The sequence below is a fragment of the Streptomyces sp. PTL18 genome (assembly GCF_059510295.1).
Genome location: NZ_JCAJZO010000001.1, coordinates 676391 through 732413, shown reverse-complemented (window position 1 = coordinate 732413; position 56023 = coordinate 676391). Strand labels below are relative to the sequence as shown.

Annotated in this window: 52 protein-coding genes and 6 pseudogenes (2 of these 58 cut by a window edge); 28 read left to right on the top strand and 30 right to left on the bottom strand. The window is 72.1% G+C overall.

Annotation, left to right across the window (positions count from 1 at the left end; translation table 11 throughout):
- On the top strand, positions 1–624 hold the 3' portion of the coding sequence (locus AC5WS8_RS03465) for a DUF4232 domain-containing protein (protein ID WP_496101731.1). It extends 75 nt beyond the left edge of the window; only the last 624 of its 699 coding nucleotides appear in the window; the start codon falls outside the window, past its left edge; the stop codon is at positions 622–624.
- Here the strand turns inward: AC5WS8_RS03465 and AC5WS8_RS03460 are convergent.
- Positions 622–728, bottom strand: a pseudogene (locus AC5WS8_RS03460) (carbohydrate kinase family protein); the annotation flags it as partial. The gene AC5WS8_RS03465 and the pseudogene AC5WS8_RS03460 sit on opposite strands and share 3 nt — an antisense overlap.
- A gap of 93 nt (positions 729–821) precedes the next feature.
- On the opposite strand from AC5WS8_RS03460, the pseudogene AC5WS8_RS03455 reads away from it, so the two are divergent.
- From AC5WS8_RS03455 to AC5WS8_RS03445, 3 genes and pseudogenes are all read left to right on the top strand, one after another.
- Positions 822–1288, top strand: a pseudogene (locus AC5WS8_RS03455) (DeoR family transcriptional regulator).
- Positions 1285–2622 (top strand): 6-phospho-beta-glucosidase, encoded by a 1338-nt coding sequence (locus tag AC5WS8_RS03450; protein WP_496101730.1) that lies wholly within the window; start codon positions 1285–1287, stop codon positions 2620–2622. The pseudogene AC5WS8_RS03455 and the gene AC5WS8_RS03450 overlap by 4 nt, the downstream one beginning before the upstream one ends.
- Positions 2623–2677: 55 nt before the next feature.
- On the top strand, positions 2678–5722 hold the full coding sequence (locus tag AC5WS8_RS03445) for an alpha-mannosidase (RefSeq protein WP_496101729.1): 3045 nt from the start codon (positions 2678–2680) through the stop codon (positions 5720–5722).
- Positions 5723–5829: 107 nt separating this feature from the next.
- Here AC5WS8_RS03445 and AC5WS8_RS03440 read toward each other — a convergent pair whose 3' ends face one another.
- Positions 5830–7524 (bottom strand): carbohydrate binding domain-containing protein, encoded by a 1695-nt coding sequence (locus tag AC5WS8_RS03440; protein ID WP_496101728.1) that lies wholly within the window; start codon positions 7522–7524, stop codon positions 5830–5832.
- Positions 7525–7896: 372 nt separating this feature from the next.
- A complete protein-coding gene (locus tag AC5WS8_RS03435) occupies positions 7897–9027 on the bottom strand; it encodes an ATP-grasp domain-containing protein (RefSeq protein WP_496101727.1) in 1131 nt (376 codons plus the stop codon).
- Between the two features lie 332 nt (positions 9028–9359).
- Here AC5WS8_RS03435 and AC5WS8_RS03430 point away from each other — a divergent pair, with 332 nt between their 5' ends.
- Both AC5WS8_RS03430 and AC5WS8_RS03425 read left to right on the top strand, forming a co-directional pair.
- Positions 9360–10268 (top strand): metallophosphoesterase family protein, encoded by a 909-nt coding sequence (locus tag AC5WS8_RS03430; RefSeq protein ID WP_496101726.1) that lies wholly within the window; start codon positions 9360–9362, stop codon positions 10266–10268.
- The gene (locus AC5WS8_RS03425; RefSeq protein ID WP_496101725.1) at positions 10213–10941 is read left to right on the top strand and encodes a 4'-phosphopantetheinyl transferase family protein; all 729 of its coding nucleotides are present in this window, start codon (positions 10213–10215) and stop codon (positions 10939–10941) included. The genes AC5WS8_RS03430 and AC5WS8_RS03425 overlap by 56 nt, the downstream gene beginning before the upstream one ends.
- Before the next feature lie 13 nt (positions 10942–10954).
- Here AC5WS8_RS03425 and AC5WS8_RS03420 read toward each other — a convergent pair whose 3' ends face one another.
- The 5 genes from AC5WS8_RS03420 to AC5WS8_RS03400 all read right to left on the bottom strand — a co-directional run bounded on the left by AC5WS8_RS03420 (position 10955) and on the right by AC5WS8_RS03400 (position 15833).
- Positions 10955–11179 (bottom strand): hypothetical protein, encoded by a 225-nt coding sequence (locus tag AC5WS8_RS03420; protein WP_496101724.1) that lies wholly within the window; start codon positions 11177–11179, stop codon positions 10955–10957.
- A gap of 769 nt (positions 11180–11948) precedes the next feature.
- Complete coding sequence (locus AC5WS8_RS03415; RefSeq protein WP_496101723.1) at positions 11949–13400, bottom strand: FAD-dependent oxidoreductase; 1452 nt, start codon at positions 13398–13400, stop codon at positions 11949–11951.
- A complete protein-coding gene (locus AC5WS8_RS03410; protein WP_496101722.1) occupies positions 13384–14592 on the bottom strand; it encodes an MAB_1171c family putative transporter in 1209 nt (402 codons plus the stop codon). Before AC5WS8_RS03410 ends, AC5WS8_RS03415 begins: the two co-directional genes overlap by 17 nt.
- Before the next feature lie 21 nt (positions 14593–14613).
- A complete protein-coding gene (locus tag AC5WS8_RS03405) occupies positions 14614–15144 on the bottom strand; it encodes a toxin-antitoxin system, toxin component (protein WP_496101942.1) in 531 nt (176 codons plus the stop codon).
- A 32-nt stretch (positions 15145–15176) separates the two neighbouring features.
- A complete protein-coding gene (locus tag AC5WS8_RS03400) occupies positions 15177–15833 on the bottom strand; it encodes a helix-turn-helix domain-containing protein (protein WP_496101721.1) in 657 nt (218 codons plus the stop codon).
- A gap of 220 nt (positions 15834–16053) precedes the next feature.
- On the opposite strand from AC5WS8_RS03400, the gene AC5WS8_RS03395 reads away from it, so the two are divergent.
- Positions 16054–16722 carry an MmyB family transcriptional regulator gene (locus AC5WS8_RS03395; RefSeq protein ID WP_496101720.1) on the top strand — a complete coding sequence of 223 codons (669 nt, stop codon included), beginning with the start codon at positions 16054–16056 and terminating at the stop codon, positions 16720–16722.
- Positions 16723–16825: 103 nt separating this feature from the next.
- Here AC5WS8_RS03395 and AC5WS8_RS03390 read toward each other — a convergent pair.
- Positions 16826–17155: pseudogene (locus AC5WS8_RS03390) on the bottom strand (FCD domain-containing protein); the annotation flags it as partial.
- 86 nt (positions 17156–17241) lie between these two features.
- On the opposite strand from AC5WS8_RS03390, the gene AC5WS8_RS03385 reads away from it, so the two are divergent.
- The 4 genes from AC5WS8_RS03385 to AC5WS8_RS03370 are packed head-to-tail and all read left to right on the top strand — an operon-like array spanning position 17242 to position 21293.
- Complete coding sequence (locus AC5WS8_RS03385) at positions 17242–18279, top strand: ABC transporter ATP-binding protein (RefSeq protein WP_496101719.1); 1038 nt, start codon at positions 17242–17244, stop codon at positions 18277–18279.
- Positions 18280–18320: 41 nt separating this feature from the next.
- Positions 18321–19526: an ABC transporter substrate-binding protein gene (locus tag AC5WS8_RS03380; RefSeq protein WP_496101718.1), complete on the top strand. Its 1206-nt coding sequence runs from the start codon at positions 18321–18323 to the stop codon at positions 19524–19526.
- 11 nt (positions 19527–19537) lie between these two features.
- Positions 19538–20428, top strand: a complete 891-nt coding sequence (locus AC5WS8_RS03375) for an ABC transporter permease (protein ID WP_496101717.1) — start codon at positions 19538–19540, stop codon at positions 20426–20428.
- Positions 20429–20477: 49 nt separating this feature from the next.
- Positions 20478–21293: an ABC transporter permease gene (locus AC5WS8_RS03370; RefSeq protein WP_496101716.1), complete on the top strand. Its 816-nt coding sequence runs from the start codon at positions 20478–20480 to the stop codon at positions 21291–21293.
- Between the two features lie 48 nt (positions 21294–21341).
- Here AC5WS8_RS03370 and AC5WS8_RS03365 read toward each other — a convergent pair whose 3' ends face one another.
- Genes AC5WS8_RS03365 through AC5WS8_RS03355 form a run of 3 tightly spaced genes read right to left on the bottom strand, consistent with a single transcriptional unit; the run spans position 21342 to position 23517 of the window.
- Complete coding sequence (locus tag AC5WS8_RS03365) at positions 21342–22277, bottom strand: PDR/VanB family oxidoreductase (protein ID WP_496101715.1); 936 nt, start codon at positions 22275–22277, stop codon at positions 21342–21344.
- Positions 22274–22456 (bottom strand): hypothetical protein, encoded by a 183-nt coding sequence (locus AC5WS8_RS03360; RefSeq protein ID WP_496101714.1) that lies wholly within the window; start codon positions 22454–22456, stop codon positions 22274–22276. The genes AC5WS8_RS03365 and AC5WS8_RS03360 overlap by 4 nt, the downstream gene beginning before the upstream one ends.
- Positions 22453–23517 carry an aromatic ring-hydroxylating dioxygenase subunit alpha gene (locus AC5WS8_RS03355; RefSeq protein ID WP_496101713.1) on the bottom strand — a complete coding sequence of 355 codons (1065 nt, stop codon included), beginning with the start codon at positions 23515–23517 and terminating at the stop codon, positions 22453–22455. Before AC5WS8_RS03355 ends, AC5WS8_RS03360 begins: the two co-directional genes overlap by 4 nt.
- 208 nt (positions 23518–23725) lie before the next feature.
- On the opposite strand from AC5WS8_RS03355, the gene AC5WS8_RS03350 reads away from it, so the two are divergent.
- From AC5WS8_RS03350 to AC5WS8_RS03335, 4 genes and pseudogenes are all read left to right on the top strand, one after another.
- A complete protein-coding gene (locus tag AC5WS8_RS03350; RefSeq protein WP_496101712.1) occupies positions 23726–23896 on the top strand; it encodes a hypothetical protein in 171 nt (56 codons plus the stop codon).
- 300 nt (positions 23897–24196) lie between these two features.
- Positions 24197–25273: an NAD(+)/NADH kinase gene (locus AC5WS8_RS03345; RefSeq protein ID WP_496101711.1), complete on the top strand. Its 1077-nt coding sequence runs from the start codon at positions 24197–24199 to the stop codon at positions 25271–25273.
- A gap of 290 nt (positions 25274–25563) precedes the next feature.
- Entirely contained in the window at positions 25564–27615 is a 2052-nt protein-coding gene (locus AC5WS8_RS03340) for a phosphocholine-specific phospholipase C (protein ID WP_496101710.1), read from the top strand.
- Between the two features lie 115 nt (positions 27616–27730).
- Positions 27731–28119, top strand: a pseudogene (locus AC5WS8_RS03335) (phospholipid scramblase-related protein); the annotation flags it as partial.
- A gap of 2 nt (positions 28120–28121) precedes the next feature.
- On the opposite strand, the gene AC5WS8_RS03330 reads toward AC5WS8_RS03335, so the two are convergent.
- Both AC5WS8_RS03330 and AC5WS8_RS03325 read right to left on the bottom strand, forming a co-directional pair.
- Entirely contained in the window at positions 28122–29051 is a 930-nt protein-coding gene (locus AC5WS8_RS03330; RefSeq protein ID WP_496101709.1) for a DMT family protein, read from the bottom strand.
- Entirely contained in the window at positions 29048–29875 is an 828-nt protein-coding gene (locus AC5WS8_RS03325; protein ID WP_496101708.1) for a phosphatase PAP2 family protein, read from the bottom strand. The genes AC5WS8_RS03330 and AC5WS8_RS03325 overlap by 4 nt, the downstream gene beginning before the upstream one ends.
- A 242-nt stretch (positions 29876–30117) precedes the next feature.
- Here AC5WS8_RS03325 and AC5WS8_RS03320 point away from each other — a divergent pair, with 242 nt between their 5' ends.
- Complete coding sequence (locus AC5WS8_RS03320; RefSeq protein ID WP_496101707.1) at positions 30118–30732, top strand: TetR/AcrR family transcriptional regulator; 615 nt, start codon at positions 30118–30120, stop codon at positions 30730–30732.
- 147 nt (positions 30733–30879) lie between these two features.
- Here the strand turns inward: AC5WS8_RS03320 and AC5WS8_RS03315 are convergent, their stop codons facing one another.
- On the bottom strand, positions 30880–31887 hold the full coding sequence (locus AC5WS8_RS03315) for a DUF2510 domain-containing protein (RefSeq protein ID WP_496101706.1): 1008 nt from the start codon (positions 31885–31887) through the stop codon (positions 30880–30882).
- Between the two features lie 497 nt (positions 31888–32384).
- On the opposite strand from AC5WS8_RS03315, the gene AC5WS8_RS03310 reads away from it, so the two are divergent.
- Positions 32385–35060, top strand: coding sequence for an ATP-binding protein (locus AC5WS8_RS03310; RefSeq protein WP_496101705.1), 2676 nt, complete (start codon positions 32385–32387; stop codon positions 35058–35060).
- Between the two features lie 33 nt (positions 35061–35093).
- On the opposite strand, the gene AC5WS8_RS03305 is transcribed toward AC5WS8_RS03310, so the two are convergent.
- The 8 genes and pseudogenes from AC5WS8_RS03305 to AC5WS8_RS03270 form a co-directional block, all read right to left on the bottom strand.
- Entirely contained in the window at positions 35094–35885 is a 792-nt protein-coding gene (locus AC5WS8_RS03305) for an SDR family NAD(P)-dependent oxidoreductase (protein WP_496101704.1), read from the bottom strand.
- A 64-nt stretch (positions 35886–35949) separates the two neighbouring features.
- Positions 35950–37077 (bottom strand): bifunctional 3-oxoadipate enol-lactonase/4-carboxymuconolactone decarboxylase PcaDC, encoded by a 1128-nt coding sequence (pcaDC, locus tag AC5WS8_RS03300; RefSeq protein WP_496101703.1) that lies wholly within the window; start codon positions 37075–37077, stop codon positions 35950–35952.
- The gene (gene pcaB / locus AC5WS8_RS03295; protein WP_496101702.1) at positions 37074–38405 is read right to left on the bottom strand and encodes a 3-carboxy-cis,cis-muconate cycloisomerase; all 1332 of its coding nucleotides are present in this window, start codon (positions 38403–38405) and stop codon (positions 37074–37076) included. The genes pcaDC and pcaB overlap by 4 nt, the downstream gene beginning before the upstream one ends.
- Positions 38402–39007 (bottom strand): protocatechuate 3,4-dioxygenase subunit alpha, encoded by a 606-nt coding sequence (gene pcaG / locus AC5WS8_RS03290; protein ID WP_496101701.1) that lies wholly within the window; start codon positions 39005–39007, stop codon positions 38402–38404. Before pcaG ends, pcaB begins: the two co-directional genes overlap by 4 nt.
- A 6-nt stretch (positions 39008–39013) precedes the next feature.
- Positions 39014–39787, bottom strand: a complete 774-nt coding sequence (gene pcaH, locus AC5WS8_RS03285; RefSeq protein ID WP_496101700.1) for a protocatechuate 3,4-dioxygenase subunit beta — start codon at positions 39785–39787, stop codon at positions 39014–39016.
- Between the two features lie 8 nt (positions 39788–39795).
- Positions 39796–39936: pseudogene (locus tag AC5WS8_RS03280) on the bottom strand (3-oxoadipyl-CoA thiolase); the annotation flags it as partial.
- 32 nt (positions 39937–39968) lie between these two features.
- A complete protein-coding gene (locus AC5WS8_RS03275) occupies positions 39969–40613 on the bottom strand; it encodes a CoA transferase subunit B (RefSeq protein WP_496101699.1) in 645 nt (214 codons plus the stop codon).
- The gene (locus tag AC5WS8_RS03270) at positions 40613–41395 is read right to left on the bottom strand and encodes a CoA transferase subunit A (protein ID WP_496101698.1); all 783 of its coding nucleotides are present in this window, start codon (positions 41393–41395) and stop codon (positions 40613–40615) included. The genes AC5WS8_RS03275 and AC5WS8_RS03270 overlap by 1 nt, the downstream gene beginning before the upstream one ends.
- Positions 41396–41619: 224 nt before the next feature.
- On the opposite strand from AC5WS8_RS03270, the gene AC5WS8_RS03265 reads away from it, so the two are divergent.
- The gene (locus AC5WS8_RS03265) at positions 41620–42087 is read left to right on the top strand and encodes a MarR family winged helix-turn-helix transcriptional regulator (protein ID WP_496101697.1); all 468 of its coding nucleotides are present in this window, start codon (positions 41620–41622) and stop codon (positions 42085–42087) included.
- A gap of 139 nt (positions 42088–42226) precedes the next feature.
- Positions 42227–42559 carry a hypothetical protein gene (locus AC5WS8_RS03260; protein WP_496101696.1) on the top strand — a complete coding sequence of 111 codons (333 nt, stop codon included), beginning with the start codon at positions 42227–42229 and terminating at the stop codon, positions 42557–42559.
- Between the two features lie 126 nt (positions 42560–42685).
- Here AC5WS8_RS03260 and AC5WS8_RS03255 read toward each other — a convergent pair whose 3' ends face one another.
- A complete protein-coding gene (locus AC5WS8_RS03255) occupies positions 42686–43756 on the bottom strand; it encodes an ATP-dependent DNA ligase (RefSeq protein ID WP_496101695.1) in 1071 nt (356 codons plus the stop codon).
- A 75-nt stretch (positions 43757–43831) separates the two neighbouring features.
- On the opposite strand from AC5WS8_RS03255, the gene ligD reads away from it, so the two are divergent.
- The 3 genes from ligD (at position 43832) to AC5WS8_RS03240 (ending at position 47130) form a co-directional block, all read left to right on the top strand.
- Entirely contained in the window at positions 43832–44878 is a 1047-nt protein-coding gene (ligD, locus tag AC5WS8_RS03250; protein ID WP_496101694.1) for a non-homologous end-joining DNA ligase, read from the top strand.
- Positions 44879–45079: 201 nt separating this feature from the next.
- Positions 45080–46030 (top strand): multicopper oxidase domain-containing protein, encoded by a 951-nt coding sequence (locus tag AC5WS8_RS03245; protein WP_496101693.1) that lies wholly within the window; start codon positions 45080–45082, stop codon positions 46028–46030.
- A 62-nt stretch (positions 46031–46092) separates the two neighbouring features.
- Positions 46093–47130 (top strand): LacI family DNA-binding transcriptional regulator, encoded by a 1038-nt coding sequence (locus AC5WS8_RS03240; RefSeq protein WP_496101692.1) that lies wholly within the window; start codon positions 46093–46095, stop codon positions 47128–47130.
- A 9-nt stretch (positions 47131–47139) separates the two neighbouring features.
- Here the strand turns inward: AC5WS8_RS03240 and AC5WS8_RS03235 are convergent, their stop codons facing one another.
- A complete protein-coding gene (locus tag AC5WS8_RS03235; protein ID WP_496101691.1) occupies positions 47140–47934 on the bottom strand; it encodes a VOC family protein in 795 nt (264 codons plus the stop codon).
- A gap of 371 nt (positions 47935–48305) precedes the next feature.
- Between AC5WS8_RS03235 and AC5WS8_RS03230 the strand changes: the two genes are divergently transcribed.
- Positions 48306–48557, top strand: a complete 252-nt coding sequence (locus tag AC5WS8_RS03230; RefSeq protein WP_496101690.1) for a WhiB family transcriptional regulator — start codon at positions 48306–48308, stop codon at positions 48555–48557.
- Between the two features lie 52 nt (positions 48558–48609).
- Complete coding sequence (locus tag AC5WS8_RS03225; RefSeq protein WP_388566351.1) at positions 48610–48825, top strand: hypothetical protein; 216 nt, start codon at positions 48610–48612, stop codon at positions 48823–48825.
- A 29-nt stretch (positions 48826–48854) separates the two neighbouring features.
- Here AC5WS8_RS03225 and AC5WS8_RS03220 read toward each other — a convergent pair whose 3' ends face one another.
- From AC5WS8_RS03220 to AC5WS8_RS03205, 4 genes are all read right to left on the bottom strand, one after another.
- Positions 48855–49322 carry a hypothetical protein gene (locus tag AC5WS8_RS03220; protein WP_496101689.1) on the bottom strand — a complete coding sequence of 156 codons (468 nt, stop codon included), beginning with the start codon at positions 49320–49322 and terminating at the stop codon, positions 48855–48857.
- A 185-nt stretch (positions 49323–49507) separates the two neighbouring features.
- Positions 49508–50536: an acyl-ACP desaturase gene (locus tag AC5WS8_RS03215; RefSeq protein ID WP_496101688.1), complete on the bottom strand. Its 1029-nt coding sequence runs from the start codon at positions 50534–50536 to the stop codon at positions 49508–49510.
- Positions 50537–50708: 172 nt separating this feature from the next.
- Positions 50709–51485, bottom strand: coding sequence for a dimethylargininase (gene ddaH, locus AC5WS8_RS03210; protein ID WP_496101687.1), 777 nt, complete (start codon positions 51483–51485; stop codon positions 50709–50711).
- 155 nt (positions 51486–51640) lie between these two features.
- Positions 51641–53266: an ABC-F family ATP-binding cassette domain-containing protein gene (locus tag AC5WS8_RS03205; protein ID WP_496101686.1), complete on the bottom strand. Its 1626-nt coding sequence runs from the start codon at positions 53264–53266 to the stop codon at positions 51641–51643.
- Between the two features lie 343 nt (positions 53267–53609).
- Between AC5WS8_RS03205 and AC5WS8_RS03200 the strand changes: the two are divergent.
- Positions 53610–53864: pseudogene (locus AC5WS8_RS03200) on the top strand (hypothetical protein); the annotation flags it as partial.
- A gap of 83 nt (positions 53865–53947) precedes the next feature.
- Positions 53948–54217, top strand: coding sequence for an isocitrate lyase/phosphoenolpyruvate mutase family protein (locus tag AC5WS8_RS03195; RefSeq protein ID WP_496101685.1), 270 nt, complete (start codon positions 53948–53950; stop codon positions 54215–54217).
- A 306-nt stretch (positions 54218–54523) separates the two neighbouring features.
- On the opposite strand, the gene ssgD is transcribed toward AC5WS8_RS03195, so the two are convergent.
- Complete coding sequence (gene ssgD, locus AC5WS8_RS03190) at positions 54524–54940, bottom strand: spore wall synthesis regulator SsgD (RefSeq protein ID WP_496101684.1); 417 nt, start codon at positions 54938–54940, stop codon at positions 54524–54526.
- A gap of 320 nt (positions 54941–55260) precedes the next feature.
- Here ssgD and AC5WS8_RS03185 point away from each other — a divergent pair, with 320 nt between their 5' ends.
- Together AC5WS8_RS03185 and AC5WS8_RS03180 are read left to right on the top strand one after the other, a co-directional pair.
- A complete protein-coding gene (locus tag AC5WS8_RS03185) occupies positions 55261–55584 on the top strand; it encodes a plasmid stabilization protein (RefSeq protein ID WP_496101683.1) in 324 nt (107 codons plus the stop codon).
- Between the two features lie 34 nt (positions 55585–55618).
- Positions 55619–56023, top strand: partial view of an endonuclease V gene (locus tag AC5WS8_RS03180; protein ID WP_496101682.1) — the 5' portion only. It continues 294 nt past the right edge of the window; the window shows 405 of its 699 coding nt (coding positions 1–405); its start codon is at positions 55619–55621; its stop codon lies beyond the right edge, outside the window.

The window sequence follows — 56023 nt, the reverse complement described above, 5'->3', positions numbered from 1 at the left end:
AACGGCGACGACGGCCGACACGGCGGAGCGAGCCCCGCCGCGTCCGCCACGGCGTCCTCGCCGGACACCACCCCGGGCCCCGGCAGCGGTTCGGCGGGCAGCGGCACCTCGGCGCCGGCCACCTCCCCGACCGCGACCGGCGGCACGAGCGGCACGCCCGACTCGGCGACGGTGTCCGGCTCGGCCACGGCGTCCACGGGGCCGCGGACCACGACGAGGGCCGCCGCCCCGTGCCGGACCGCGCACCTGACGTTCGCCATGGGCGACGCGTACGGCAAGGGCCCGTACTCGAACATTCCGGTGAGGCTGACCAACGCCGGCCCGACCTCCTGCTCCCTGCGCGGCTTCCCGGGCGTGGACCTGGTCGGCAAGGACGGACACGTCCACGCCCGGCGAGGCGTCGAGGCCCCGCACACCGTCGTCCTCGCCCCGGGCCGCAGCGCGACCTTCGTGCTGGTCGTGCCGCAGAACTACGGCGGCGGCAGGGGAGCGACCTTCACTCGCGTGGTGATCACCCCGCCGCGCGAGATCCATCCGTACATCCTGCGGCTCAGGGTGAACCTGCCCGCCAAGGGCGACGGTCCCGGCGGCCGGTCCGTGATCGTCGGGCCCGTAACCCGCTAGGCCGAAGCGGGCGGCGGCCACCGCCAGGTTCGCGATGCGCCCGGGCCGCATCCCATGCCCGCGGTCCGGATCTCCTCGCCCGGCGTCGGCGGTTTGCCCAGGCCTCCGTCCTCTCGTCAGAAATGCTCACTGATTGATCAATATTCGAACAAAACCAAGCATAGAGATGATTGAAGATGACGAGTAGCGTTCGTGGCGTGCTGGCGGAACGACGACACCACCTCATCCTGCGGGTCCTGCGCTCCGGCGGCCCCGCGTCCGTGACCGGTCTCTCCGAGCAGCTCGGGGTGAGCCCCGCCACCGTCCGGCGCGACCTCGTCAGGCTGGAGGAGGACGGCCTGCTCACGCGGGTGCACGGCGGCGCCGTCGTCGAGGAGGGCGACCAGGCATTCGCCGAGGTCGCCGCAGCGGCGTGCGGCCCGGCGGGCAGGTGAGGGACACGACGGTCGTCGGGGTGCCGGTCGAGCGGGCCGTGACCAAGGCGAGCGACAGGGTCGTCCTGCCCGCCGACTCGGCCAAGTTCCCGGGTGCGGGGATGGCGAAGGTCTGCGGACCCGAGGACCTGGGCATGGTGGTGTCGGACGCGCCGGTGACCGCGGCGACCCGCTCCTCGCTGGACGAGGCGGGCGTCGAGGTGGTCGTGGCTGGAGAGGTGCAAGCGTGAAGCTGACGATTCTGGGCGGCGGCGGGTTCCGCGTCCCGCTCGTGTACGGGGCGCTCCTGACGGACCACGCCGAGGGTCGCGTCACCCGTGTCGTGCTGCACGACGTGGACGCCGGCCGGCTCTCGGCCGTGACCCGCGTCCTGGCCGAACAGGCCGCGGGCGTGCCCGGCGCGCCGGAGGTGACCGCCACCACCGACCTCGACGGGGCCCTGCGCGGCGCCGACTTCGTCTTCTCCGCGATCCGCGTCGGTGGCCTCGAGGGGAGGGCGAACGACGAGCGCGTGGCCCTCGCGGAGGGCGTCCTCGGCCAGGAGACGGTCGGCGCCGGGGGCATCGCCTACGGTCTGCGCACCGTCCCGGTCGCCGTCGACATCGCCCGGCGGGTGGCCCGGCTCGCTCCGGACGCCTGGACCATCAACTTCACCAACCCGGCGGGCCTGGTCACCGAGGCCATGTCCCGCCACCTCGGCGACCGCGTGATCGGCATCTGCGACTCACCGGTCGGCCTCGGCCGCCGTATCGCCCGTGTCCTCGGCGTGAACCCCGAGGAGGCGTGGATCGACTACGTCGGCCTCAACCACCTCGGCTGGGTCCGCGGCCTGCGCATCGCCGGCCGGGACGAACTCCCGCGCCTGCTCGCCGACCCCGACCTGCTCGGCTCCTTCGAGGAGGGCAAGCTCTTCGGGGTGGAGTGGCTGCAGTCGCTCGGCGCGATCCCCAACGAGTATCTGCACTACTACTACTTCAACCGTGAGGCCGTCGGCGCCTACCAGCACGCCGAGAAGACCCGCGGCGCCTTCCTGTGCGACCAGCAGGCGCACTTCTACGAGCAGGTCACGCGGTCGGACGCCTCCGCGCTGGAGGTCTGGGCACGCACCCGGGCCGAACGGGAGGCGACCTACATGGCCGAGAACCGCGAGACCGCGGGCGCCGGCGAGCGCGAGGCCGACGACTTGTCCGGCGGCTACGAGAAGGTCGCCCTCGCCCTGATGCGGGCCATCGCGCGGGACGAGCGCACGACGCTGATCCTCAACGTCCGCAACCGCGGCACCCTGTCCGCCCTGGACACCGAGGCCGTGATCGAGGCGCCCTGCCTGGTCGACGCGAACGGTGCGCACCCGGTCGCCGTCGACCCGCTGCCCGGCCACGCGACCGGCCTGGTCTGCGCGGTCAAGGCGGTCGAGCGCGAGGTGCTCGCAGCCGCCGCGTCCGGCGACCGTGCGACGGCCGTGAAGGCGTTCGCCCTGCATCCGCTGGTCGACTCGGTGAGCGTGGCGCGCAGGCTGGTCGAGGGCTACACGGCGGTGCACCCTGGGCTCGCGTACCTTAAGTGAGCACCTCTGAGTAAGCGCTTTCCCCTCTCGGTCCCCGCTCACCAGGAGACACCTCATGCACGACGAACGCCGCCGGATCGAGGACCGCGTCCAGCGTCTCCACGACCAGCGCATCAAGACCGCGATCCACGCCGCCACGGTTCCCCTCGAGGTGGAGGCCTGGCAGGCCCCGGGGGAGCCGGTCCCGTTCGCCGAGGCCGCCGGCGCGCCGTACACGCCCTTCGCGATGGGCACCCCCTGGGGCCCGCCGTGGGGCACCACCTGGTTCCGGATGCGCGGGCAGGTGCCCGCCGAGTGGGCCGGGAAGCGTGTCGAGGCCGTCATCGACCTCGGCTTCGTCGGCGGCTGGCCCGGCAACCAGGCCGAGGCCCTGGTGCACCTGACCGACGGCAGGCCGCTGAAGGCGGTCAACCCGCTCAACCAGTACGTCCCGATCGCCCACCCGGCCGTCGGCGGCGAGGAGATCCACTACCTCGTCGAGGCCGCCTCCAACCCGGACATCCTCGCGAACGGCTTCTCGGCCCCCACCCCGCTCGGCGACGTGCTCACGGCCGGGGACAAGCCCCTCTACACCTTCCAGCGGGCCGACATCGCCGTCCTCGACGAGGAGGTCTGGCACCTCGACCTCGACATCCAGGTGCTGCGCGAGCTGATGCTGCAGCTCGGCGAGCACGACCCGCGCCGGCACGAGATCATGCACGCCCTCGACCGGGCGATGGACCTGCTCGACCTCGACGACATCTCCGGCTCGGCACCCTCCGTACGCCAGGCGCTGAAGCCCGTCCTCACCAGGCCCGCGCACGCCAGCGCACACATCATCTCGGGCGTCGGCCACGCCCACATCGACTCGGCCTGGCTGTGGCCGCTCCGCGAGACCAAGCGCAAGACCTCCCGCACCTTCTCCAACGTCACGTCCCTGGCCGACGAGTACGAGGAGTTCGTCTTCGCCTGCTCCCAGGCCCAGCAGTACGAGTGGGTGCGCGACAACCACCCGCACGTGTGGGCGCGCATCCAGGAATCGGTGAAGAAGGGCCAGTGGGCGCCGGTCGGCGGCATGTGGGTGGAGGCCGACGGCAACCTGCCCGGCGGCGAGGCCCTCGTCCGCCAACTCGTCCACGGCAAGCGGTTCTTCATCGAGCACTTCGGCGTCGAGACCAAGGGCGTGTGGCTGCCGGACTCCTTCGGCTACACCGCGGCCTACCCACAGCTCGCCAGGCTCGCCGGCAACGAGTGGTTCCTCACCCAGAAGATCTCCTGGAACCAGACCAACAAGTTCCCCCACCACACCTTCTGGTGGGAGGGCATCGACGGCACCCGCATCTTCACCCACTTCCCGCCGGTCGACACCTACAACGCCCGCTTCAGCGGCGAGGAGATGGCCCGGGCGGTGCGCAACTACTCCGAGAAGGGCGGCGCGACGCGCTCGCTGGCACCCTTCGGCTGGGGTGACGGCGGTGGCGGCCCCACCCGCGAGATCATGGAACGGGCGCGTCGGCTGAAGGACCTGGAGGGCTCCCCGAAGGTCGAGATCGAGCACCCCGACGCGTTCTTCGCCAAGGCCCTCGCGGAGTACCCCGACGCCCCGGTCTGGGTCGGCGAGCTGTACCTGGAACTGCACCGGGCCACCTACACCTCCCAGGCCCGCACCAAGCAGGGCAACCGGCGCAGCGAACACCGGCTGCGCGAGGCCGAGCTGTGGGCGGCGACGGCCGCGCTGCACGCGCCGGGCTACGCGTACCCGTACGCGAAGCTCGACCGGCTCTGGAAGACGGTCCTGCTGCACCAGTTCCACGACATCCTGCCGGGCTCCTCGATCGCCTGGGTGCACCGCGAGGCCGAGGCCGAGTACGCACGTGTCGCCCGGGAGCTGGAGGAGCTGACGGCCGAGGCGGTCGCCGCCCTCGGCGCCGGCGGGCCGCGCGTCTTCAACACCAGCCCGTACCACCGTGCCGAGGTCATCCGCACGGCCACGGGCGTGCCGGTGTACGTGGAGGTGCCGGCCAACGGCAGCGCGCCGGTCGCGGTCGCCGAGCCCCCGCAGCCCGTCACGGTGCGCGGCCGTGTGCTCGACAACGGCCTGGTACGGGTCGAGGTGGCCGAGGACGGCACGCTGACGTCCGTACGCGACCTGCGGGCCGGCGGCCGCGAAGTCCTCGCCGACGCGGGCAACCTGCTCCGCCTGCACACCGACCTGCCCAACCACTGGGACGCCTGGGATGTCGACAAGCACTACAGGAACCGCTACACGGACCTGCTGGACGCCGACTCCGTCACGGTCGTCGACGAGGACCCGCTGCTCGGCTCGATCCGCGTGGAGCGCGGCTTCGGCAAGGGCTCCAAGATCACTCAGACGATCACGCTCCGCGCGGGCAGCCCGCGGATCGACTTCGAGACGGACATCGACTGGCACGAGGCGGAGAAGTTCCTCAAGGCGGGCTTCCCGGTCGACATCCGCGCCCCCCACTCCTCCGCGGAGATCCAGTTCGGCCACATCCAGCGGCCCACGCACACCAATACGAGCTGGGAGGCGGCCCGCTTCGAGGTCTGCGGCCACCGCTGGGTGCACATCGCCGAGCCCGGCTACGGCGTCGCGGTCATCAACGACTCGACGTACGGCCACGACGTCTCCCGCACGGTGAGGGCGGACGGCGGCACCACGACCACCGTCCGCCTCAGCCTGGTCCGAGCCCCGCGGATCCCGGACCCGGGCGCCGACCAGGGCCGCCACCGCTTCACCTACTCGCTCCTCCCGGGCGCCACGATCGACGACGCGGTGGCCGAGGGCTACGCCCTCAACCTCCCGCTGCGGGTGGCGGATGCGGCGGGCGCGCCGGAGCCGGTCGTCTCCGTGGACGGCGAGGGCGTCACCGTGGAGGCCGTGAAGCTCGCCGACGACGAGTCCGGTGACGTGGTCGTACGGCTCTACGAGTCCCGGGGCGGCCGCGCCGAGGGCGTGCTGCGCACGGGCTTCCCGCTCGCCGGCGCGCAGGTGACCGACCTGCTGGAGCGGCCGCTCGAGGACGCGGACGTCGTCGGCGGTGGCGTCCCCGTCACCCTGCGGCCCTTCCAGGTCCTGACGCTCCGCCTGCGCAGGGGCTGACCCGTGGCCGTGCGACTCTGGTTCGCCGGCGCCGAGTCGGGCTCGGCCCGCCTCTGACATGCCATGGCGGCCGGCCCCCGCGGGGGCCGGCCGCCGCCTGACGGTACTCAGCCGGTGAACCCGGCCGTGATGGAGGTGAACTGCCAGTTGCTCTGGCTGATGCCGGAGCAGTTGCTCACCACGCCGCCGCCCGGGCAGGGCCGGTCCCGGTTGACCGACCAGAAGGCCAGCCGGGCGATGTGATGGGAGTTCGCCCAGTCGCGGATCTGGGTCCAGATCCCCGGAGTGGTGTTCTCCTGCTGGTCGGACAGGCCGTTCATGCCGGAGATACCGATGTGGGAGTACGCGGTCGCGTCGTCCCAGCCGAACGTGGACTTCAGTTTGGTCTTCAGGCCCTCGGCGGCGTTCACGGTGTTCCCGTACATGTCGGAACCGCCGCCGAAGTCGAACGGCATGATCGTGAAGACGTCGATGTCGGCGTTCAGCGACTGAGCCTGCTCGATGAGCCGGTTGCCGTAATAGGTCGGGCCGGTCGTCGAGGTGCCGAAGGTGACGATCGTCCTCAGGCCCGGGTTGTTCGCCTTGACGGTCTTCAGCGCGGTGAGGATCTTCGCCTGGACGGCCTCGTTCTCGAATTCGTCCGAGTTCTCGATGTCCATGTCGATCGCCTTCAGGCCGTAGGCGTCGATCACCTTCTGCAGGGCCCCGGCGAGCGCGCTCGCCGAGGAGCAGTTGGCACCGAGCTTGCTGCCCTGCCAGCCGCCGAACGACGGGACGATGTCACCGCCCGCCGAGCGGATGGCGTTGACCGCGCTCTGGTCGGCGCCGCCGGTCAGCGGCCGGCTGCCGTCCCAGGCGGGCGTGCAGCCGCCGGAGTCCAGGACGAACGCCATGGTGAACCACTTGATCCCGGTCGTGCTCATCACCGTGGCCGGGTTCGGCGGGTCGCCCCAGCCCTCGTACAGGTACGGCGCGGCCTGTTTGAAGCCGCCTCCGCCCCCGCCGCCGCTGCCGGCGTCCGTGGTCACGGTCACGGCGTTGGACGCCCCGGAGACGTTCCCGGCCGCGTCCCGTGCCTTGACCGTGAAGGTGTAGGACGTGCTGGGCGAGAGGCCGCTCACGGTGGCCGTCGTACCCGAGGCGCTGAGCACCTGGTTCGAGCCGCTGTAGATGTCGTACGCCGCCACGCCCACGTTGTCGCTGGAGGCGTTCCACTTCAGTGACACGCTCGACGACGTCTTTCCCGTGGAGGTCAGGCCCGTCGGCGCGGTCGGCGCCTGGGTGTCGCCACCGCCGCCGCCCCCGCCCGGTCCGTCGAGGTTGATGTCGTCGGCGTAGTAGGTGCCTTGTGCGTACCAGCCGTGTATGTAGACGGTGGCAGCGGTCTGCGACGCACCGGTGGTGAAGGTGACGGAGAGCTCGCTGTACGACGACGGGGACGTCGTCCAGGTCGAGGCGCCGCCGTCCACCCCCAGGTAGACGTAGGAGCCGCGGACCCAGCCGCTGAGGGTGTACGTGGTGTTCGGCTGCACGGAGACGGTCTGGCTGCACTGGGCGTCGTCGCTCGAACTCACGGCTCCCGCAAGGGCCTTGGAGCCGCTGTGGACGGGGCTGGAGACGACCGAGCCGAGGTTGCCGGTACAGGTCCAGGGCGAGAGGCCACCGGACTCGAAGCCCGGGTTGGACAGGACGTTGGCCGCGTGAGCGGTCCCGGGCAGGGCGACCGCCCCGGCCAGGGCGAGGGCGGCGGAGCCCATGAGGGCGAAGAAGGCGCGTCTGGAACGTCTGAGAGCTGTGCGCACACGATCTCCCTGGAGGAAGTGGGGGTTTCGGGAGTGCTGGGGAGTGCAGAAGGGTGCGCAACAAAGTTGGTATGGACCAATCCTGGTGTCAAGGGTCGAGCGCGGATTGGTCCATACCTGAGGGGGGGGCGCCTTGTGGCCCCGGTTGTCGCGTGGCGCGCCTGCGGGGGAGGCGAACGCGGTCGCGCGGTCTCGCCAACCGGTGTCACGCGCCGGCGTGGCGTGCATCGTTCATCGCCGTCGTGGCCTTGGTGGCAACGTCAGGGGTGGCAGGCCGTCCTGGACGCGAGTCGCCGAGGCGGAACCCGGGGACGGCCCCGGGCGCAAGCGCTACGTGATCACGAGGCGGGAGCGACGGAGTTCGACGGGGTGTCAGCCGCTGTAAAGGGGCAGGACCTCCCCCGTAGCCGCCTGGAAGGAGTCGACCGGCACGGCGGGCAGCACCGGGGCCTGTTCCTCCACCCGCTGCTGCGGCACCGAAGCCGCACGCACCGGACGCGGCCCGGCCACCACGGAGTAGTCCGTGCCCAGGAACGGCGGCACGACCTCCCCCGGATCCTCGCCCAGCGCCAACTGCACAGCCGCCCAAGGGGCGTTGATCCCGCACAGCGACAGCTGGTGCAGCCCGCCCGCGGGGCGCGTGTTGACGTCCAGCAGCACCGCCTCGTCGCCGAACATCCGGAACTGGATGTTGGACAGGAAGTGCAACCCGAAGCCCTCCGCGAGGCGCCGCGCCGGCTCCAGCCACTTCTCGTCCAGCGTGAACCCGCGCCGACGGCCCTGCTTGGCGCGGCCCACCGCCATACGGATCCGGTTGTCCCGCCCGGTCAGGCAGTCGACCGACACCTCGGGCTCCTCCAGGCGCGGCATCACCAGCCAGTCCACCGGCTCCTCGGCCTCGCGCACCGCCCCTACGACCAGGTCGAGCGGTACGTACGGGCTCGGGAAGCCGCTCAGGTGGTCGAGAGAGAACGGGGTGCGCGTGATCACGCGGAAGCCGACCCCGCCCGCACCCGCCGCCGGCTTGAAGCACGCCTTGTGCCCGGCGGCCTCCAACTCATCGACAGCGGCGACGAGCTCGTCCGCGTCGGTCACCCGCCACCACGGTGGCACCGGTACCCCGATCGACTCCACGGCCCGGTACGCCGTCGCCTTGTCCTGGAAGACCGCGACGCCCTCGGCGGACGGCGCCAGCAGCGCCGTGCCGGCCGTCTCGAACTCGGCGCGGTGCGCGACGATCGTCTCCTGGTGCAGCCGGGGCACGAAGACGTCGATGCCGCGCCGTGCGCACTGGTCGAGGGCGTACTCGACGTAAGCGGCCGGGGACAGGCCCTCCGGCTCCAGATCGGCGGTGTCCGCCGCCGCCAGGACGGGCGAGTCGGGGTCACCGTGCGTGGCGTGGATCTCGACGGCCCGGTCGCTGGGATTTCTCCGCAGCTGATCCATGAAGAACACGTTCTCCGCGTACGTGCGGTTGAGCCAGACGCGTACGCGAGAGACCATGCAGGCCGCCTTTCACGGTTGTGCGGGCAGGGCGAAGCAGACCGTGCCCGGCCAGGGGAGAGGGAGGTGCACCGAACCGCCGTACGCTTCTGCGGCGTCCGCGACGGATGTGCTGGGGCGATCATAGGCCCTTCCGGGCGCCACCACCGCTACGCGCGTGTTACGGATTTTCTCCGGCCCCCGTCCAGGCGGCAAGGGCCGTTTTCCGGGACCCCCGAGCAGCTGGTGGGGTTGTTTCCAGCCGCGGTCGGGCGCCTGTCGCGGGTCGCTCTTGTCCGTCCGCGACCGGATGTGGTCTTGTGGGCGCATTCGGTTCTCGAAGGGGGCGTCAGGTGGAGTCGACGGACGGCCGTGGACGCCTGCTCGCCATCAGCGACCTGCACGTCGGGTACGCCGAGAACCGCGCCCTCGTCGAGCGCATGCGGCCGACCTCGGACGAGGACTGGCTGCTGGTCGCCGGTGACGTGGCCGAGACCGTGGCCGACATCCGCTGGGCCCTGGAACTGCTCGCCGGTCGTTTCCGCCGGGTGATCTGGGCGCCCGGCAACCACGAGCTGTGGACCCATCAGAGGGACACCGTCACCCTGCGCGGCGTCGAGCGGTACGAGCACCTGGTCGCCGTGTGCCGGGAGCTGGGTGTGACCACACCCGAGGACCCCTACCCGGTCTGGGAGGGGCCCGGCGGTCCCGCTGTCGTCGCCCCGCTGTTCCTCCTCTACGACTACTCGTTCCTGCCGAAGGGCTGCACGACCAAGGAGCAGGGGCTGGCTTACGCGCACGACACCGGGATCGTGTGCACCGACGAGTACCTGCTGCATCCCGATCCCTATCCCGGTCGCGACGCGTGGTGCGAAGCCCGGGTGGCCGAAACCGAGCGCAGGCTGACGGAGATCCCCGGCGATGTGCCCGTGGTGCTCGTGAACCACTACCCACTGGACCGGCATCCGACGGACATCCTGCGCTACCCCGAGTTCGCCATGTGGTGCGGCACCCGCCTGACCGCCGACTGGCACCGCCGCTTCCCGGTGGCGTGCATGGTCTACGGCCATCTGCACATCCCGCGGACCACCCACCACGAGGGCGTCCGCTTCGAAGAGGTGTCCCTGGGCTACCCCCGCGAATGGGGTCCGCGCCCGCAGCCGCCCGGGGAACTGCGCCGTATTCTGCCGATGGAGGACCAAGCAGGTGATCGAGGAGCTGCTTCCGGGGCCGGTCGTGGTCGTGGAGGCACAAGGCCGTGACGCGCTGGGCGACGGCGTCGGCCTCTACCCGGAGGAAGAAGCGGTCATAGCGCGGGCGGTGGACAAGCGGCGCCAGGAGTTCACCGCCGTACGGGCCTGCGCCCGGCACGCCATGGAGAAGCTCGGCGTGCCGCCGCAGCCGGTCCTGCCCGGCGAACGCGGCGCACCGCGCTGGCCGGACGGGCTGATCGGCAGCATGACGCACTGCGACGGCTACTGTGCCGCCGCCCTTGTCCGGGTCGGCGAACTCGCCTCGCTCGGCATCGACGCCGAACTCCACGACCGGCTCCCGGACGGCGTGCTGGAGGCGGTGGCCCTGCCCACCGAGCGGACCCGGCTGGCGGGTCTTTCCCACCGCCATCCCTCCGTGCACTGGGACCGGCTGCTGTTCAGCGCCAAGGAGTCGGTCTACAAGGCCTGGTTCCCCCTGACCGGCAAGTGGCTGGACTTCCTCGAGGCCGACGTGGAGATCGACCCGGGCGCCGCCCCGAAGGCCCCGGACGCGTCGCGCGCGCCGGATACCCGGGCCGTCCCGAATCCCTCCGGCGGTTTCCGGGCCCGGCTCCTGGTGCCCGGTCCGCTGGTCGACGGCCGACGCGTCGAGGCCTTCGACGGTCGCTGGACCGTACACGGTGGCCTGCTCGCGACGGCCGTCGTCGTGCACCACGTCTGAGCCGTCCACCGGGTCAGCGGGGGCACCAGCCGCCCAGCAGGCGGAAGAACTCCTCCTCGGTGCCCGTCAGCCCCGCCTCGGCCAGGGCCCGGTCGGCCTCGGCCAGCGCGGCGGTCGGGACCACGGGGGGTCGGTGCGCGTGCGGCGGGCCGTCGAAGGCGGCCCGCACCGTGTGCAGGAGACGCAGATAGGCCTGCACGGCGGCGCGCTGGCGGTCGGTCAGGACGGCGGTCGGCATCGGTCGGCTCTCCCCGGTTTCGGCCGTGCGACGGGGCGTCGCACGGCGGTATGTGCACGGCACACGCCGACGGCACGCGGACGGCCACCGCGCGCACCTCGGGCGCACCTCCCAGCTTGCCGTCCGCCACTGACAATCCCGGCCGCCTCCCTGCGGGTTCGCCTGCTTGGCGGAGGCGAAACCCGGCCGGAACCCCACGGGAATCCGCCCCCTGTGCTGGAGAACAAGGGCCTTCCCACGCGGCTGCCGGACATGGATTTCGGCCAGATCCGGCGGAGTTGCGGAACCTGGTGGACGCGCTGCCGGACGCCGCGTCCCGTAGCGCCTTCATCCGCACGCTGCGGGCCGTGGTCGACGGGTGGGGCCAGGCGGTCACCATGGTCAGGCGGTCACCCTGTACGACCGCTGCTGTCTGACCGAGGGCATGCCCACCCTGCTGCTCCGGGGCGGCCGGACGGTGTGGTGCGGGTGCGGCACGCCCGCCGGGCGCCCGAGGCGATGCCCGGCAGCCGTCTGGAGATCTTCGAGGGCGCGGTCCGCTTCCCGTTCCACACCGGCCCCGCGCGCTTCCGCACCCTGGTCGAGGAGTTCACCGGCTCCGCACCCCCGGCGGCGTGGAGACGCGGCCACCGGCGGGCACTTCTGCGGGTCGGCCGCCCCGGTACGTCCGGGAACCGGCCGCCGGACCGGAGCGTGCGCGGGGCGAGCGAACGCAGCGCCACTCGACCCGGCACCGGTTCCACGGGTTGCGTCCCGGCCTCGGCACCCGCTAGGCCGCGCTCTCCCGGCCTTCGTCTCCTTGCGGGCCTTCCGCCGACCCCGTGACCGTCTTCCACTCGTCCGCCGACAGCGGCGGCGCCGTCAGGCGCGGCCGGCGGGGGCCGCGCAGGACGGCGATCAGGACCGCAGGTCTGACCAGTTCGCTCACCGGCTTCGACAGGGTGACCACGTCGAAGAACGCCCTGGCGACGAGCGGACGGCCGGTCGCGGTGAGCATCAGCCGGTTGACGTAGGCGCCGAGGACGCGGTTGGCGGGGCTCGGCGCCTTGCCGATCGCACCCGGGTAGTGGATGTCCGTGCTGGTCGCGAACTCCCAGGCCGTCGCCACCGGACGGGCCACCGCCTGCTGCACCCGCCGCGCGAGCCCCTGCGCGGCCGCCCCGTGCCGGGCCACCAGTTCGCCCAGCGCCACGGCACCCTGCGCGGCGACCGAGAGCCCGTGCCCGTAGACCGGGTTGTAGGTGGCCACGGAGTCGCCGATCGCGACGAACCCCTCGGGCCAGCCTCTGACCTTCTCGTAGAACCTCCGGCGGTTGACCGTGCTGCGGGTGACGACCGGGTCCGTCAGCGGCTCCGCGTGCGCGAGCAACTCGCCCACCACCGGATGCCGCACGCTCTCGCGGGCGAAGGTCTCGAACTCCTCGGCGGTGGCCGGAGGCTCACCGCCGCGCGTGCCCGACAGCGTCACCAGCCACCGCCCGCCCTCGACCGGCTCGATGGTCGTGGTCCGTCCCGGCACCGGCACGGTCGCGTCCGACTGCACGTTGACCAGGGGGAACTCCTCCGTGCCCGCGGGTGCCCGGTAGATCCGGCTGGCGTAGACGAGTCCCGAGTCCACCTCCTCCATCGGCGCCTGTGGCACGCCCAGCGCCTCCAGCCAGGCCGCCGCCCGCGAACCGCGTCCCGCGGCGTCCACGACCAGGTCGGCCGACAGAACCCGCTCCTCGCCGTCGGCCGTCCGCACCCGCACGCCCGTCACCCGGGAGGCGTCGCCTTCCAGGGACAGCAGTTCGGTCCGCTGGACCACGGTCACGCGCTCGCTCCCGGTGACGCGCTCACGCACCACCCAGTCGAGCAGATCACGGCTGCACGCGATCATGAACTGCATCTCGGGCCAGCGCCGGAACCAGCCCCGCGGCTGCAGCGACACCAGGCCCGTGGGCAGCGGCACACGCCGGGCGCCCGCCGCGAGCCACGCCTCGGTCACCCCCGGCAGCAGCTTCTCCATGGCACGGGCGCCCCCGGACCAGATCACATGCACATGCCGGGCCTGCGGGAGTCCCTTGCGCGGCTCGGGGCCCTCGGGCAGCACATCCCGCTCGACGACGGTGACGTCGGCGTACGCGCGCAGGGACGCGGCGGCCAGCATGCCGGACATGCCTCCGCCGATCACGACGGCGCGCGGTCTCGTGCTCGGGGAGGTGCTAGCGGGTTCGCTCATGGAAGTCGCTTCCTGGCCTGGTCCCGGCCGGTTCCCGGACGGCCGCGACGACGGGTGACTGACGCAGGGCGGTCGACATCCGTACGAGGTCGCGGGGAACCTCGGGGGACGTGGCGGAGGCGCCGTCCGCCCCCACCGAGCTGATCACCCTGCCCTCCGGATCGGCGGCCCTCGCCCGCACGGCTGCCGCCACCATCGCCGCGTCGGCCTCGGCCTGAGCGTCCAGGGGATCGGAGCCGCCCGCCAGGGCGGCGTCGTAGGCGCGGGAGCGCAGCTCGGAGTCGAAGTAGGGGTACAGGCCGAGCATGCCGTCGTGGATGTCGGACTCCCGCTGGGTGACCTGGAGTTCGACCGCCGACCACCAGGAGATGCGCACGCCGCGGTCCGCGTGCCCGGACACCGGGCGCAGCTCGCGCCACAGCGGCCCGAGTCGGCGGTAGGTCGCCCAGGTGCTCCAGCTGTCCCCGACGCGCTGACAGGCCAGCGGCAGGCAGAAGCCGACCGCGCTGATCTGCGCCCCGGCCGAGGCCAGCACGGGCGCCGCGTCGCTGCTGAGGTAGTCCAGGTCGTGGCCGTACCAGCGGGCGACGACGGCGGTGAACTTGGTCGTCAGATAGGCCAGGTTGAACAGATAGCCGATCACGATGATCAGCAGTCCGACGCGCAGCCAGCCGCGCACCTGCAGGGCCCAGCGCCCGCACATGAAGTTCATCGCGACGCCCGCCACGGTGAGCGCCAGCAGGTACAGCACGATCATCTCGCCCACGTACGGGGTGCGGGCGTAGTACGTGTCGAAGTCGACCAGCCGTTCCACCGGGGCGTCGCCGAGCGCGAACAGCGCCACCAGGGCGACCACGACCACCCCGTACCCGGTGACGATCCGCCGGGTGGTGCGCCGGGTCTCCTCGGGCGGGCCACCGCGCCAGTTGACGACGAGCACCAGACACGACGCGCTGAACCCGCTCAGCAGGCAGTACACCAGAGGCGCCGAGACGTTGGTGATGCCCGTGAGGTCGTTGACCTTCCCGATGGTAGGGGGTGCGGCGAAGAAGAACACCAGGCCGGCCAGCGCCAGCAGCGCGCACACCGACCTGAGCAGGGGATCGCGCCAGGAACGGGATAGTGCGGGCGCCTTGAAGGTGAGCGCCAGGCCCATCGCGGCGGCCGGAACGTAATAGCTGGAACCGTCCATGGAATCTGCGTCCCGAGCCCCTCAGCCCCGCGGTCCGCGGTAACCGAGCGACGCCTCGATCCGCCCCGCCAGGTCGTCCCGCTTCACGGGCCCGCGCAGGGAGGAACCGGCCAGCCAGGTGCGGCACTTGCTCGCCAGCAGCAGTCCGAAGCTCTCCGCGTCCTTCTCGTCGGCGAGGTCGAAGTGCGTACGGGCGGCGACCTTGTGCACGGTGGCCTGCAGATCCGCCCCGTCGTGCAGCAGGCGCGCCGCGACCTCGGCGCCTTCCACATGGTGGCCGTGGTGTCCGGCGTTCATGTGCCACAGTTCATGGCCGAGGATCACCAACTGGTGGTCGGGGGCGGTGCGTTCCTCGATGACGACGAGGTCCTGGTCGGCCATGTCGAGCCAGAGTCCGCTCGCCGTGCCCGGCGGGAAGGCGGCCGTACGGAAGCGGACGGGACGGCCGCGGCGCCTGCTCATGCCGTCGCACAGCGCGGCGTACAGGTCGGCGGGTTCCGCCGGCGCCGGGAGTGACAGCCCCGCGACCAACTCGCCGCACAGGCGGCGCATTTCCCTTCCGATGCCCACGGTTCTCTCCCGGATCACGACTCGGGCCGCTTGACGCTCTCCAGGAGCATGTCCAGCCACTCGGCGACCTTGTCCCGATGCTGGTCGGTGGGCAGCTGGGCAGCCCGCCAGGCGATGCCGCGCACACCGTGGTCCTGCAACAGCCGCTCCAGCGGGTCGCCGGCGGCCTCGGCCGCCGCACGCTCGCGGTCGGCGAGCTGCTGGAGGAGCTCCTGCTCCGAGCGCTGGAGGGCGTGTCCGAGCGCCTCGGGGTCCTCGGCCGTCAGGAACCCGGCATGCACGCCGAAGAAACGCTGAATGGCATCGCAGTGCTCCATGGTGGGGCGCCGGTCGCCGTTGATGAGGGCACCCGCCTGCTGGCGCGACATGCCCGCGCCGTCGGCGATCTCCTGCTGGGTGTACTTGCGCCCGTTGGGTTTCAGCCGGGTGCGGCGCAGCAGGTCCAGACGCTGCAGGAAACGCGCCTGCAGGTCCGGCTCCCCGGCGGGCACTCCGCTGAGCAGGGCCTTCACCACCGGCTCCGGGACGCCGGACTCGGCCGACAGCCGCGCGACGTCGAAGACCCGCTCGTGCGGCACGCCCAGCCGGTCGGCGAGGGCGGTGACACGGGCCACGACGGCCGGTAGCAGACCCTGCGCCGCGGCTCCCGGTATCTCGAAGCCATCCGTCACCGACAGGTCTCCTACGTCTCGCTCACATCGTTGTTCTTGCTTCCCGGAACCAACCGGAGCGTAGCCGTTGCGTCGAACTGACATCCAGGTCTCGCCACAACTGTGGCGAGATTCAGCCGTCAATGGACCGTAAATGCCACGATAGTTGACACGCCTGCATCCGCGCAGCAGGATCAAGGCGCCACGTGAAGGCCGCAAGGGCAAGAGGGGTGACCTCCCGATGGCGTTTCAGGCAGAAGGGCAGCGGTCGCAGCCGCGGCTCCTCCCCGAGAGTCCGGAAGCACGGGCGTATCTGCAGGACTATGCCACGCTCGTCGAGGCCGTCCCCTTCCCGTCCGTCGTCTTCGACCACCGCTGGGACGTGGTGCTCACCAACAGCGCCTTCAGGACACTGTTCGGCACAGTGGCATCCCATCCGACGGCCATGCCGTGCGAGAACTTCCTGCGGTTCGTGCTGTTCCATCCGGACGCGGGCACGATCCTCGGCGAGCACGAGTCGAGCTGGTGCCTGCCGATGCTCGCGCACTTCGCCGCGGCCGTGGAGCGTCACGGGCATGATCACGGGCTGCAGTCCATCCGCCGGGACATCGCCCAGGACCCGATCATGGAGGCCGCCTACCGGCAGGGCCTGCCGCACTGGATCCGCGTGGCCGGACCGCACGCCGTGGAGCACGACGGGGCGGTACGACCGCTGCTGCATCCCGACCCGCGCTGGGGCACCGACTGCCGGGTGGTGGGGGAAACCCCCAAGACCCTGCACGACATGGGGTACTCCCGGCTGACCCTGGTGCTGCGCGAGGCCCGCCGCCCGGCCCAGGCCGCCCGCCGTCCGCGGCGTGCCCGGAACACGGCGAGCCATCTGAGTGTGGTGCCCGAACTGCCGGCCTAGGACTTCTCCCTCACGGTCCCGGCTCCGTCGGTGTTCAGGTCACCGACGGAGCCGGGACTCGCCCTTGCCGTCACGGGACCGGGCCGGACCGCGACGGCACGGGCTACAGGGCCACCCGCAGAGCGATGAGCCGTGCGGTCGATTCCCGGACGCACTGCTCGGCCAGTTCCCCGGCGGCATCCCGGGCCCCGTCCCGCACGGCGCGCACGAGGGAGCGGTGGCGGCCGGCCACCTCGTCGCGACAGGGGTCGTCCCCGAGGACGAGACACAGCAGCGCCCCGACCTCCGTCTGGAGCGCGATCTGCTCCCGGGTGAGCCGGGCCGACTGGGCGGCGGCGGCAAGCTCCACGTGGAACCGGCCGTAGAGGCGGCTGCGCGCCGCCGCGTCCCCGGCCGCCGCGAACTCCTCCAGGGTGCGCCGCAGAGGCTGGAGCCCGGAGGAGCTGCGGGACCACTATGGGTTCATATCTTTACGACCCGGGGTAAGAACGGAAGACTGCTCCAGAAAGGTTCCCGTCCATGGAGGGCAGCGCCATCCGGCTGCAGGGCCTGCGGAAGGAGTTCGGCGGTGCCATCGCCGTGGCCGGGGTCGACCTGGAGATAGCCGACGGGGAGTTCTTCTCGATGCTCGGCCCGTCCGGCTCCGGCAAGACGACCGTCCTGCGCATGATCGCGGGCTTCGAGAGCCCCACCTCCGGCACCGTCGAGCTGGCCGGTCAGGACGTCACCGGCCTCGCCCCCTTCGAGCGGGACGTCCACACCGTGTTCCAGGACTACGCGCTCTTCCCGCACATGACCGTCGAGCAGAACGTCGCCTACGGCCTCAAGGTCCGCAAGGTGCCCAAGGCCGAACGGCTCGGGCGGGCCCGCAGGGCGCTCGCCGACGTACGCCTCGAAGGCTTCGGCGAGCGGCGGCCGGGTCAGCTCTCCGGTGGCCAGCGACAGCGGGTCGCGCTCGCCCGCGCCCTCGTCGGCCGCCCCCGTCTGCTGCTGCTCGACGAGCCGCTCGGTGCCCTCGACCTCAAGCTGCGCGAGCAGATGCAGGTCGAGCTCAAGGCCCTCCAGCGCGAGGTCGGAATCACCTTCGTGTTCGTCACCCACGACCAGGAGGAGGCTCTGACGATGAGCGACCGCATCGCCGTCTTCAACCAGGGCCGCATCGAACAGGTCGGCACCCCCGCGGAGATCTACGAGCGCCCCGCGACCGCCTTCGTCGCCTCCTTCGTCGGCACCTCCAACCTGCTGCAGGCAGAGGCCGCCGAGCGCGTCACCGGCGTCCCGGGCACGTACAGCATCCGGCCCGAGAAGATCCGGGTGCTGAAGGAGGCCGCCCTCGCCGACGAGCCCGAGCACGCCTCTGCCACCGGCACCGTCGCCGAAGTCGTCTATCTCGGCGACGTCACCCGCTTCCTCGTCGACCTCGACGCGGGCGGCCGCCTCACCGCGCTCCAGCAGAACCTGGAGACCTCCTCCGAGGACGTCGCCGCCTACCGCGGAACCCGGGTGCGCCTGACGTGGCACCGCCGCCACGCCGTCCAGGTCCCCGCAGCCCGCTGACCATGCCCCACGCCAGGTCACCGTCACGTATGGAGAACGTCGTGCGTCTCACCCGTACCTTGAAGGCCACCGCAGCCGCCGCGGTGCTGCTCGCCGCCACCGCCTGCGGCTCGTCCGGCTCCGGCTCGGGCGGCTCCTCGTCGGCCACCGGCCTCAATCCGCCGGACCTCAAGGCGCAGTCGAAGCTGGGCAGGAACGAGGGGCAGGTCAACCTCATCGCCTGGGCCGGCTATGTCGAGGACGGCTCCAACGACCCCAAGGTGAACTGGGTCGGCGACTTCGAGAAGCAGACGGGCTGCCAGGTCCACTCCAAGGTGGCGGCCAGCTCCGACGAGATGGTCAAACTGATGAAGACCGGCGAGTACGACGCCGTCTCCGCCTCCGGCGACGCCTCCCTGCGCCTGATCGCCTCCGGTGACGCCGCCCCGGTCAACACCGACCTCGTGCCGAACTACAAGGACGTCTTCAAAGACCTGAAGCTGCAGCCCTGGAACTCCGTCAGGGGCAAGGCCTACGGCATCCCGCACGGCCGCGGGGCCAACCTGCTCATGTACAACACGGAGAAGGTCAAGCCCGCGCCGACCTCCTGGTCCGCCGTCTTCGACGACGCCGCCAGGTACAAGGGGCACGTGACGGCGTACGACTCCCCGATCTACATCGCCGACGCGGCGCTGTACCTCAAGGCCACCAAGCCAGAACTGAAGATCAAGGACCCGTACGCGCTCGACCAGAAGCAGTTCGACGCGGCGGTCGACCTGCTGAAGAAGCAGAACGCCGACGTCGGCGAGTACTGGAGCGACTACCTCAAGGAGGTCTCCGCCTTCAAGAGCGGCGACTCCGTGGTCGGCACCACCTGGCAGGTCATCGCCAACCTGGCCAAGAGCGAGGGCGCCAAGGTCAACGCGCTGGTGCCCAGGGAGGGTTCGACCGGCTGGTCCGACACCTGGATGCTGTACTCCAAGGCCAAGCACCCCGACTGCGCCTACCAGTGGATGAACTGGATCATCTCCCCGAAAGTGAACGCGCAGGTCGCCGAGTACTTCGGTGAGGCCCCGGCCAACGCCAAGGCGTGCGAGCAGACCAGCGACAAGTCCTTCTGCACCACCTTCCACGCCGCCGACACGGCCTACTGGAAGAACATCGCCTTCTGGAACACGCCCATCGAGCAGTGCCTCGACGGCCGCACCGACGTCACGTGCGTGCCGTACGCCAAGTGGGTCCAGGCCTGGACCGAGATCAAGGGCTGAGGGCCAAGACGATGACCGCCACCGCGCAGGCCGCCGGACGGGCCCCCGTCCGGCGGCTCGCCGGGATGCTGCACCGCCGCCCGCGGCTGCGGTTGTCCCTGCTGCTCACCGCCCCGCTGCTGTGGCTGGCCGTGCTCTACCTCGGCTCGCTCGCAGTGCTGTTCGTCTCGGCGTTCTGGACGACGAACTCCTTCACCTCCGAGGTGGTGAAGGTCTGGTCGACCGACAACTTCCACGCGTTGCTCGCGACCCCCGTCTTCCGCGAGGTCGTCCGGCGCAGCATTGTCGTGGCCCTCGCGGTCACCGTCCTGTGCGCGGTGATCGCCTTCCCGCTCGCCTTCTACACGGCACGCGTCGCCAGGCCCGGGTGGCGACCGCTGCTGGTGGTCGCGATCCTGACCCCGCTGTGGGCGAGTTACCTGGTCAAGGTGTACGCGTGGCGGCTGATCCTGTCCGAGGGCGGGCTCGCCGACTGGATGCTCGAGCCGTTCGGGCTGAGCGGACCCGGGTTCGGCCTCCCGGCGGCCGTCATCACGCTGACGTACCTGTGGCTGCCGTACATGATCCTGCCCGTCCACACGGCACTGGCACAGCTGCCCGCCAACCTGCTGGACGCCTCCGCCGACCTGGGGGCGCGGCCCGGCCGGACCTTCCGCTCGGTCGTCCTGCCGATGGTGCTGCCGTCCGTCGCCGCCGGCTCGGTCTTCACCTTCTCGCTCAGCCTCGGCGACTACATCACCGTGCAGATCGTCGGCGGCAAGACCCAGCTGATCGGCAACCTCGTCTACTCCAACATCGAGCTCAACCTGCCCATGGCCGCCGCACTGGGCACGGTACCGGTCGTGGTCATCGTGCTGTACCTGCTGGCGATGCGACGCACCGGCGCGCTCAGCAGCCTCTAGCAATCCCGGGCCCCAGGAAACCGGCAGCCTCCAGAAGAGGTCCCACGTCATGCAACTGTCCCGTTCCGCGCGCATCGCGCTGCGCATCGCTGCCGGGCTCGGCTTCGCGGTCGTCTACGTCCCGCTCGGGCTCGTCCTGGTCAACTCCTTCAACCCGGACCGCAGCGCGAGCTGGCCCCCGCCCGGGTGGACGTTCCACTGGTGGTCGGTGGCCTGGCAGAACGCGGGCGCCCGCAGCGCACTGTGGGTCTCGGTGAAGGCGGGCCTCGGCGCCACGGCCATCGCCCTGGTGCTGGGCACGCTGATCGCGTTCGCGGTGGCCCGGCACCGCTTCTTCGGCCGCGGCACCATCTCGTTCGTGGTCGTGCTGCCGATCGCGCTGCCCGGCATCGTCACCGGCATCGCCCTCAACTCGGCGTTCAGCACGGTCCTTCAGCCGCTCGGGATCGGTCTCGGCCTGTTCACCGTGATCGTCGGGCACGCCACCTTCTGCATCGTCGTCGTCTTCAACAACGTGGTCGCACGGCTGCGCCGCACCTCCGGCTCCTACGAGGAGGCCGCGATGGACCTCGGGGCCGACACGTTCCGCGCCTTCGTCGACGTGACGTTCCCACTGGTGCGCTCGGCGCTGTTCGCGGGCGGGCTGCTCGCGTTCGCGCTGTCCTTCGACGAGATCGTGGTGACGACGTTCACCGCGGGCCCCGGCATCGAGACCCTGCCGATCTGGATCTTCGACAACATGACACGTCCTCAGCAGGCTCCTGTCGTCAACGTGGTGGCGGCGGTACTGGTCCTGCTGTCGGTGATCCCCATCTACGTCGCCCAGCGACTGTCGGCGGACACGGCGACGGAGAGCCGGATCTAGGGTTGTTCCCCGATGTGCCGGAGCCGACCCATCGGGGAACAGCCCTGGTCAGAGATCGAGCACCAGTCGCCCGCCCCGGCACCGGGAAACGCAGATCATCATCGTCTCGCCGGAGTCCCGCTCCTCCTCCGTCAGCACCGAGTCCCGGTGGTCCGGGGTGCCCTCCAGGACATCGGTCTCGCAGGTGCCGCAGGTGCCCTCGGTGCAGGAGTAGAGCACCTCGACGCCGGCGTCGCGCACGGTGTCGAGGATCGAGACGCGCGGCGGGACGGTGAGCGTACGGCCGCTCTGCGCGAGGACGACCTCGAACCCGCGGTCCTCTCCGGCCGATTGCGCCTTGGGCTGGAACCGCTCGACGTGCAGCGTCCCCGCGGGGCAGCGTTCCTCCACCGCGTCCAGCAGCGGGCCGGGGCCGCAGCAGTAGACGAGTGTGCCGTCGGGCAGGTCGTCCAGCACCGAGTCCAGTTCCAGCAGCCCGGTCTCGTCCTGCGGCGCGACGGTCACCCGGTCCCCGTACCGCTCCAACTCCGCGGTGAACGCCATGGACCGGCGGGTGCGGCCGCCGTACAGCAGGGTCCACTCGGCGCCCGCCGCCTCGGCCGCGGCGAGCATCGGCAGGACGGGTGTGATGCCGATGCCGCCGGCGACGAAGCGGTAGCGCGGGGAGGGGTGCAGGGGGAAGTGGTTCCGCGGGCCCCGCACGCGCACCTTGTCGCCCTCGCGCACCTGCTCGTGGACGTACGCCGACCCACCCCGCCCGTCGGCCTCGTGAAGCACGGCGATCCGCCAGGCGTACCGGTCCGCGGGATCGCCGCACAGCGAGTACTGCCGCTCCAGTCCCGGCCCGAGCAGGACGTCGACGTGGGCGCCCGGCTCCCAGTCCGGCAGCACCTCGCCCAGCGGACGGCGCAGGGTGAGGGCGAGGACGCCCTCGGCCGCCGGCTCGCGGCGGTCGACGACGAGTTCGGTCTCGTACGCGGTCATGACGTGGTTCCTCGAGGCCGGTGTCCTTCGGGGTGTGCGAGCATCCACTCCCACATCTCCACCGGATCCTGGGCGGTGTGCTCGGCGCCGCAGTGGCAGGTGCCGTGCAGGACGTCCGTGCCAGGGAGCCAGTCGATGCGGTAGACCTCGCGCGGCGCAGAGGGGGAGGGTGCGCTCACCGGACCTTCTCCACCGGCTTGTCGCCCTCCTCGACCAGACGGGCGAGGATACGGCGGGCGGCGAGACCGCCGGTGTCGATGTTGATGCTCAGCTCCTGGTAGCCGGTCCGCTCGGTGCCCAGCGTCCTCTGCAGCAGGTTGAGCGCGTCGACGTCCTGCATGACGACCGTGTGGTTGAAGTCGCGCAGGAACGTGGTGACTTCCTCGTCGTCCCTGGCGAAGTCCCGTGAGACGGCCCAGAAGTCGTACACCTTGCCGTCCGTGGACGGGGTGATCGCGTAGGTGATCTCGGTGTGGAAGCCGTTCGGGTCGCTGCCGTCCGGCTCCGGCAGCACGCCGGCCGGCGCGACGCGGCTGTGCAGCAGGTAGAGGCACGGGGCGTGGTACTCGATGTCCTGCCAGCGGGTGATGCGGCCGTCGATACCGGTGGAGCGGGCGTAGAAGGGCGGGCACGCGGCGTCGTCCATGTGCCGGCTGACCCGCACGATACCGGCGCCCTCGTCGACCTCGGTGGTGATCGGCGTCTCGGCGACCTCAGGGGTGCCGATGTAGCCGCCGTGCAGGTACGTCTCGTGGGAGAGGTCGAGCAGGTTGTCGACCAGCAGGCCGTAGTCGGCGTCGATGGGCTCCATGCCGCGCACCGTGACCCAGCCCGGGGAGTCGAGGTGCCGCGCCCGCGGAATGGTCCCCGCGTCGGCCGGCGCCGGGTCGCCGATCCACACCCACACCAGGGAGTCCTGCTCGACGACCGGGTACGAGGCGACCCGGGCCGTACGCGGGATGCGCTTCTGCCCCGGCACGTACACACAGGCGCCCGTCGTGTCGTACGTGAACCCGTGGTACCCGCACACGATGCGGTCCCCGTCGAGCCGGCTCTCCGAGAGCGGGAAACGGCGGTGGACACAGCGGTCGGCCAGGGCCACGGCGGTGCCGTCGTCCTGGGTGCGGTGGAGGACGATCGGCTCACCGAGGATCGTACGGCCGAGCAACTCCCGTCCCACCTCATGGCTGTAGGCGGCGACGTACCACTGGTTCCTGGCGAAGGCGGTCATGTGAGGCATGGCGTTCCCGTCCCTGAGAGCGGGACGTCCTCGCCCCGCGTACCGTGGTTGGATTCAGGGTCCTGACGGGCGCGATCGCGACGCAAGGCGGCTTCTGCCAGGCGGAAGGCCGCGAGCCTGCAGATCGCCTGCGCGGTACCGGACTTCCTCGGCCGGGAACACGGAGTCCGGGCATCCACTCCAACGGTGACGGGACCTGCTGCACCATGTGACGGACCCGGCACCCTTCCGGTTCGACGACGGCCACGCCCTCGTCGGCTCCCGTCCCGGGCTCGGCGTCGAGATCGACGACAGGGCCGTCCGCCGTGCCGCAGAGGTCGGGTACCGCTGGCGCAACCCGGTGTGGCGGCGCGCCGACGGCTCGTTCACCGAGTGGTGACCCGTGCCGGCAGACCGCGCAGAGCCGGGCGCCGGCACCGTGCGCTCTGCCTCCGACGCGGCCCGAGCAGTGGCGGCCGGGGCGCCGACCGGCCCGGCGGCACGGCCGTCCTCCGGCCGAGGAGACCGACCGGCCTCCGATGCCCGTGCGGCCCGGCCACGGGTGGCGCCGGCCGCCGGGCGAGTGGGCCCCGCGCTGACGCGCGGACGGAACGCCGCCAGACTGGAGGTGGGCGGGGCGGACGGATGCCCGGGCCTGTGCGGCAGGCGATCATCCACGAGGTGACCGGGAGGCGGAGACGTGACGGTGGGACGTATCGGCCTGGTCGTCCACGGCGGCCGCGCCGAAGCCGTGGACGCGGCGCGGACGGTGCGCGCGTGGTGCGCCGAGCACGCGGTGCGGTACGCGGACATCGACGTGTGGCGGGGTGGTGAGCGGCGCCACGCCCGGGACGAGGTGGACTCCGCGGGCGACCCGGACCTCATCGTCACTCTGGGCGGAGACGGGACCTTCCTGCGGGGTGCCCGGCTGGCTGCCGAGAACGACGCCCTGGTCCTGGGGGTCGACATCGGCCGGGTGGGCTTCCTGACGGAGGTGCCCGTCACCCAGGTGCGCCAGGCACTGGACGCCGTGCGGGAGGACCGGTTCTCGGTCGACCTCCGCATGCTGCTGACCCTGCGCGCCTCACGCCGTCTGGAGGTGCCGCCGGAGATGGAGGCGCTCACGCGCTACGGCCGCGGGCCGCTGCTGCCGCCGCCACAGGTGCGCGCCCACTGCGAGGTCTGTGACGACTGGGGCATTCCGCTGAACGTCATGGCGCTGAACGAGGTCGTACTGGAGAAGCTGGCCCGCAACCGGCAGGTGTCGGTCGGCGTCTATGTCGCCGGGCGGCTGCTGGCCTCGTACTCCGCCGACGCCCTGCTGGTGGCCACGCCGACGGGTTCGACCGCCTACAGCTTCGCCGCCGGCGGCCCGGTCGTCTCGCCCCGCGCGGAAGCCCTCGTCTTCACACCGGTCGCCCCGCACATGGCGTTCAACCGCTCCGTGGTGGCCGCCCCCGACGAGCCCGTCGCCCTGAAGGTCCTCGAACGGTCGGGCCAGGCCGCCGTCAGCATCGACGGCCAGTTGCGAGGCGTCCTGTACCCGGGGGACTGGATCGGCGTCTACCCCGCCCCGCGCCGGCTGAGGGCCGTCCGGCTGGGGCCGATGGACTTCTACGGCCGCCTGCGTGAGCGGATGAAGCTGACCGACGCCCCGGCGGCGGTCGTCGACGGGACCCCCGCCCCGCTGTGGCCGGTGACCACCCCTCGGCCGGACGACCTGGCACATCTGGCGCTGCCCATCGTCCCGACGGCGGACGGCGGGCCACCCACCTGATCGAGCGGACCCCGGCCGGGGCCACCCGGCCACGATGTCCGCCGGCGGATACGGCCGCCCCGCCGCCCGCCCGCTGAGCGCCCCCCGGGCAGGTTCCGGCGGGTCCCGCACGGGGTCTTGCCCATCCCGCATCAGCTCTTGGCCCGGCCCACATCCGGCGTACCGCCGACTTTCACGTGGGCGCCATCAGACCCTTTCCTGACGTTCGGTGCTGCTGGAACACTCCCTTCGCGCAGGTTCCCTCACCATCGGGCGCATCGCGCCCCGCCAGGACAAGAGGTCACCCCGTCATGCCTGAAGTGAATCGGCGCCGTTTTCTCCAACTCGCGGGCGGCACCGCTGCGTTCGCCGCGCTCTCGAGCAGTGTCGAGCGCGCCGCGGCCCTTCCCGCCAACCACCGTTCCGGCACCATCGAGGACGTCGAGCACATCGTCGTCCTGATGCAGGAGAACCGTTCCTTCGACCACTGCTTCGGCACCCTCGGAGGGGTCCGGGGCTTCGGTGACCCGCGCCCGGTGACGCTGCAGAACGGCAGGACGGTCTGGCACCAGTCGGACGGCACCAAGGACATCCTGCCGTTCCACCCCGACGCCGACGATCTGGGTCTCGCCTTCATCCAGGACCTGCCGCACGGCTGGAACGACGGGCACGCCGCCTTCAACGGGGGCAAGTACGACAAGTGGGTTCCGTCCAAGGGCTCCACGACCATGGCGTACCTGACCCGCGAGGACATCCCCTTCCACTACGCGCTCGCCGACGCCTTCACCATCTGCGACGCCTACCACTGCTCGTTCATCGGGTCCACCGACCCGAACCGCTACTACCTGTGGACGGGCTGCACCGGCAACGACGGCCGGGGCGGCGGCCCGGTCCTCGGCAACGACGAGGCGGGCTACAGCTGGACCACCTACCCCGAGCGCCTGGAGAAGGCGGGGGTGTCCTGGAAGATCTACCAGGACGTCGGCGACGGCCTGGACGCGAACGGCTCCTGGGGCTGGATCCAGGACGCCTACCGCGGCAACTACGGCGACAACTCGCTGCTGTACTTCACGCAGTACCAGGACGCGAAGCCCGGCGACCCCCTCTACGACAAGGCCCGCACCGGCACCGACGCCCGCACCGGCGAGGGCTTCTTCGACCGGCTCAAGGCCGACGTCAAGTCCGGCAAGCTGCCGCAGATCTCCTGGATCGTCGCCCCCGAGGCGTTCACCGAGCACCCCAACTGGCCCGCCAACTACGGCGCGTGGTACGTCGCCCAGGTCCTGGACGCGCTCACCTCCGACCCGGCGGTGTGGGCGAAGACGGCCCTGTTCATCACCTACGACGAGAACGACGGCTTCTTCGACCACCTGATACCGCCGTTCCCGCCCGCATCGGCCGCACAGGGCAAGTCCACCGTCGACGTGGGACCGGACCTGTTCAAGGGCGACGCCGGCCATGTCGCCGGCCCCTACGGTCTCGGGCAGCGGGTGCCGATGCTGGTCGTCTCCCCGTGGAGCAAGGGCGGTTACGTCTGCTCCGAGACGCTCGACCACACCTCCGTCATCCGGTTCATGGAGCGCCGCTTCGGTGTGCACGAGCCGAACATCTCCCCCTGGCGGCGCGCCGTCACCGGCGACCTGACCTCCGCGTTCGACTTCTCCCGCAAGGACACCGGGCCGGTCGCGCTGCCGTCCACCGACGGCTACCAGCCGCCGGACCGGGACCGCCACCCCGACTACGTGCCGACGCCGCCCGCCCAGGGCGCCCTGCCCAAGCAGGAGCGTGGTCCGCGGCCCACCCGCCCGCTGAAGTACGCGCCGCACGTGGACGGTTCGGCGGACACCGCGGCCGGGACCTTCACCCTCAGCTTCGCCTCCGGCGCCCACGCCGGTGCGGCCTTCCTCGTCACCTCCGGCAACCGCACCGACGGCCCCTGGAGCTACACCACCGAGGCCGGCAAGTCGGTCTCGGACACCTGGAACGCGGCCTACTCGGGCGGCTCCTACGACCTGACCGTGCACGGCCCCAACGGCTTCCTGCGCGTCTTCAAGGGCCGTGCCACGTCCGCCGGTTGCGAGGTCACCGCCCGGACCACCGGTGACGACCTCGCACTGACCTTCACCAACGAGGGCTCCGGCACGGCGCGTCTGACGGTCACCAGCGGCTACGGCGGCCGCCCGCGGACGGTCACCGTGCGACCCGGTGCCACCGTGGAGCACACCGTCGACCTGGGGGCGAGCAGGCGCTGGTACGACCTCACCGTCACCTCCGAGGCCGCCCCGTCCTTCCTGCGCCGCTTCGCCGGGCACGTGGAGAACGGGCGGCCGGGCGTGAGCGACCCCGCGATCGTCACGGACTGACGGGAGCATCCGGTCCGGTGGGTTTCCGGCCGGCTCGCGGTAGCGTGCCCCGGGCACCACGCCTTCGAACACACCTGCAGGCCGGTATCCCGATCCCCACGGCGCGCCGCACACGCTGCGCTCCTGGGACGGTTCGCAGTGGACACACCACACCCACGCCGACCAGCAGGCCCACCCCACGGCGCAGCAGCCGCGGCAGGCGCGGGTCCCGCAGGGATACGGTCGGCAGGCGTACGGTCAACAGCCCCAGCAGGGGTCCGGTCAGCAACCCGGCGGTCACCAGGTTGCGGCCGCCGATCCGCGCGTCCGGCGCCAGGTGCAGCAGCAGGCCGGGGCCGCCCCGAGCGGCCCCGGCGGCGGACGCTGTTCACCGAACCCGTGCCGGTGGTGAACCAGAAGGCCGAGCTGATCGAGCTGACGAACGGGTACAGCGTCTTCGACCAGAACGGCGGCCGGATCGGATCGGTCACGGAGCTCGGGCGGAGCGCGCCGAAGAAGGCGGTGCCTCACGGGGTGGTCAGCTGCTCCGGCGCGGCCGGCCGCTGAGCGGGCAGCGACGGCTCGAGGGGGGCCGGACCGGGCTCCAGGGCCAGCACCGCGGCGACCGGATGGTCGTCGGCGGGGGCGGACCGCGACAGCGTCACCACGCCCGAGGACGCCAGGCCGGCGCCGGCCACCGCGAGGAGCACCCCCGCCGCGCCGCCCTGGAGGCGTTCGCCCAGCAGGCTGAGGCCGATGACCGCCGCCGCGACCGGGTTGGCGAGGGTCACGAGCGCGAGCGGCGCGCCGAGGCCGTCGCGGTACGCGGTCTGCGACAGCAGCAGGCCGGCCGTCGCGAACAGCGCCACCAGCAGCACCACCATGACGAGGTGAGCGCTCAGCAGCGGTGCCGAGCGGTTCGTCGCCGCCACCGTCACCGTCTGGGTGAGCGCCGAGGCGGCACCGGACGCGAAGCCGGAAGCGGTCGCGTGCCGAAGTCCGGGGCGCGCGCCCGGCCGGGAGAGCACGCCGATCACGGCGGTGGTCGCCCCGGCCACCGCCAGCGCCTCGGGCAGGCTCAGCACCTCGTCCGGCTCCGGCCCGGAGGCCGTCACCAGCAGCGCGGCCAGTCCGAGCAGCGTCAGGGCCGTGCCCCGCCACTCCGCCGCGCTGACCCGGCGCCCGGCCGCCCGCGCCCCCAGCGGTACCGCGGCCACCAGGGTGAGCGCGCCGAGCGGCTGGACCAGCGTCAGCGGACCGAACCTGAGGGCGGCCACGTGCAGCAGCGCGGCGGACGCGTTCAGCGCGACCGACCACCACCAGGCGCCGTGCGTGAGCAGCCGCGCCATACCGCTCCCGCTCTCCCGGGCGGCGAGCCGCTCCTGGGCCACGGCGGCGGCCGCGTAGGCGACGGCGGAGAACAGGGACAGGACGATCGCGAGGACGGCGGCGCTCATCGCCCGGCTCCGACGAGACCGGGCCCTTCGCTGGTCCTGGGCCCGGCGGACCTCGGCGACGGCACCGTGCGCCGCGCCGTCGGGTCGGTCCCCGGCGGCGTCGACGACGGGCTGGGCACCACCGCCAGGGCGACGCCCAGCAGTGCCGTGGCCACCATCGAGTCGAGCCAGTAGTGGTTCGCCGTGCCGACGATCACGAGCAGGGTCAGCAGCGGGTGCAGCAGCCACAGCCACCGCCATCGGGACCGGGTCGCCGCGATCAGACCGATCGCGACCATCAGCGCCCAGCCGAAGTGCAGCGAGGGCATGGCGGCGAACTGGTTCGCCATCGAGTCGGTCGCGGGCTCGGCCCCGTACACCGTCGGCCCGTACAGCTGCCCCGTGTCCACCAGGTGCGCCGTGGGGAGCATCCGCGGCGGGGCGAGCGGAAACGTGAGGTGCAGGGCCAGCGCCGCGCCGGTGACCAGGGCCAGGACCCGGCGGGCCCACAGGTAGCGTCCCGGCCGCCGCAGATAGAGCCAGACCAGGAACGCCGCCGTGGCCGTGAAGTGCACGGCCACGTAGTAGAGGTTCGCCGCGCGGACAAGGGTGCCGCCGTGCAGCAGCGCGGACTGCACGGCGCCCTCGCCCGGCAGCCGGAGCGCGCGCTCCCAGTCCCAGACGCGGTGCGCGTTGTGGAACGCCTCCGCGGTGTGGCCGTTCGCGAGCTGTCGACCGAACTTGTAGACGAGGAAGAGCCCCGCGACCAGAAGGACTTCGCGGACGAGGGGCGGTCGGTGTGTCGCGGCCGCCCCTTCGCGATCGGGCTCCGTGCGGGAATCCATCCCCGCCTCCCTTTGCTGACGATGGGGCCCCCGGGCACGTGCGAAGCCGGGCGTCGGGGGGAATGCGTCGGGCGGTGCGTGGTGAGCCCAGGAGGGGACCCACTCGACACCGGAGTGGGTCCTGTCCAAGGCTCATCGATACGCCAGTGTACCGATACGGTCGCGTACCGGTACGCTGGCGTATCGATATACTGGTGTGAGGCGGCCCACCCGGCCGGCGCCCCGACCGAGGAGCACAAGCCATGACGTCGCAGGCAGCGGAGGTACCGCGGACCGCGGCGGCCTCGCGCCGCTCCAAGCTCACGCCCGAACGCGAGCAGGAGTTCTTCGACGCCGTGCTGGAGCAGATCCGCGAATGCGGCTACGACGCGGTCACCATGGAGGGCGTCGCCGCCGTCACCCGGTGCAGCAAGTCCACGCTGTACCGGCAGTGGAAGACGAAGCCCCAGTTCGTGGCCGCCGCCCTGAGGGCGAGCCGCTGCGTGCGGTTCGCGGGCATCGACACCGGATCGCTCGCCGGGGACCTGCGGGCCGTGGCGCGGGCCGCCGCCGAGTGGTCGCACCGGGACACCAGGCTCCACCAGGCCCTCGGCCACGCCGTGATGCAGGACCCGGAACTCGCGCGGGCGCTGCGCGAAGCGCTGGTCGAGCCGGAGATCAGGGCGTTGCAGGAGATCGTCCGCCGTGGCGTGGAGCGCGGGGAGGTGACCGCCGAGCATCCGGCGCTGGAGTACATCCCCGCACAACTACTGGGCGTACTGCGGGTCCGCCCCCTGCTGGAGGGGGAGTACGCGGACGAGGAGTACCTCACGCGCTTCGTCGAGGCCGTGGTGCTCCCGTCGCTCGGACTCACCTGAGGACCGGGCCGCCGTCCGTGGGATGACCGGACGTCGGCCCGACAGCGCCGCACCGTGGGGACGGGGGCGGCGCGCACCCCGGCCGGGCGGGGCCCCTTCGGAGCGGAGGGGAGCCCCGCCCGGCCGCATCATGCCGGCCGGGCCGGCTCAGACCTTCTGGCCCGCGCCGCTCGCCGACGCCGCCTTGATGCCCTTGGTGATCTGGTCCAGGACGGACGGCTTGGGCGCGTTCGCCCCGGCGTCGATACCGAAGCGCACGACGACGAGCCGGTGGGGGTCGGCGGGCGACGGGAGGACCAGCGACTCGACATAGCCGTCCGTGCCCTTGGCCGTCACCGCCTTCCAGCGCACCATGTAGCCCTGCTGCCCGGCCACGGTCACCGCTCCGGAGGCCAGTACCCGGTGCGAGGTGATCCCACCGTAGGACGTGCCCCCGTAGGACTCCTCGGCGTTCTTGGCGATGTCCTGCTCGGCCGCCGCCCGAGCGGTCGTGGCCGTCAGCCCCTGCTGCTCGGCGGAGGCGGAGTACGCCCCGCCGGTGTTGCACGTCTGAGAGGTGTCACCGGGGCACTTGTAGGAGCCGTCCGACTGGACGGCCGCCCCACCCTCGATCACCTGGCCGGTCCAGCCGTCGGGTACCGGGATGCTGATGCCGTTGAACGGGTCGGTGGCGTACCCGTCCTCCGTCCCCGGCTGCCCGGACCGCCGGGGCGCGGGCGTCCCACCACCCGACCCCCCGGAACCGCCGCCGAAGGGCCCGCCCCGGCCGCCCCGCCCCTCCCGGCCACCGAAGCCGCCCGGGCCGCCCGGACCCTGGGCGCCCGCCGAGCGGCCGTTCCCGCCGTCCTGCGCGGTGAGTGCGTAGACACCGCCCCCTATGCCCGCCAGCACCGCGATCGCCAGCCCCACGGCTGTCCCGGTCCGTACCCCGCGCCGGGCCGGAGCGGGCCCGGCCCCGGGGTGAGGGGTGGCGAACGGCTCGCCCGGGTACGCGCCGGCGACCGGCGGCTGCGCCGGCGGCCCCCAGAAAACACCCGGGTCCACGGGGCGGATCCGGTCCGTCCACGCCTTGCCGTCCCACCAGCGCTCGGTGGCGGGCCCGTCACTTGTCTGCCCCGGGTCGGGGTACCACCCGGGAGGAGTCACCTGCGTCATGCCCCCACCGTATGAGGCGGGTGTGAAAGCCGGATGAGAGCGCCCGCCCGAGCCCCGGCCCACGCTGTGCGGACCGCCCGGCTGCCCGGTCGGCCCGACCCGCCGGGCGCGGCGCCCGGACTGTGCCCGAGACCGCGCCCGGACCACGCCCGCGCCCCGCACCGGCGACCGTGCCCCCCTTCGCCCGCCCTCCGCACCGTCCCCGGTGACGCGCCCGTACACCCCCGTCCCCTCGGACGCCGCTCCGGTCACGAACCTCACGGCGCCGCGCGCCATGCCGGACCCGGCCGGCGCCGCACGGGGGAGAATGCGCTTGCCCCGCACGGAGTTTGACGTCCTATTACCCGCACCCGTGCTGGTCGGCCCCCGAACGCGTCGCCCCGGAGTGCCTCGTGTCACCCGTCACGGCAACAGGTGCCCGACCGTTTTCCACCGGGGCACGGGGAGGGCTAGGCTCGATACCCGTACGTCGTTTGGGCGACCTGGGAGGTACCGGGATGACGGAGGCACGGCCCGGCGCGGCCGCCTCGGCTTCCCTGTGGGAACGCGACGCGGAACTCACCGTCATCAGCGAGGCGGTCGACGCGCTCAGCGATGACGCGTCGCCCTCGGAGCCGGGGAGTCTGCTGGTGTTCAGCGGGGAGGCCGGCATCGGCAAGACCGCCCTGCTCGCCGAGACACGCCGTATCGCGGAGAAGCGCGGCTGCACGGTGTGGTGGGCGCGCGGCGGCGAGACCGTCACCTCCGTGCCCTTCCACGTCGTACGGCAACTGCTCCAGCCCGTGCTCCTGTCCCTGATGCCCCAGGAGGCGCGGGAGTACCTGGGCGACTGGTACGAGGTCGTGGGCCCCGCCCTCGGCATCGCGGACCCCGGAGAGCGGCAGGCCGACCCGCAGGGCGTGTGCGACGGCCTGGTCGAGGTCGTCTCCCGGCTCGCCCGGCGGGAGTGGCCGCTGGTCCTGGTCGTCGACGACGCCCACTGGGCCGACCAGGAGACCCTGCACTGGCTGGCCGCCTGCTGCGAACGCCTCGCCGACCTGCGCGTGCTCTTCGTGGTGGCCCTCCGCCCCGGTGAGGCCGCCGGCGAGGGCACCCGCCACCTCGACGCGATCACCGCGGCCGCCCGCCACCCGGTCAGCACCCTGAGCGCGCTCACCCCCGAGGCCACCGCCGGCCTCGCCCGGGCCACGGTCGGCACCCACGCCGACGCCGCGTTCTGCCGTGAGGTGTGGGCCGTGACCGGCGGCAACCCGTACGAGACCGTCGAACTCCTCGCCAAGGTGCAGGACAGCCGGCTCGACCCGGTCGAGGCATCGTGCGCCGAACTGCGCGACCTGAACCGCTCGGCCCGCGGCAACGGCCTCGTCGCCCGCCTGGAAGGCCTCGGCATCGACGCCACCCGGTTCGCCTGGGCCGCGGCCATCCTCGGCACCGGCATCACGGTGGACCTGGTGGCCGAACTCGCCACCATGAGCCGCGAGGAGGCCGCGCGCTGTGCCCAACTGCTCAGCGTCGCCCGCATCCTGACCGAACCGGACGCGGCGGGCCGCCGGACGGACGGCGCGGAGCTGGAGTTCGTCCACCCGCTGATCGCCAGCGCCGTCTACCGCTCGATCCCCGACGGGCTGCGCACCGCCATGCACGGCATCGCGGCACGGGTCGTCACCGACTCCGGGCTCGGCGCGGCGGCCGCCTCCCGCCACCTGCTCGAAGTCCACCCGGACGACGACGAGGAACTGGTCGAGCAGATGCGTCAGGCCGCGCGCGAACACCTCGCCGTCGGCGCCCCCGAAGCGGCCCGCCGCTGCCTGGAGCGCGCCCTGGTGGAACCGCCGACGACCGAGGTCCACCCGTACGTGCTCTACGAGCTGGGCTGCGCCACGCTGCTGACCTCGCCCGCCACCACCATCGACTACCTCCAGGCCGCCCTTGCCCTGCCGGGGCTGGAGGGCGCCGACCGGGTGGACGCCGTCTACCGCCTCTCCCAGGCCCTGCTGCACAACGACCAGCTCGACGACGCCATCCGCACCGTCGACGAGGAAGCCGCCCGTCTCGAACCGGGCCCCTCCCGGATGCGCCTGCAGGCCGTCCACTACATGTGGGAGAGCATCCACGCGGCCGAGGAGGACTCCCCGGCACGCTCCCGCGAGCTGGCGGAACTCGCCCGCACCTGCACCGGCAGGGACAACTCCGAACGCGCCCTGCTCATCCTGCGCGGCTTCGACGCGATGACCCACGGCGAGAACGCCGAAGAGGTCGTGGAGGTGTGCGACCGCGCCCTCGTCAACGGCCGCCTGGCCCCCGGACTCGGCTGGACCGACACCGAGTGGGGCATCGAACTGCTGCTCATGCTGGGCAGCGCGTACGCCTACACCGACCGGCTGGACCGGGCCGAGAGCCTGTTCACGGAGGCCCTGCGCGCGTACGAGTCCGCCGGCTGGAGCGGCGGCCACCTTGCGCTGGCCCACGCCTACGTCGGGCTCGCGCACCGCAGGAGGGGCCGGCTCAGGGAGGCGGAGACCTCCCTGCGCGAGTCGCTGCGGCTCGCCGAACGCGTCGGGCGCGGACTGCCCCTGTACTGGTCGGCGACCTGCGGCCTCGTCGACACCCTGCTCGCCCGCGAGCACGTGGAGGAGGCCTGGTCCCTCGCCGAGCGGTACGGCTTCGCGCCCCCGTACCCGTCCACGATCGTGCTGCCCGACACCCGTTCCGTGCGCGGCCGGCTGCTGCTCGCCGTCGGGCGGACCGAGGAGGCCGTGGGCGAGCTGGAAGCCGCCGAGAAGGCGTGCGCGGGGCGCGGGCACAACACGGTGCTGGCCCCCTGGGCCGGGGACCTCGCGCGGGCACTGGCCGTCGAGGATCCGCGGCGTGCCGCCGACCTGGCCGCGACGACCCGCCGGCAGGCCGAGCTTCTCGGTACCGACACGGCGATCGGCGAGGCCCTTCGCGTGGCCGCCGCGCTGGAGACCGGGCAGCGTGCGGTGCGGCTGGCCGCGCAGGCCGTGGCGTACCTGGAGGCCTCACCCTGTCAGTACGAACACGCTGCCGCGCTCGTCGAGTACGGGATCGCGACCAGGTCGGTGCCCGAGCTTCGGCGGGGGCTGACGCTGGCGGAGTCCTGCGGGGCGGACGGACTGGCCGTTCGGGCGAGGGACGCGCTGGGTTCCGATTAGTGCCGTGGGGGCGGGTCGTCCGTCCAGGAGTGCCTACAGCGCCAGCAGCTGATCTGTGACCGTCGTCAGGCGCTTCCGCACCTCGCGGTCGTACGTTCCCTCGTGCGCCCGGGACGGTCGCGTGCCGTCGAAGTACCCACCGCTGCCCACGTTCTGGGCCGCCAGTGCCAGCACCCCGGCCGCCCCGTCCGCCACCGTGTTCCACGGTGTGACTCCCGCCTCGCGGACCATCGCCGTGTCCATGTAGGTCGCCGGGTGCAGGACGTTCACCGACACCCCCGAGCCCTGGAGCTCCTCCGCCAGCGTGAACGTGTGCGCGGCCAGGGCGAACTTGCTGCGGCAGTACGCCGAGACACCGCTGTGGCCGCGGGTCAGTTCCGGGTCGTCGAAGTCCACGGGCTCCTGGCCCGCCGAGCCCACGTTGACGATGCGCGCGGGCGCGTTCTGCCGCAGCACCGGTAGCAGTGCGCGGGTGAGGACGACCGGCGCCAGGTAGTTGACCGCGAGCCGCAGTTCGTGACCGTCGGCGCTGACCTCGCGCCCGGAGCCGCGCGGGCCGCTGCCCACCCCCGCGTTGTTGATCAGGACGTTCAGCCCGGGGTGGGCCGTGGCGACCTCGTCGCCGAGCCGGCGCACCGCGGCGAGCGAGGCGAGGTCGGCGACGAAGCCGTGCGCCTCGCCCTCGGTGCGCAACTCCGCGACGAGCCGGTCGGTGCGGCCCGCGTCCCGCCCGTGGGCGAGGACGACATGCCCGGAGCGGACCAGCTCGAAGGCGACATACCGGCCGAGTCCGGAGGTGGCACCGGTGATGAGAACAGTCGACATGCCTCCACCCTAGGCGCGCGGGGGTGACCTGTGAGGGGTGCTGCCGAAGCTACGACCGGCAGGGTCACCCTCCGGCGGCCTCCTCCTCCGCGAGCACCCGCTGCGCCACCGCGAACGCCGAGTTCGCCGCCGGCACCCCGCAGTAGACGGCCGTCTGCAGCAGCACCGCGCCGATCTCCTGCGGCGTCAGTCCGTTGCGCCGGGCCGCCCGCACGTGCATGGCCAACTCGTCAAAGTGGCCGTGCGCGACCAGCGCGGTCAGTGTGATCATGCTGCGTTCGCGGCGGGAGAGCGTCGGGTCGGTCCAGATCTCGCCCCAGGCGTAGCGGGAGATGAAGTCCTGGAATCGGGCGGTGAAGGGGGTCTGGCGCGTCTGCGCCCGGTCCACGTGGGCGTCGCCCAGGACCTGGCGCCGCACCTCCATGCCGCGCTCCGGCGCTCCGGTCAGGTGCGTGCGCAGCGCCGCCAGGACGGCCTTCGGGCACTGCGCGGGCGCCAGGTGCGAGGCCCCCGGGATCTCGACCAGGGCGGAGCCGGGCACCGCGTCGGCGATCTCCCGCAGATGCGTGGGCGGCGTCGCCGGGTCCTGGCGGCCCGCGATCAGCAGTGTCCGCGTGGCGATCGACGCCAGCCGGTCACGGAGGTCGAACGCGGCGAGCGCGTCGCAGCAGGCGGCGTACGCGTCCCGGTCCGCCTCGCGGTGGTCCTGGACGAGCCGCGGCACGGTGAACCCGGCCGTGAACCAACGGGAGTCGGCCGTCGCGGCGACCGGCGCCAGCCCCTCGCGGCGTACCAGCGCGGCCCGCTCCTCCCATGGCCTGGAGCCGTTGAAGTGGGCGGAGGAGCAGATGACGGCCAGTGACGAGATCCGCTCGGGGTGGTGCACCGCGAGGTGCAGCCCCACCGCCCCGCCGAGGGACACCCCGGCGTACGCGAACCGGTCGATGCCCAGGGAGTCCGCGAGCGCGAGGACCAGTTCGGCGAGGCCGGCCACCGTCGCGCCGGGCCCGATGAGGTCCGGGGCCGAGCCGCCGTGGCCGGGAAGGTCCCAGCGGATCACCCGGTGGGTGACGGACAACTCCGGTGCCACCGCGTCCCACAGGGCCAGGGAGGTGCCGAGGGAGGGGCCGAGGATCAACGGGGGAGCGGTGGCGGGACCCTCGCTCCGGTGGTGCAACAGCTTGTCGGTCACGAGCGCTCCAGGGCACGGTCGGTGAGGGCTCCCGCGGAGCCGGTGTACTGGGCCGGGTCGGTGAGGGCAGCGAGGTCGACGTCCTTCAACTCCGGCTCTTGGGCAAGGAGTTCGGCCAGGGTGCGGCCCTCGGTGCGAGCGCGGCGGGCTGCCTCGGTGAGCAGCTCCCCGGCGCGGGCGCGTCCCAGCACGGGCGCCAGTTCCGCCGCCAGCCGCTCGGAGACGATCAACCCGTGGGTGAGACCGAGGTGTTCCCGCATGGCGTGTGCGTCCACCCGGAGCCCTTCGGCCAGCTGCACGGCGTCGAGCGCCGCGCCGCCCACCAGCCGCAGCAGGTCGCGCAGCGGCTCCCACTCCGCGTGCCAGGCTCCGGCGGGGCGCTCGTCCTCCGCGGCCAGCGCCCCGTACAGCGTGGCGGCGAGCTGCGGTGCGCGTCGGGCCGCCGCCGCGATCAGGGTCGCGCGCACCGGGTTCGCCTTGTGCGGCATGGCGGAGGAGCCGCCCCCCGCACCCTCGGCGACCTCGGCGATCTCGGTGCGGGAGAGGACGAGGACGTCCGTGGCCGTCTTGCCCAGCGCCCCCGCCGTGAAGGCGAGGGAGCCCGCCAGGTCGGCGATGGGCGTGCGCAGCGTGTGCCACGGCAACTCCGGTGCCCGCAGCCCGAGTTCCCGCGCGTACGCGGCCACGAGCGCCGTCGGGTCCTGCGCGCCGTACGCGGTGAACGCGGCCAGAGTGCCGGCTGCGGCACCCAGTTGGGCGGGCAACCCGTCGCGCACGGCCCGCAGCCGGTCCCGGGCGTCCAGGACCAGTGACCGCCAGCCGGCCGCCTTCAGGCCGAACGTCGTCGGCACCGCGTGCTGGGTGAGTGTCCGCCCGGGCAGGACCGTGTCCCGGTGGCGTGCCGCCAGGTGGGCCAGCGCCTCCTGCGTACGCTCCAGATCCGCCAGGAGCAGGTCCAGGGTGCGGGAGGCGACCAGCATCGTCGCGGTGTCAAGGATGTCCTGGCTGGTCGCACCCCGGTGGACGTACGGCCCGTACTCCTGACCGGCCGCCTTCGTCAGGTCGGCGACGAGCGGGATCACGGGATTGCCGCCGCCCCGGGCCCGCAGCGCGATGTCCCGCACGTCGAAGCGGCCGGACCCGGCCGCCGAGGCCACCGCCCTCGCCGCATCCCCGGGGACCAGCCCCAGCGCGGCCTGCGCACGGGTCAGTGCCGCCTCCGCGTCGAGCAGCGCCCGCAGATACGCGCTGTCGCTCGTCGCCGACGCGGCGGGGGAGCCGGCCCACCCGGGGGCGAGCAGGCCGGTGCAGGACTCCGCAAAGGTCACCGGAACTCCAGGAAGACCGTCTCGCCTTCGCCCTGAAGGCGGATGTCGAAACGGTACGTGCCGTCGCCCCCGTCCACCGCGATCAGCGTGTCGCGGCGCTCCGGCTCCAGCCGGGCGAGCAGTGGGTCCGCGGCGAGCGCCGCCTCGTCGCCGGGGAGGTAGATCCGGGTGAACAGATGCACGAGCAGACCGCGGGCGAACACACAGACGCTGATGTACGGGGCGCTGCGCCCGCGCGCCCCCGGTCGCAGCGTACGGGCGTACCAGTGGCCGTTCGCGTCGGTCTGGACGCGGCCCCAGCCGGTGAACTCCACCCCGTTGCGGCCCAGGTGGCCGCCGGTCGCCGGGTCGCGCCGGATCGAGCCGTCGGTGGTGGGCATCGTGCCCCGTGGGTCCGGCCCCCACAGCTCCACGAAGGCGTCCGGCAGCGGGTTGCCCTCGCCGTCGAGGACGTACCCCTGGAGGGTGATCGTCTCCGGATCGCCGACCGGCGCGATGGCACCGCCGCCCGGGAACGGCAGCGCGTATCCGTAGAAGGGGCCGACCGTGTGCGACGGGGTGGGCAGCACGTTCTCCGGCGTGCTCGTGTCGATCCTCGTCATGGCAGGTCAGCGTCCTTCCTCGAGCCAGGTGGCGTGCGGGCCGTCGAGCACGATGTCCCAGTGGTAGCCGAGCGAGAACTCCGGCACCGACAGACTGTGGTCGTACGTCGCCACCAGCCGCTGCCGGGCTGCGTCGTCCGTCACGGACTGCAGGATCGGGTCGTGCGGGAACAGTGGGTCGTTCGGGAAGTACATCTGCGTCACCAGCCGCTGGGTGAACGCCGTACCGAAGACCGAGAAGTGGATGTGGGCCGGACGCCAGGCGTTGACGTGGTTGCGCCACGGGTACGGTCCCGGCTGGACGGTGGTGAAGCGGTAGAAGCCGTCGTCGTCGGTGAGCGTGCGGCCGACGCCGGTGAAGTTCGGGTCGAGCGGGGCGTCGTGCTGCTCGCGCTGGTGCGCGTACCGGCCGGCCGCGTTCGCCTGCCAGATCTCGATGAGCTGGCCGCGCACCGGACGTCCCCCGCGGTCGAGCAGGCGGCCCGAGACGGTGATCCGTTCCCCGATGGGCTCGCCCCGGTGGTGCTTGGTGAGGTCGTTGTCGATCTCGGTGATGTCCCGTTCGCCGAACGCCGGGGAGGACAGCTCCACCAGTTCGGGATCCTTGCCGACGTCGATGGCGACGGGTGGCCGCTTGGGGTGGCGCAGCACCGAGGAGCGGTAGGGCGCGTAGTCGCGGCGGGGGTGGTGCTCGACGGGCCCGCCGTCGGCGACCCGCTTCTCGTAGGCGGCGTGCTCGGCCGCGATCTCCAGGTCGATGTCCTGCTGAGTGAGAGCCATGAGGGTTCCTAGCGTTCGAGGACGAGGGCGAGGCCCTGGCCCACGCCGATGCACAAGGTCGCGACGCCGGTGCCGGAGCCGCGGCGGGCGAGGGGCGGCCAGGTCGTCGGGCGGACGTTCGCGAGGCCGCCGTTGCAGCGGCCGATCGGGGTGCGGCCCGCGTCGACGATGCAGACGGTCTTCACGCGCGTGCCTCCGCGACGGTCAGCGGGGCGTCGGTCCTGGCGGTGATCTCCTCGACACTCACCCCGGGCGCGGTCTCGACGAGGACCAGTCCGTCGTCGGTGACGTCGAGGACGCCGAGGTCGGTGATGATCCGGTCGACGCAGGCCCTGCCGGTGAGCGGCAGCGCGCACTCCTTCAAAATCTTCGGGCTGCCGTCCTTGGCGGTGTGGGTCATCACGACGACGACGGTCCGGGCGCCGTGCACCAGGTCCATCGCCCCGCCGATCCCCGTGACCAGCTTTCCGGGGATCGCCCAGTTGGCCAGGTCGCCCCTGGCGGAGACCTGCATGGCGCCCAGCACGGCGACGTCGATGTGCCCGCCGCGGATCATGGAGAACGACAGCGCCGAGTCGAAGAAGGCGGCGCCGGGCAGGACCGTGACCGTCTCCTTGCCCGCGTTGATCAGGTCCGGATCGACCTCGTCCTCGGTGGGGTAGGGACCGGTGCCCAGGATGCCGTTCTCGGACTCCAGGATCACCTCGACGCCCTCGGGCAGGTGGTTGGGGATCAGGGTCGGCAGTCCGATGCCGAGGTTGACGTACTGACCGTCCCTCAGCTCGCGCGCCGCGCGGGCCGCCATCTCCTCACGGGTCCACGCCATCACGCACCCGCCGTCCCTCGTGCCCCGGGCGCGGAGACCGTGCGCCGTTCGATCTTCTTGTCCGCGGCCTGCTCGGGGGTGAGGGGGACGACCCGCCGCACGAAGATCCCGGGCAGATGCACGGCGTCCGGGTCGATCTGCCCGGGCTCCACCAGCTCCTCCACCTCGGCGATCGTGACCCTGCCGGCCATGGCCGCCAGGGGATTGAAGTTGCGGGAGGATTTGTTGAAGACGAGGTTCCCGTGCCGGTCGCCCCTCGCCGCCCGTACCAGCGCGAAATCGGTGCGGATACCGCGCTCCAGCACGTACTCCGCCCCGTCGAACTCACGCACCTCCTTGGGCGGGGAGGCCAGGGAGATCCCGCCCTGCCCGTCGTAACGCCACGGCAGGCCGCCCTCGGCGACCTGCGTACCGACGCCCGCCGGGGTGTAGAACGCGGGGATGCCGGCCCCGCCCGCCCGCAGCCGCTCGGCCAGCGTGCCCTGCGGGATCATCTCGACCTCGATCTCACCGGCCAGGTACCGGCGCGCGAACTCCTTGTTCCCCCCGATGTAGGAGCCGGTCACCCGGGCGATGCGCCCTGCGGCCAGCAGTACCGCGAGACCGGACTCCATCGCACCGCAGTTGTTGGAGACGATGCCCAGGCCGCCGACCCCGCGCTCGTACAGTGCCTGGATCAACGCGGTCGGCACACCGCTCAGCCCGAAGCCGCCCACCGCCAGCGACGCGCCGTCCGGCACGTCGGCCACCGCCTCCAGGGCCGTGGCGACCACCTTGTCCATCCGTCAAGCCCCATCCGTCTTCGCATCCACAAGGACCGTCGAATTGCTCAGCACACTGACTATTTCTTCATGGTTCCCTCACGCTGCCACTCGACGGCTTGAACCGTCAAGGCCCATGGTGGAACGGCGGATGGGCGTCATGGCCCGAGACGGCGAGCGACCGGTATTGTTCCGTGCACCAATGGAATGACCGAAGCATGACGGACGGACGCTGAGGAGCGCTCATGGCCGCGGTGGATCTCTCCACCCACCCCGGGCACCTGGCCCGGCGGCTGCAGCAGGCGCACTACCTGCTGTGGAACACGATGGTCTCGGAGGAGATCACCTCGCCGCAGTTCGCGGTCCTGAACGCGCTCGTCGCCGAGCCGGGCCTCGACCAGCGCACCGTGGGGGAGCGAGTGGGACTCGACCGGTCCACCATCGCCGAGGTGATCAGCAGGCTCGGCCGGCGCGGCCTCCTGGACAAGGTCCGCGACCCGCAGGACGGCCGCCGCTTCATGCTGCGCCCGACGGAGGACGGAGTGCGGACGCACCGCAGGCTGACCGTGCGCACGGCCCGGATGAACCAGGTCTTCCTGGCCCCGCTCACCCCCGGGGAACAGACCCTCTTCCTCGACCTCATGCGGCGTGTCGCGGACGCCGCCGAGGATCTGCGCAACCCGGTCGAACCCCTCGCGGCCGCGAAGTCCTGACCTCCGCGTCCGCGAAGCGGTGAGGCGACCTGCTCGTCCGTTCAGCGGACGGTGGCCACCGTATTCCGGATCGACGGACCTAGACTGAGGTCTTCGGCGGCACCCCAGATCGCTGCCCGCTCAGGAAGGCGGCACCACCGTGAACCGGACCCTCGCCACCCGTTCTGCGCCCACCTCCGCGGACTGGTGGATCACCGCCGACCAGGCCCGGCACGCGGCCCAGAGCGGTCTCGCGGACGCCGCGACGGCACCCGACCTGCTGCGTACCCTGGCCGAACTGGACCGGGCCCGCCATGAGGCGGGCGTCGCCGTCGGCGCCGCGGTGGAGGCACTGCTCGCCGGCGGCGTCGCCTGGGAGGCGATCGCGGCGGCCTTGGGGTTCGGCTCGGCCGAGGAGGCCCGCCAGACGCTCGCCCCCGACCGCCTGGACGCGGGAGCGGCGATCGAACGCCGGCTGGGGCGCAGGGCGTAGCGAACGCCGGCTGGGGCGCAGGGCGTGGCGAACGCCGGCTGGGGCGCAGGGCGTGGCACCGGCGAAGTCGGCCGATCCGCCGTCCATCGGGGGGCAGTCAACGGGTGCCGGACATCTCCGCGAGGGTCAGTCGGCGGTACCGAGGATCTCCGCGAGGTCGTAGCGCACCGGTTCCTGCAACTGCGCGTACGTGCAGCTCTCGGGGGCGCGGTCCGGGCGCCAGCGGCGGAAGCGCGCCGTGTGCCGGAAGCGCACCCCGTTCTCCATGTGGTCGTACGCCACTTCCGCCACCCGCTCCGGCCGCAACGGAACCCAGGACAGGTCCTTCTTCCCCGACCAGCGGCTCGGCGCCCCGGGCAGCCGCGCCGTCTCGTGCGCCTCCTCCTGCGACCAGGCCGCCCAGGGATGCCCCGTGACATCGTCCATCCGCAGCGGCTCCAGCTCTTCCACCAGACGCTCCCGCTGCTTCATCGGGAACGCGGCCGACACCCCCACGTGCTGCAGTGCGCCCCGGTCGTCGTACAGTCCGAGCAGCAGCGACCCCACGACCGGGCCGCTCTTGTGGAAGCGGTAGCCCGCCACCACGACGTCCGCCGTGCGTTCGTGCTTGACCTTGAACATCACACGTTCGTCCGGCCGGTACGGCAGGGAGAGCGGCTTGGCGATCACGCCGTCCAGGCCGGCCCCCTCGTACTGCTCGAACCACTGCTCGGCCACCGCGCGGTCCGTGGTCGCCGGCGCCAGGTGGACGGGCGGCCGCACCCCGGCGAGCGCCCCCTCCAGCAGGGCGCGACGGTCGCCCAGCTCCACGTCGAGCAGCGACTCGTGGTCCAGCGCCAGCAGATCGAACGCCACGAACGACGCCGGGGTCTTCTGCGCCAGCATCCGTACCCGCGAGTCCGCCGGATGGATCCGCTCCGTCAGCGCGTCGAAGTCCAGGTGCCCCTCGCGTGCGATCACGATCTCCCCGTCCACCACGCACCGCTCGGGCAGCCGCTCCCGCAGCGCCTCCACCAGCTCGGGGAAATACCTGGTCAGCGGCTTTCCCGTGCGGCTGCCCAGCTCCACCTCGGCGCCGTCGCGGAACACGATGGCCCGGAAGCCGTCCCACTTCGCCTCGTACTGCATGTCCGGTGGGATGCTCGCCACGGGCTTGGCGAGCATCGGCTTCACGGGAGGCATCACCGGCAGGTCCATGCCTTCGATTCTGCTGCCGCAGGAGGCGGTTCGCCCGGTGTGCGAGGTTCGGGGCGGGCGCCTACCGTGGCTCGCATGGGTGATGCGGTGGAACTGGAGGTGGCGGGCCGGACGGTCCGGCTGTCCAGTCCCGACAAGGTCTTCTTTCCGGAGCGCGGCTTCACCAAGCTCGACCTGGCGCAGTACTACATGGCCGTCGGTCCCGGAATCCTCCGTGCCCTGCGCGACCGGCCCACCACCCTGGAGCGCTACCCGGACGGCGTGACGGGCGAGTGGTTCTTCCAGAAGCGGGCGCCCAAGAGCATGCCGGACTGGATCCCCACCGCCCACATCACCTTTCCCAGCGGCCGCAGCGCCGACGAGATGTGCCCGACCGAGGTCGGCGCCGTCGTCTGGGCCGCTCAGTACGGGACGCTCACCTTCCACCCGTGGCCGGTGCGCCGCGACGACGTCGACCGGCCCGACGAACTGCGCATCGACCTCGACCCGCAGCCCGGTACCGACTACGCCGACGCGGTGCGCGCCGCCCACGAACTGCGCGCCGTCCTCGACGAGCACGGCGGCCTGCGCGGCTGGCCCAAGACCTCCGGTGGTCGCGGCCTGCACGTGTTCGTGCCCATCGAGCCCCGCTGGACCTTCGCCCAGGTGCGCCGGGCCGCGATCGCCGTCGGGCGCGAGATGGAGCGGCGGATGCCCGAGCACGTGACCATCGCCTGGTGGAAGGAGGAGCGCGGCGAGAAGATCTTCCTGGACTACAACCAGACCGCGCGAGACCGCACCATCGCCTCTGCCTACTCCGTACGCCCGAGGCCGCACGCACCGGTCTCGGCGCCCCTGCGCTGGGAGGAGGTCGACGACGCGGAGCCCCGCGACTTCGACCTCGTGACCATGCCCCGCCGGTACGCCGAACTCGGCGACGTCCACGCGGACATGGACGGTCACGCCTTCTCCCTCGAAGCGCTCCTCGAACTCGCCCGCCGTGACGAACACGACCACGGCCTCGGGGATCTGCCCTATCCGCCCGAGTACCCGAAGATGCCGGGCGAGCCGAAACGTGTGCAGCCGAGCCGGGCACGGCGCGAGCGGAAGCCGGAGACCCCTGAGGGGCCGGCCGCCTCCTGAGAGCCCGGTCGCCTCACGACACGTTCGGACGGTCCCTGATCCGTGGTTACTCCATTCGCTGACGACACGTAAATGTCGGTATGTCGTCAATGCGAAGAATTTGTCCGATGTGCGGATAAGCTCGCGCTGTGCCGCTATCGGTCCGTTGTTCGCCCCAGCGGCCCTTCTCCATGAATTGCGTACGAGGATGGGGAGTTCCGCATGGACAGACGTGGCTTCAACCGACGGATGCTGATCGGTGGTGCGGTCGTCGCGACATCGTTGTCGCAAGCTCCGGAGGCTTTCGCGGACGGCGGGCCGCGGACGGCGCCCGCCGGTGGCAGGGAGAGGCACATCAAGCTGTTCGCCGCGAGGCTCGGTGACGGACGGATGGGTTACGGCCTCGCGAACGGGAAGGCCACCATCCCCGGCCCGGTGATCGAGCTCATCGAGGGCGACACGCTGCACATCGAGTTCGAGAACCGGCTGGACGTCTCGACGGGCCTGCATGTGCACGGGGTGGACTACACGATCAACAACGACGGGACGAAACTCACCGAAAGCGTGGTGCGACCGGGCCGTACGCGCACCTACGTGTGGAAGACGCACACTCCGGGCCGCCGCGCGGACGGCACCTACCGGGAGGGCAGCGCGGGCTACTGGCACTACCACGACCACAACATCGGCACCCCGCACGGCACGGGCGGCGTCCGAGCGGGCCTGTTCGGGGCCCTGGTCGTGCGCCGCCAGGGTGACGTCCTTCCCGACAGGACGCACACCATCGTCTTCAACGAGACGTCGATCAACAACAGCAGGGGGCGCTCCGGACCCACGTTCGAGGCCACCGTCGGAGACCGCGTCGAGTTCGTGATGATCACGCACGGGGACGAGTTCCACACGTTCCACCTCCACGGTCACCGCTGGGCGGACAACCGCACCGGACTGCTCACCGGTCCCGAGGACTCGAGCCAGCTCATCGACACGAAGGTGGTGGGTCCCGGCTTCTCCTTCGGTTTCCAGATCATCGCGGGGGAGTCGGGCGGCGCGGGCGCGTGGATGTACCACTGCCACGTCCAAAGACACGCCGACAAGGGGATGGACGGACTGTTCCTCGTGCGGAGGCAGGACGGAACGATCCCCGAGTACGACGATTCCTCGCCGCACCGGCACTAGGCATCGGGAGCGCTCTCAACGGTCGGGGCTATTCTGATCCGCGACCGCCGAGGAGGACCCACGTGACCGAGACCGCGCCGCGCCCCACGCTGGAGGCCGTGGCCGCCCGGGCCGGGGTCTCCCGGGCCACGGTGTCCCGCGTCGTCAACGGCGGCGACGGAGTGCGTCAGCCCCTCGCCGAGCGGGTGCGCCGCGCCGTGGAGGAACTCGGGTACGTACCCAACCAGGCCGCGCGCAGCCTGGTGACCAGGCGGCACGACGCGGTCGCCGTCGTGATCGCCGAGCCCGAGACCCGGGTCTTCGCCGACCCCTTCTTCGCCCTGCAACTGCGCGGCATCAGCAAGGAGCTGACGGCCCATGACTCCCAGCTCGTCCTGCTGCTGACGGAGGGCCGCGCGGACCACGCCCGGGTCGGCCGCTATCTCGCCGGCGGGCACGTCGACGGCGCGCTGGTCTTCTCGCTCCACCTCGACGACCCGCTGCCCGACCTGGTGCGGCGAGCCGGGGTGCCCACCGTGTTCGGCGGGCGGCCGGGCTGGGGCGACGGCACCCGCAGCGCGGTCTACGTCGACAGCGACAACCGCGGCGGTGCCCGAGAGGCCGTGCATCACCTCGTGGGGCTCGGCCGCCGCCGCATCGCGCACATCACCGGCGCCCTCGACCAGACGTCCGCCGTGGACCGGCTCGACGGGTTCCGCGATGTGATGGCCGATGGAGACCCGGGGCTGGTCGTGGAGGGCGACTTCACCCCTGCCGGTGGCGAACGCGCGATGCGGAAACTGCTGGCGCGCTGTCCGGACCTGGACGCCGTCTTCGCTGCCAACGACCTGACCGCCGCGGGCGCCCTGCGGGTGCTGCGCGCCGAGGGCCGCCGGGTGCCCGACGACGTCGCCGTCATCGGTTTCGACGACATGCTGCCGGTCGCCGAACAGACGGACCCGCCGCTGACCACGGTCCGCCAGGACATCGAGGAGATGGGCCGCTTGATGGCCCGTCTTCTGCTGCGCGGCCTGGAACGGCGAGGTGACGAGCCGGGAACGGGCGGCGCGCCGTCGAGTGTGGTGCTGCCGACGACGCTGGTCCGGCGGGCGTCGGCGTGACGACCGGCGTCAGCTCTGCTGCGGTGCGCTCTTGATCACCGCGAAGCGGGCTCCGTACGGGTCGGCGAGCCGCGCGATACGGCCCACACCCTCGAGGTCCGTCGCGGGCATCCGGACGCTGCCGCCCAGCTCCTGCGCCTTGCTCACCATCACGTCCGCGTCCGTGACCTCGAAGTACGGCAGGAAGTGGGCGCCCGCCTCCGTTTCCGCGGGGGTGTCGTCGGCCAGCGGCACCAGGCCGCCGAACATGTCGTCCCGGCCCCCGCTTTCCGGGTTGATGCACGTGTACGTACCACCGGGGAAGGGCACTGCCTCGGTCTCCCAGCCGAGTACCTGGCGGTAGAACGCGGCGGCGCGGGCCATGTCCGGCGTGTACAGCTCGACCCAGCACAGCGAGCCGGGGTCGCCGGCCACCTCGATGCCCTTGGTACGGCCCGGCTGCCAGATGCCGAACGGCACGCCGGCCGTATCGGCGAGGACGGCCATGTGGCCCTCACCCATCACGTCCATGGGCCGCATGAGCACGTTGCCGCCGGACTGCTCGGCCGCCTTGGCGGTGGCTTCGGCGTCGGCGCTCTGGAAGTAGACGGTCCAGGACGGCGGCCCCTGCTCCGGGGTGGTCTGCATGCCACCGGCCGCTGTCCTGCCGGAGAGCTGGAAGAAGCCGTAACCGCCGGCGTCGGGGCCCGCCGACTGGAACTGCCAGCCGAAGAGACCGCCATAGAAGGAGCCGGCGCCGTCGATGTCCGGGGTGCCGATGTCGAGCCAGTTGGGAGCGCCGTTGACGAAACGGGTGGTGAGCATCTCTGCCCTCCTTCGAGGGTTCCCGTTGCCTGCTCTGCCGAGTCTTCCACCCACCACTGACGATCGCTGCCGGAATGACGCCGAGAGCCCTGTGACGTTCCGTGATCGCCCGGGTGCGCGCTCGTCACGGGCTTCCGGCGCGCCGCCGTGCGCGGCGCCGCCGGGCGGCGGCATCATCGGGGAGCCGTACCGGGGCGGGAGCCTCCGGAGGCCGGAACTCCTGCTGGACCGGAGTCCTGGGGGCTGCGGGTCGTCGGTCGCGGTCGCGGCCGCCGTGGTCCGGGGGATCGGCCGGCTCGGCCGGATTCGCCGGATCGGCCGTTGATCCCGTGTTGATCAAACGTTTTTCGCCGCGCGACACGATCTCGGCCATGCACATCGAAGCGATCATCGCGTCCGACAGCGCCTGGCGGGGCCGGGCGCTCTGTGCGCAGACGGGGGGCGACTTCTTCTTCCCCGAGCCGGGCAGTTCGGTACGGGAGGCGAAGCGTATCTGCGCGCTGTGCGAGAGCCGTGCCGCGTGTCTGGAGTACGCGCTCACCCATGACGAACGGTTCGGCGTCTGGGGCGGGCTGTCCGAGAAGGAGCGGCTGCAGCTGCGGCGGACGCAGGACGGCGGGTGAGCGCTCCGCCCGTCCGGATGCGCGGCCGAGCGCCCGGGACGATCCTGGATACATGCTCGGACGGGCCCCTGTCATCGTTCATCCGCCGTCGGGTACCGGCGGCCGCCGGGTGACCGCGCGCGGGGAGAGCCTGGGGGTGGCGTTCTCCGACGAGGACGTGATCGAGTTCCTCGGCCGGGCCGGGCTGCCCGATGCCGAGGACCTGCTCGACGACCCCGCGTGGGTGAAGTGGCGCGGCGCGGACGCGCACCACTACGAGGCCGCGTAGGGAGCGCCGTGGCGAGGACGGGACCCTGCTCACTCCTCGCCGGCGGTCGCCAGCACAGCGAGCGTCTCGCCCGCCCGGCGCAGCGCATGCCGTAGCACCACCGGGGAATGCAGCAGCCCGCTTCCATCGGGCGGGACGATCCACTCCAGCGGACCGGCGGGCCGGTACGGCGGAGGCACGGCGACCCAGGCGCCCCTGCCCGCGTGGCGGACCCCGACGCCGGCCCAGTGACCGGGCGGATCCGGCGGGAGGAAGAAACCCACTCTGAGCGCCGCCGAATCCACCAGAGTCGGTCCGGGCGTCCGCACCGGGTCGTCCCACAGGATGTCCAGGGCGAACAGCCCCAGCCGACTCGGAACGCTCAGCACGTCCCAGTGGCGTCCGGCCTCCAGCAGTGCGGTGCCGCCGCCCCGCTCCCACTGCTGCGTGCAGGCATGCGGGTCCGGTGCCGCGGCGGCCAGCCACTGAACGCCGCGCATCCACATCGCATTCGTCATGACCCGCTCCAGGGGCGCCATCCGGCCCGACCGGCCCGACCAGGCGTACGACAGGGACAGGCCGGGCGGGTGCCCGCACGGAGCGCCCACCCGGCATATGCATGCTGAGGGATGCCTCCGTGCGGCGAACAGGGTGGCGCGACATGGCGTTTTCGGCGCAGTCGGATGCGGTCCGGGAGACGCGGTCACGTCCCGGCCTTGGCCGCCGTCCCGGCCTTGGCCGCCGTCCCGGCCTTGGCCGCCGTCCCGGCCTTGGCCGCCACCCTGGCCTTGCGGGCGGCCAGCTTCTCGTCGAACCGGGTGGCCTCGGTTTCCAGGCCGTTCATGAACAGGCCGAGTTCCTCCTGCGCCCGGCGCCCTTCGGGGCCCAGGCCGTCGATCTCCATGACCTTCAGGAAGCGGAGCACCGGCTGGAGTACGTCGTCGTTGTGGATGCGCAGGTTGTAGACCTCGCCGATCGCCATCTGCGCGGCTGCGCGTTCGAAGCCGGGGATGCCGTGGCCGGGCATGCGGAAGTTCACCACGACGTCCCGCACCGCCTGCATGGTGAGGTCGGGGGCGATCTCGAAGGCCGCCTTCAGCAGGTTCCGGTAGAACACCATGTGCAGGTTCTCGTCGGTCGCGATGCGGGCCAGCATCCGGTCGCACACCGGATCGCCGGACTGGTGGCCGGTGTTGCGGTGCGAGATGCGGGTGGCCAGCTCCTGGAAGGCGACGTAGGCGACGGAGTGCAGCATCGAGTGCCGGTTGTCCGACTTGAAGCCCTCGCTCATGTGCGCCATACGGAAACGTTCCAGCTGGTCGGGGTCGACCGCCCGGGAGGCGAGCAGGTAGTCCCGCATCACGATGCCGTGCCGGCCCTCTTCCGCCGTCCAGCGGTGCACCCAGGTGCCCCACGCGCCGTCGCGGCCGAACAGCGAGGCGATCTCGTGGTGGTAGCTGGGCAGGTTGTCCTCCGTCAGGAGATTGACGACCAGCGCGATCCGGCCGATCTCGGTGACCGTCGACTGCTCCTTCTCCCAGGCCACACCGTCCTCGAAAAGGGCCGGGAAGTTGCGGCCGTCGCCCCAGGGGACGTACTCGTGCGGCATCCAGTCCTTGGCGACCTTCAGATGCCGGTTCAGTTCCTTTTCGACCACTTCCTCCAGGGCGTACAGCAGCCGGGCGTCGGTCCAGACAGAGGGACTGCCGAGATGGGGAGAGGTGATCGTCACAGGAACTCCAGGGGGAACGGCGAAAACAGTGCGGCACCGGCCGGCGGCGCCGGAACCTACGGGATCGTAAGCTACGAAGCCGTAGGTTACGAATCCGTAGGTTAAGTGCGCTGTAAAGGCCACTGCTCAGCTGGAGTTCGCCGCTCGTGGCGCGTGGGCAGCGGTCACCCGGTCAGTCGTACAACTCCCGCAGCCGCACCGACAGGCACGTCACACATCCCTCCAGCTTCTCGAACTCGCTGATGTCCACGACGACCGGTTCGTGACCGAGGTCGGCGAGCAGGTCGGCCGTCTTCGGCGCGCTGGCCGCCATGAGCAGCCTGTCGCCGCCGAGCAGCACGACGTGTGCGCCGGACTCCTCCGGCACCGGAAGGAAACGCGGGAACAGCGACGGCTTGTCCACCAGCGGGACATGGCCGATGACCGTGCCGTCGGGCAGCGCGGTGACCGCCGACTTCAGGTGCAGCACCTTGGAGACGGGCACCGGGACCACCCGGGCGCCCAGGGGTTCGAAGACCGCGCGCATCTGCCGGACGGCGGCCGCGTTGGTGCGTCCGCCGCGGCCGACGTAGAGCGTGTCGTCGACCTTCAGGACGTCACCCCCGTCGAGGGTGCCGGGCTCCCAGATCCAGTTCACCGAACAGCCCAGCCGGGCCACGGCCTCCTCGACGCCCGCGGTCTCCTCGCGCCGCGACTCGGCGCCCGGACGTGCGATCAGTGCGACGTTCTTGTACATCACCACCGTGTCCTCGACGAACACCGAGTCCGGGCAGTCGTCGGCCGGTTCCACCTCGCTGGTCTCCCAGCCGTGCTCGCGCAGCGTCCGCGCGTACTCCTCCCACTGCTCGAGCGCGCGATCGACGTCGACCTTCTCCCGCTCGATGTGGGTCACCAGCCCCTCGGCCAGGCGCGGGCTGGGTCGGCGGATGAGGGCCTTCTTGCTGGGCACGTGCGGCACTCCGTCTCGGCTGATGATGTCGCCCGCCATCATGCAGGGCCGGAACCCGGGGGCAAAGCCCCGGGCTCCGCCACGGCGGGAACCGGGCGTCGCCCCGGTCAGAAGCCCCGGGCTCCGCCACCGGGCGGAACCGGGCGCCGCCCCGGTCAGAAGCGGTCGGGATCGGCGAGGGCCTCCGGCGTGGTCTCCTCCAGCTCCCCGTCGAGCAGCAGCCAGCGTGTGATGCCGATCGACTCCAGGAACGGCAGGTCGTGGCTCGCCACGATCAGTGCCCCCTCGTACGACTCCAGGGCCGTGGTGAGCTGCCGGACGCTCGCCATGTCGAGGTTGTTGGTCGGCTCGTCCAGCATCAGCAGCTGCGGCGCGGGCTCGGCGAGCAGCAGCGCGGCCAGGGCGGCGCGGAAGCGCTCGCCGCCCGAGAGGGTCCCGGTCGGCTGGTCGGCCCGCGCGCCGCGGAACAGGAAGCGGGCCAGGCGCGCCCGGATCCGGTTGTTGGTGGCGGCGGGTGCGAACCGGGCCACGTTCTGCGCGACCGTCAGCCCGTCGTCGAGGACGTCCAGCCGCTGCGGCAGGAAACGCAGCGGCACATGAGCCGTCGCCTCACCCGCCACCGGCTCCAGCTCGCCGGCGATGGTGCGCAGCAGCGTGGTCTTGCCCGCGCCGTTGCGCCCGATCAGCGCGACCCGCTCGGGACCGTGCAGGTCCAGGCCGCCCGCCCGGGCGCCGTACGTCAGCTCCAGGTCTCGGAGGGTCAGGACGGACCGCCCCGGTGGTACCGCCGTGTGGGGCAGGTCGACGCGGATCTCGTCGTCGTCCCGGACCGCCTCGACCGCCTCGTCCAGCCGTTCCCTGGCCTCGGCGAGCCGTCCCTCGTGCAGGAGGCGATGCTTGCCCGCCGACTCCTGGGCGGCCCGCCGGCGCGCTCCCATGACGATCTTCGGTTCCCGCTTGCTGTCCCACATCTTCTGCCCGTACCGCTTGCGGCGGGCCAACCTCACCTCTGCGTCGATGAGTTCGCGCTTCTGCCTGCGCAGGTCGGCCTCGGCGACGCGCACCATGCGCTCCGCCGCCTCCTGTTCGACGGCCAGTGCCTCCTCATACGCGGAGAAGGCGCCGCCGAACCAGGTGACCTCGCCGGCGTGCAGATCGGCGATCTGGTCGACACGGTCGAGGAGTTCCCGGTCGTGGCTGACCACGACCATGACCCCCGTCCAGGCCTCGACCGCCGCGTACAGCCGTCTGCGCGCGTACAGATCGAGGTTGTTGGTGGGTTCGTCGAGCAGCAGGACGTCCGGGCGGCGCAGCAGCAGCGCGGCCAGCCGCAGCAGGACGGACTCGCCACCGGAGACCTCGCCGACGGTGCGGTCCAGTCCGATGTGGCCGAGGCCGAGTTCGCCGAGCACCGCCTCGGCGCGTTCCTGCACGTCCCAGTCGTCGCCGACGGTCGTGAAGTGCTCCTCCGCCACGTCGCCCGCCTCGATGGCCTGCAGCGCGGCGCGCTGCGCGGCGATGCCGAGCGCCGCGTCGACCCGCAGTCCGGTGTCGAGCGTGACGTTCTGCGGCAGATGGCCGACCTCGCCGACGACGCGCACGGTGCCCGAGGCCGGGGTGAGTTCACCGGCGATCAGCTTCAGCAGGGTGGATTTCCCCGATCCGTTGATCCCGACCAGTCCCGTCCTGCCCCGGGTGAAGGCCACCTGGAGGCCGTCGAAGACGGAGGTGCCGTCGGGCCAGGAGAAGGACACGGAGGTACAACTGATGGAAGGTGACATACGGGCCTCGCGGTTGCTCAGGGGCGGGTGTCGGGCAACGCGTGTGAGACACCGCATGGGGCGACGGTCCGCGAACGGAGGGAAGAGGAAGCTCCGCACCAAGAGGACGGCTCGAACGCCGAGGTCGCACGCGACGCACACAGACACGGACAGTGCTGTGTGACGCGGTGTCTCAAGACCTCAGACGAGCAACGTCCTTCTCCTTCCGGCGGCGACAGATGCGTTCTCCACGGTAGGAGGGACTCCCTGAGGGCGTCAACGGATTAAAAAGGCGCCGAGTGCGCCCCGGTGACTCGCCCCTGTCGCCACCACACCTTGTCGGATTTCCGCCGGCCACCGGCCCGTGCGGCTGGTTGCCTCCCCGGCTGACGAACACGACCTCGCCGCGTGCGCAGCCCTCGCCTTCCGCACCTGCACGGTGGACGGTCGTCCGCTCGTGCTGCCCAACGCCTGGGACCTCGCCGGTGTGCGGCTCGTCGAGGACACGGGGCGGCGGGCGGCGCCACCACGAGCGCCGGGACGGCCTGCGAGCCGGGCGCGGCCGACGGCGCCCCGGCCCCCGGGCGGTGACGCCCTCGCCGCGGTGGCCGGGACCGCGGACGCGGTGGCCGTGCCGGTGAGCACGGACATCCCCAGCGGGTACGCCGATGATCCGGCGGGCGGCGAGAAACGATCAGAAGGGTGCTCGCGGCGGGCGCCGTCGGCGTCGACATCGAGGACGGACTGTGCGGCGGCGCCCCGCTGCGTCCGGTCGCCGAGCCGGCGGCGCGCATCGCCGCCGCACACGAGGCCGCCGACACGGCCGGGGTGCCGTTGTTCGTCAACGCGCGCGTGAACACGTATCTGCGCGGCGCCGGGGGCTGGAGGCGACCCGGGAGCGAGCCGCCGCGTACCTCGTCGCCGGGGCGGACGGCGTCTTCGTCCCCGGGGCCGTCCACCCGGGGACCGTGAAGGCGTCGCCGAGGGCGTCGAGGGCCCGCTGAACGTGACGGCCGGCCCGGGCGCGCCCGCGGTCGCCGAACCGGCCACCCTCGGCGTCGCCCGCGTCGCCCGCGTCGGCTCGGGCGTCGCGCAGGCCGTCCGCACTCCGGTCCGCCGCGCCCCACGGGAGCTGCTGGAGGCGGGGACGTACCCGGCGCCGGCCGACGGCCTGGACCACGGGGAGCTCAACGCGCCGCTGCGCGGGGACCGTCGGAAGTCCGGAGGGGCGCGGGGCTGTGACCGTGCCCGGCTCCGCCGAGCCGGCGCGCGAGGAGCTCAGCAGGCGTCCCGCATCAGCTCGGCCAGGTCCTGGTCCAGGTCCACGTGCAGATGCTCAAGACCCACCGGCACCAACTCGGTGGCGCGCCGCAGGAAGCGCCGGATCTCGTCCGAGTGGACGTGCACCACGGCGGTGCCCTCCGGGGCGTGGAACTCCAGGACGGTGCGCTCGTAGCCGTACGGCCGCACCCGGACGTCCCCGTGGCCCTCCGGTGCCTCCAGACCGGCGGTGAGGAGTTCGCGGGCGAAGGTCCAGCACACCTCCACACCCTCCAGGGTGGCGGGGGCGGGGAAGGTCATGCGGACGGCGAACGGGTCGCTCCGGTCGTAGTGGAGCACGGCCGGAATGCTCTGCATGCGCGGCGCGGCAGCGACGAGACGGGCCTCCACGGGCTGCTCGATGACGGTCGACAACGCCTTGCTCCCTTGTGACGGCTGGACGGACTTCGGGCGGATGAGACCAGGCACTTGAAGGGACGATGGAATCGGCCGACCCGTGCACATGAAATGCGAGTGACCTCTGTCACCGAGTCCATGCCGCCGGGCGCCGCACGGTGAGGGCGATCACTCCGGTGCCCCGCGGTCTCCGGGACACCGGAAAGGACACCCGGCACCCGCGTACGGTTCCCTGGAGGGCCGTGACGGCGATCCCCGGCGAAAAGAGACGGCGACGGTGAGCCCCTGCGAAAAGGGGTACCCGGGGGACACCCGCATTCGGAGAGGAAGTGACGGTCATGCCACGCGGCTCCAGCCCCAAGCGGGAACGTCAGTACGAGCACATCAAGGAGAGCGCGCGCGACCGCGGGGAGAGCGAGGGGCGCGCGAAGGAGATCGCGGCGCGGACCGTGAACAAGGAGCGCGCCCGTTCCGGTGAGTCCAAGAGCGCGAGCCGCACGTCCACCCAGGGCAAGTCGTCCGCCCAGCGCGGCGGAGAGCGCTCGGGCAAGGGCGCGCAGGGGCAGACGTACGACCAGCTGTACGAGGAGGCCAAGCGGCGCAACATCCGTGGCCGTTCGGACATGAACAAGAGCGAGCTGCAGCGCGCGCTGGGTAAGTGACGGGCCGACCGCGGGCCGTACGCTCGTCACCACCATGACCACCGTACGCACCCCCGCGGACTGGCCCGCGACCGAAGAAGAGGCCCGTGCCGTGCAGCACGAACTGCGCGGCCGGGTGGTCCTCGACGAACCGGGGCCGCCGCCCGGAGCCGGCCCCGTCACAGGGGTCGACGTCGCCTACGACGACGAGCGCGGCATGGTCGCGGCGGCGGCCGTGGTCCTGGACGCGGGCACGCTGACACCGCTCGCCGAGGCCACCGCCGTCGGTGAGGTCTCCTTCCCCTACGTCCCCGGACTGCTCGCCTTCCGCGAGGTCCCCGCGGTCCTGGCCGCGTTGGAGGCCCTGGACCACGATCCAGGGTTGGTCGTCTGCGACGGCTACGGCCTGGCACACCCCCGGCGTTTCGGTCTGGCCAGCCACCTCGGCGTACTCACGGGA

Bases quoted from the DNA above. Each gene is read 5' to 3' on its own strand.
- AC5WS8_RS03445 (WP_496101729.1), top strand. From the start codon at position 2,678: ATGCACGACGAACGCCGCCGGATCGAGGACCGCGTCCAGCGTCTCCAC.
- AC5WS8_RS03435 (WP_496101727.1), bottom strand. From the start codon at position 9,027: ATGGTCTCTCGCGTACGCGTCTGGCTCAACCGCACGTACGCGGAGAAC.
- AC5WS8_RS03420 (WP_496101724.1), bottom strand. From the start codon at position 11,179: ATGCCGACCGCCGTCCTGACCGACCGCCAGCGCGCCGCCGTGCAGGCC.
- AC5WS8_RS03415 (WP_496101723.1), bottom strand. From the start codon at position 13,400: ATGAGCGAACCCGCTAGCACCTCCCCGAGCACGAGACCGCGCGCCGTC.
- AC5WS8_RS03410 (WP_496101722.1), bottom strand. From the start codon at position 14,592: ATGGACGGTTCCAGCTATTACGTTCCGGCCGCCGCGATGGGCCTGGCG.
- AC5WS8_RS03405 (WP_496101942.1), bottom strand. From the start codon at position 15,144: ATGCGCCGCCTGTGCGGCGAGTTGGTCGCGGGGCTGTCACTCCCGGCG.
- AC5WS8_RS03395 (WP_496101720.1), top strand. From the start codon at position 16,054: ATGGCGTTTCAGGCAGAAGGGCAGCGGTCGCAGCCGCGGCTCCTCCCC.
- AC5WS8_RS03385 (WP_496101719.1), top strand. From the start codon at position 17,242: ATGGAGGGCAGCGCCATCCGGCTGCAGGGCCTGCGGAAGGAGTTCGGC.
- AC5WS8_RS03375 (WP_496101717.1), top strand. From the start codon at position 19,538: ATGACCGCCACCGCGCAGGCCGCCGGACGGGCCCCCGTCCGGCGGCTC.
- AC5WS8_RS03370 (WP_496101716.1), top strand. From the start codon at position 20,478: ATGCAACTGTCCCGTTCCGCGCGCATCGCGCTGCGCATCGCTGCCGGG.
- AC5WS8_RS03365 (WP_496101715.1), bottom strand. From the start codon at position 22,277: ATGACCGCGTACGAGACCGAACTCGTCGTCGACCGCCGCGAGCCGGCG.
- AC5WS8_RS03355 (WP_496101713.1), bottom strand. From the start codon at position 23,517: ATGCCTCACATGACCGCCTTCGCCAGGAACCAGTGGTACGTCGCCGCC.
- AC5WS8_RS03340 (WP_496101710.1), top strand. From the start codon at position 25,564: ATGCCTGAAGTGAATCGGCGCCGTTTTCTCCAACTCGCGGGCGGCACC.
- AC5WS8_RS03330 (WP_496101709.1), bottom strand. From the start codon at position 29,051: ATGAGCGCCGCCGTCCTCGCGATCGTCCTGTCCCTGTTCTCCGCCGTC.
- AC5WS8_RS03325 (WP_496101708.1), bottom strand. From the start codon at position 29,875: ATGGATTCCCGCACGGAGCCCGATCGCGAAGGGGCGGCCGCGACACAC.
- AC5WS8_RS03320 (WP_496101707.1), top strand. From the start codon at position 30,118: ATGACGTCGCAGGCAGCGGAGGTACCGCGGACCGCGGCGGCCTCGCGC.
- AC5WS8_RS03315 (WP_496101706.1), bottom strand. From the start codon at position 31,887: ATGACGCAGGTGACTCCTCCCGGGTGGTACCCCGACCCGGGGCAGACA.
- AC5WS8_RS03310 (WP_496101705.1), top strand. From the start codon at position 32,385: ATGACGGAGGCACGGCCCGGCGCGGCCGCCTCGGCTTCCCTGTGGGAA.
- AC5WS8_RS03305 (WP_496101704.1), bottom strand. From the start codon at position 35,885: ATGTCGACTGTTCTCATCACCGGTGCCACCTCCGGACTCGGCCGGTAT.
- pcaG (WP_496101701.1), bottom strand. From the start codon at position 39,007: ATGACGAGGATCGACACGAGCACGCCGGAGAACGTGCTGCCCACCCCG.
- pcaH (WP_496101700.1), bottom strand. From the start codon at position 39,787: ATGGCTCTCACTCAGCAGGACATCGACCTGGAGATCGCGGCCGAGCAC.
- AC5WS8_RS03275 (WP_496101699.1), bottom strand. From the start codon at position 40,613: ATGGCGTGGACCCGTGAGGAGATGGCGGCCCGCGCGGCGCGCGAGCTG.
- AC5WS8_RS03270 (WP_496101698.1), bottom strand. From the start codon at position 41,395: ATGGACAAGGTGGTCGCCACGGCCCTGGAGGCGGTGGCCGACGTGCCG.
- AC5WS8_RS03265 (WP_496101697.1), top strand. From the start codon at position 41,620: ATGGCCGCGGTGGATCTCTCCACCCACCCCGGGCACCTGGCCCGGCGG.
- AC5WS8_RS03255 (WP_496101695.1), bottom strand. From the start codon at position 43,756: ATGGACCTGCCGGTGATGCCTCCCGTGAAGCCGATGCTCGCCAAGCCC.
- ligD (WP_496101694.1), top strand. From the start codon at position 43,832: ATGGGTGATGCGGTGGAACTGGAGGTGGCGGGCCGGACGGTCCGGCTG.
- AC5WS8_RS03245 (WP_496101693.1), top strand. From the start codon at position 45,080: ATGGACAGACGTGGCTTCAACCGACGGATGCTGATCGGTGGTGCGGTC.
- AC5WS8_RS03235 (WP_496101691.1), bottom strand. From the start codon at position 47,934: ATGCTCACCACCCGTTTCGTCAACGGCGCTCCCAACTGGCTCGACATC.
- AC5WS8_RS03230 (WP_496101690.1), top strand. From the start codon at position 48,306: ATGCACATCGAAGCGATCATCGCGTCCGACAGCGCCTGGCGGGGCCGG.
- AC5WS8_RS03225 (WP_388566351.1), top strand. From the start codon at position 48,610: ATGCTCGGACGGGCCCCTGTCATCGTTCATCCGCCGTCGGGTACCGGC.
- AC5WS8_RS03220 (WP_496101689.1), bottom strand. From the start codon at position 49,322: ATGACGAATGCGATGTGGATGCGCGGCGTTCAGTGGCTGGCCGCCGCG.
- AC5WS8_RS03205 (WP_496101686.1), bottom strand. From the start codon at position 53,266: ATGTCACCTTCCATCAGTTGTACCTCCGTGTCCTTCTCCTGGCCCGAC.
- AC5WS8_RS03185 (WP_496101683.1), top strand. From the start codon at position 55,261: ATGCCACGCGGCTCCAGCCCCAAGCGGGAACGTCAGTACGAGCACATC.